General features: G+C 67.0%; 53 protein-coding genes, 1 tRNA gene and 1 pseudogene (1 of these 55 only partly in view). 36 read left to right on the top strand and 19 right to left on the bottom strand.

Going from position 1 to position 55,830, the window contains the following annotated elements; translation table 11 throughout:
• The 3 genes from ASC37_RS02030 to ASC37_RS02020 form a co-directional block, all read right to left on the bottom strand.
• Positions 1-294, bottom strand: the 5' portion of a protein-coding gene (locus tag ASC37_RS02030) for a hypothetical protein (RefSeq protein ID WP_055422783.1). 222 nt of this gene lie to the left of the window's left edge; 294 of the gene's 516 nt are visible here — the first part of the coding sequence; the start codon lies at positions 292-294; the stop codon falls past the left edge of the window.
• Positions 295-406: 112 nt separating this feature from the next.
• Complete coding sequence (ettA, locus tag ASC37_RS02025; protein WP_055422782.1) at positions 407-2,071, bottom strand: energy-dependent translational throttle protein EttA; 1,665 nt, start codon at positions 2,069-2,071, stop codon at positions 407-409.
• Between the two features lie 22 nt (positions 2,072-2,093).
• A complete protein-coding gene (locus ASC37_RS02020) occupies positions 2,094-4,742 on the bottom strand; it encodes a glycosyltransferase (protein WP_082438348.1) in 2,649 nt (882 codons plus the stop codon).
• A 176-nt stretch (positions 4,743-4,918) separates the two neighbouring features.
• Here ASC37_RS02020 and ASC37_RS02015 point away from each other — a divergent pair, with 176 nt between their 5' ends.
• Positions 4,919-5,323 carry a hypothetical protein gene (locus tag ASC37_RS02015; protein ID WP_055422780.1) on the top strand — a complete coding sequence of 135 codons (405 nt, stop codon included), beginning with the start codon at positions 4,919-4,921 and terminating at the stop codon, positions 5,321-5,323.
• Here the strand turns inward: ASC37_RS02015 and ASC37_RS02010 are convergent.
• Entirely contained in the window at positions 5,244-6,803 is a 1,560-nt protein-coding gene (locus ASC37_RS02010; protein ID WP_072247889.1) for a glycoside hydrolase family 17 protein, read from the bottom strand. The genes ASC37_RS02015 and ASC37_RS02010 overlap by 80 nt on opposite strands.
• Positions 6,804-6,806: 3 nt before the next feature.
• Entirely contained in the window at positions 6,807-7,190 is a 384-nt protein-coding gene (locus ASC37_RS02005) for a glycine cleavage system protein H (protein ID WP_055422779.1), read from the bottom strand.
• Between the two features lie 167 nt (positions 7,191-7,357).
• Between ASC37_RS02005 and ASC37_RS02000 the strand changes: the two genes are divergently transcribed.
• The 10 genes from ASC37_RS02000 to radA are packed head-to-tail and all read left to right on the top strand — an operon-like array spanning position 7,358 to position 15,828.
• Entirely contained in the window at positions 7,358-7,789 is a 432-nt protein-coding gene (locus tag ASC37_RS02000) for an FKBP-type peptidyl-prolyl cis-trans isomerase (RefSeq protein WP_055422778.1), read from the top strand.
• A 31-nt stretch (positions 7,790-7,820) separates the two neighbouring features.
• Positions 7,821-8,660, top strand: a complete 840-nt coding sequence (locus ASC37_RS01995) for a 3',5'-nucleoside bisphosphate phosphatase (protein WP_055422777.1) — start codon at positions 7,821-7,823, stop codon at positions 8,658-8,660.
• A 9-nt stretch (positions 8,661-8,669) separates the two neighbouring features.
• Positions 8,670-9,296, top strand: a complete 627-nt coding sequence (locus tag ASC37_RS01990; protein WP_055422776.1) for an L-threonylcarbamoyladenylate synthase — start codon at positions 8,670-8,672, stop codon at positions 9,294-9,296.
• The gene (locus ASC37_RS01985; RefSeq protein ID WP_055422775.1) at positions 9,293-9,952 is read left to right on the top strand and encodes a site-2 protease family protein; all 660 of its coding nucleotides are present in this window, start codon (positions 9,293-9,295) and stop codon (positions 9,950-9,952) included. Before ASC37_RS01990 ends, ASC37_RS01985 begins: the two co-directional genes overlap by 4 nt.
• Before the next feature lie 28 nt (positions 9,953-9,980).
• Entirely contained in the window at positions 9,981-11,183 is a 1,203-nt protein-coding gene (locus ASC37_RS01980) for a tryptophan--tRNA ligase (protein ID WP_055422774.1), read from the top strand.
• A gap of 11 nt (positions 11,184-11,194) precedes the next feature.
• Positions 11,195-12,022, top strand: a complete 828-nt coding sequence (locus tag ASC37_RS01975; RefSeq protein WP_055422773.1) for a segregation and condensation protein A — start codon at positions 11,195-11,197, stop codon at positions 12,020-12,022.
• A complete protein-coding gene (gene scpB / locus ASC37_RS01970) occupies positions 12,019-12,600 on the top strand; it encodes an SMC-Scp complex subunit ScpB (RefSeq protein ID WP_055422772.1) in 582 nt (193 codons plus the stop codon). Before ASC37_RS01975 ends, scpB begins: the two co-directional genes overlap by 4 nt.
• On the top strand, positions 12,575-13,492 hold the full coding sequence (gene rluB / locus ASC37_RS01965) for a 23S rRNA pseudouridine(2605) synthase RluB (RefSeq protein WP_408646099.1): 918 nt from the start codon (positions 12,575-12,577) through the stop codon (positions 13,490-13,492). The genes scpB and rluB overlap by 26 nt, the downstream gene beginning before the upstream one ends.
• A gap of 6 nt (positions 13,493-13,498) precedes the next feature.
• Entirely contained in the window at positions 13,499-14,440 is a 942-nt protein-coding gene (locus tag ASC37_RS01960; RefSeq protein ID WP_072247888.1) for a LysR family transcriptional regulator, read from the top strand.
• Positions 14,440-15,828, top strand: coding sequence for a DNA repair protein RadA (radA, locus tag ASC37_RS01955; RefSeq protein ID WP_055422771.1), 1,389 nt, complete (start codon positions 14,440-14,442; stop codon positions 15,826-15,828). Before ASC37_RS01960 ends, radA begins: the two co-directional genes overlap by 1 nt.
• Here radA and ASC37_RS01950 read toward each other — a convergent pair.
• Positions 15,822-17,861 carry a putative bifunctional diguanylate cyclase/phosphodiesterase gene (locus ASC37_RS01950; RefSeq protein ID WP_055422770.1) on the bottom strand — a complete coding sequence of 680 codons (2,040 nt, stop codon included), beginning with the start codon at positions 17,859-17,861 and terminating at the stop codon, positions 15,822-15,824. The genes radA and ASC37_RS01950 overlap by 7 nt on opposite strands.
• A 74-nt stretch (positions 17,862-17,935) precedes the next feature.
• Here ASC37_RS01950 and ASC37_RS01945 point away from each other — a divergent pair, with 74 nt between their 5' ends.
• A complete protein-coding gene (locus tag ASC37_RS01945; protein WP_055422769.1) occupies positions 17,936-19,708 on the top strand; it encodes a M61 family metallopeptidase in 1,773 nt (590 codons plus the stop codon).
• Between the two features lie 19 nt (positions 19,709-19,727).
• On the opposite strand, the gene ASC37_RS01940 is transcribed toward ASC37_RS01945, so the two are convergent.
• Complete coding sequence (locus ASC37_RS01940) at positions 19,728-21,827, bottom strand: methyl-accepting chemotaxis protein (RefSeq protein WP_055422768.1); 2,100 nt, start codon at positions 21,825-21,827, stop codon at positions 19,728-19,730.
• Between the two features lie 164 nt (positions 21,828-21,991).
• Here ASC37_RS01940 and ASC37_RS01935 point away from each other — a divergent pair, with 164 nt between their 5' ends.
• Positions 21,992-22,471, top strand: coding sequence for an FKBP-type peptidyl-prolyl cis-trans isomerase (locus ASC37_RS01935; RefSeq protein WP_055422767.1), 480 nt, complete (start codon positions 21,992-21,994; stop codon positions 22,469-22,471).
• Entirely contained in the window at positions 22,434-23,495 is a 1,062-nt protein-coding gene (locus ASC37_RS01930; protein ID WP_082438336.1) for a GGDEF domain-containing response regulator, read from the top strand. Before ASC37_RS01935 ends, ASC37_RS01930 begins: the two co-directional genes overlap by 38 nt.
• Positions 23,496-23,502: 7 nt before the next feature.
• On the opposite strand, the gene gloB is transcribed toward ASC37_RS01930, so the two are convergent.
• Positions 23,503-24,279 (bottom strand): hydroxyacylglutathione hydrolase, encoded by a 777-nt coding sequence (gloB, locus tag ASC37_RS01925; protein ID WP_055422766.1) that lies wholly within the window; start codon positions 24,277-24,279, stop codon positions 23,503-23,505.
• Here gloB and ASC37_RS01920 point away from each other — a divergent pair.
• Genes ASC37_RS01920 through dnaQ form a run of 3 tightly spaced genes read left to right on the top strand, consistent with a single transcriptional unit; the run spans position 24,278 to position 26,175 of the window.
• The gene (locus ASC37_RS01920; RefSeq protein ID WP_055422765.1) at positions 24,278-25,000 is read left to right on the top strand and encodes a class I SAM-dependent methyltransferase; all 723 of its coding nucleotides are present in this window, start codon (positions 24,278-24,280) and stop codon (positions 24,998-25,000) included. The genes gloB and ASC37_RS01920 overlap by 2 nt on opposite strands.
• A complete protein-coding gene (rnhA, locus tag ASC37_RS01915) occupies positions 24,997-25,467 on the top strand; it encodes a ribonuclease HI (RefSeq protein ID WP_055422764.1) in 471 nt (156 codons plus the stop codon). Before ASC37_RS01920 ends, rnhA begins: the two co-directional genes overlap by 4 nt.
• A gap of 3 nt (positions 25,468-25,470) precedes the next feature.
• The gene (gene dnaQ, locus ASC37_RS01910; RefSeq protein WP_055422763.1) at positions 25,471-26,175 is read left to right on the top strand and encodes a DNA polymerase III subunit epsilon; all 705 of its coding nucleotides are present in this window, start codon (positions 25,471-25,473) and stop codon (positions 26,173-26,175) included.
• On the opposite strand, the gene mutS is transcribed toward dnaQ, so the two are convergent.
• Entirely contained in the window at positions 26,165-28,801 is a 2,637-nt protein-coding gene (mutS, locus tag ASC37_RS01905) for a DNA mismatch repair protein MutS (RefSeq protein ID WP_055422762.1), read from the bottom strand. The genes dnaQ and mutS overlap by 11 nt on opposite strands.
• A 14-nt stretch (positions 28,802-28,815) precedes the next feature.
• The gene (locus tag ASC37_RS01900; RefSeq protein WP_055422761.1) at positions 28,816-29,619 is read right to left on the bottom strand and encodes an inositol monophosphatase family protein; all 804 of its coding nucleotides are present in this window, start codon (positions 29,617-29,619) and stop codon (positions 28,816-28,818) included.
• Positions 29,620-29,878: 259 nt separating this feature from the next.
• On the opposite strand from ASC37_RS01900, the gene ASC37_RS01895 reads away from it, so the two are divergent.
• The 8 genes and pseudogenes from ASC37_RS01895 (at position 29,879) to ASC37_RS01860 (ending at position 35,322) form a co-directional block, all read left to right on the top strand.
• Positions 29,879-30,154: a CopG family ribbon-helix-helix protein gene (locus tag ASC37_RS01895; RefSeq protein WP_028874176.1), complete on the top strand. Its 276-nt coding sequence runs from the start codon at positions 29,879-29,881 to the stop codon at positions 30,152-30,154.
• Entirely contained in the window at positions 30,151-30,429 is a 279-nt protein-coding gene (locus ASC37_RS01890; protein ID WP_055422760.1) for a type II toxin-antitoxin system RelE/ParE family toxin, read from the top strand. The genes ASC37_RS01895 and ASC37_RS01890 overlap by 4 nt, the downstream gene beginning before the upstream one ends.
• Positions 30,430-30,460: 31 nt before the next feature.
• Positions 30,461-31,204 carry an RNA methyltransferase gene (locus tag ASC37_RS01885; RefSeq protein ID WP_055422759.1) on the top strand — a complete coding sequence of 248 codons (744 nt, stop codon included), beginning with the start codon at positions 30,461-30,463 and terminating at the stop codon, positions 31,202-31,204.
• Positions 31,205-31,245: 41 nt separating this feature from the next.
• Positions 31,246-32,022, top strand: a complete 777-nt coding sequence (gene cysE / locus ASC37_RS01880; protein WP_028874173.1) for a serine O-acetyltransferase — start codon at positions 31,246-31,248, stop codon at positions 32,020-32,022.
• A 102-nt stretch (positions 32,023-32,124) separates the two neighbouring features.
• Positions 32,125-32,604 (top strand): Rrf2 family transcriptional regulator, encoded by a 480-nt coding sequence (locus tag ASC37_RS01875; protein WP_055422758.1) that lies wholly within the window; start codon positions 32,125-32,127, stop codon positions 32,602-32,604.
• Positions 32,605-32,608: 4 nt separating this feature from the next.
• Positions 32,609-33,772: a cysteine desulfurase family protein gene (locus ASC37_RS01870; protein WP_055422757.1), complete on the top strand. Its 1,164-nt coding sequence runs from the start codon at positions 32,609-32,611 to the stop codon at positions 33,770-33,772.
• Between the two features lie 12 nt (positions 33,773-33,784).
• Positions 33,785-34,927 (top strand): annotated as a pseudogene (locus ASC37_RS01865) (IscS subfamily cysteine desulfurase); the annotation flags it as partial.
• Positions 34,928-34,998: 71 nt separating this feature from the next.
• On the top strand, positions 34,999-35,322 hold the full coding sequence (locus ASC37_RS01860; protein ID WP_055422756.1) for a HesB/IscA family protein: 324 nt from the start codon (positions 34,999-35,001) through the stop codon (positions 35,320-35,322).
• A gap of 55 nt (positions 35,323-35,377) precedes the next feature.
• Here ASC37_RS01860 and prmB read toward each other — a convergent pair whose 3' ends face one another.
• From prmB to dapD, 4 genes are read right to left on the bottom strand one after another with little or no spacing between them, the layout of a single operon-like run.
• Entirely contained in the window at positions 35,378-36,304 is a 927-nt protein-coding gene (gene prmB / locus ASC37_RS01855; protein ID WP_055422755.1) for a 50S ribosomal protein L3 N(5)-glutamine methyltransferase, read from the bottom strand.
• Positions 36,291-37,442, bottom strand: coding sequence for a succinyl-diaminopimelate desuccinylase (gene dapE / locus ASC37_RS01850; RefSeq protein ID WP_055422754.1), 1,152 nt, complete (start codon positions 37,440-37,442; stop codon positions 36,291-36,293). The genes prmB and dapE overlap by 14 nt, the downstream gene beginning before the upstream one ends.
• Positions 37,439-38,617, bottom strand: coding sequence for a PilT/PilU family type 4a pilus ATPase (locus ASC37_RS01845; protein ID WP_055422753.1), 1,179 nt, complete (start codon positions 38,615-38,617; stop codon positions 37,439-37,441). The genes dapE and ASC37_RS01845 overlap by 4 nt, the downstream gene beginning before the upstream one ends.
• A gap of 13 nt (positions 38,618-38,630) precedes the next feature.
• Complete coding sequence (dapD, locus tag ASC37_RS01840) at positions 38,631-39,461, bottom strand: 2,3,4,5-tetrahydropyridine-2,6-dicarboxylate N-succinyltransferase (protein ID WP_055422752.1); 831 nt, start codon at positions 39,459-39,461, stop codon at positions 38,631-38,633.
• A 42-nt stretch (positions 39,462-39,503) separates the two neighbouring features.
• Between dapD and smc the strand changes: the two genes are divergently transcribed.
• The 4 genes from smc to galU are packed head-to-tail and all read left to right on the top strand — an operon-like array spanning position 39,504 to position 47,160.
• Positions 39,504-43,043: a chromosome segregation protein SMC gene (gene smc / locus ASC37_RS01835; RefSeq protein WP_072247886.1), complete on the top strand. Its 3,540-nt coding sequence runs from the start codon at positions 39,504-39,506 to the stop codon at positions 43,041-43,043.
• A 32-nt stretch (positions 43,044-43,075) separates the two neighbouring features.
• A complete protein-coding gene (locus tag ASC37_RS01830) occupies positions 43,076-44,185 on the top strand; it encodes a cell division protein ZipA C-terminal FtsZ-binding domain-containing protein (protein WP_055422750.1) in 1,110 nt (369 codons plus the stop codon).
• Between the two features lie 10 nt (positions 44,186-44,195).
• A complete protein-coding gene (ligA, locus tag ASC37_RS01825) occupies positions 44,196-46,241 on the top strand; it encodes an NAD-dependent DNA ligase LigA (RefSeq protein ID WP_055422749.1) in 2,046 nt (681 codons plus the stop codon).
• A 4-nt stretch (positions 46,242-46,245) separates the two neighbouring features.
• Positions 46,246-47,160 (top strand): UTP--glucose-1-phosphate uridylyltransferase GalU, encoded by a 915-nt coding sequence (galU, locus tag ASC37_RS01820; protein ID WP_232424737.1) that lies wholly within the window; start codon positions 46,246-46,248, stop codon positions 47,158-47,160.
• A 39-nt stretch (positions 47,161-47,199) separates the two neighbouring features.
• On the opposite strand, the gene typA is transcribed toward galU, so the two are convergent.
• On the bottom strand, positions 47,200-49,020 hold the full coding sequence (gene typA, locus ASC37_RS01815) for a translational GTPase TypA (protein ID WP_055422748.1): 1,821 nt from the start codon (positions 49,018-49,020) through the stop codon (positions 47,200-47,202).
• Between the two features lie 94 nt (positions 49,021-49,114).
• On the opposite strand from typA, the gene ASC37_RS01810 reads away from it, so the two are divergent.
• On the top strand, positions 49,115-49,858 hold the full coding sequence (locus ASC37_RS01810; protein WP_055422747.1) for an S-methyl-5'-thioinosine phosphorylase: 744 nt from the start codon (positions 49,115-49,117) through the stop codon (positions 49,856-49,858).
• A 50-nt stretch (positions 49,859-49,908) separates the two neighbouring features.
• Here the strand turns inward: ASC37_RS01810 and ASC37_RS11200 are convergent, their stop codons facing one another.
• From ASC37_RS11200 to ASC37_RS01800, 3 genes are all read right to left on the bottom strand, one after another.
• A complete protein-coding gene (locus ASC37_RS11200; RefSeq protein WP_072247885.1) occupies positions 49,909-50,256 on the bottom strand; it encodes a type II toxin-antitoxin system PemK/MazF family toxin in 348 nt (115 codons plus the stop codon).
• Positions 50,238-50,447 carry a hypothetical protein gene (locus tag ASC37_RS01805; RefSeq protein WP_055422746.1) on the bottom strand — a complete coding sequence of 70 codons (210 nt, stop codon included), beginning with the start codon at positions 50,445-50,447 and terminating at the stop codon, positions 50,238-50,240. The genes ASC37_RS11200 and ASC37_RS01805 overlap by 19 nt, the downstream gene beginning before the upstream one ends.
• 76 nt (positions 50,448-50,523) lie before the next feature.
• A tRNA-Ser gene (locus tag ASC37_RS01800) sits at positions 50,524-50,617 on the bottom strand.
• A 66-nt stretch (positions 50,618-50,683) separates the two neighbouring features.
• Here ASC37_RS01800 and ASC37_RS01795 point away from each other — a divergent pair.
• From ASC37_RS01795 to ASC37_RS01785, 4 genes are all read left to right on the top strand, one after another.
• A complete protein-coding gene (locus ASC37_RS01795) occupies positions 50,684-50,914 on the top strand; it encodes a sulfurtransferase TusA family protein (protein WP_055422745.1) in 231 nt (76 codons plus the stop codon).
• Positions 50,915-51,009: 95 nt separating this feature from the next.
• A complete protein-coding gene (locus ASC37_RS11880; RefSeq protein WP_232424736.1) occupies positions 51,010-51,144 on the top strand; it encodes a hypothetical protein in 135 nt (44 codons plus the stop codon).
• Positions 51,141-51,419 carry a type II toxin-antitoxin system RelE/ParE family toxin gene (locus ASC37_RS11875; protein WP_055422744.1) on the top strand — a complete coding sequence of 93 codons (279 nt, stop codon included), beginning with the start codon at positions 51,141-51,143 and terminating at the stop codon, positions 51,417-51,419. The genes ASC37_RS11880 and ASC37_RS11875 overlap by 4 nt, the downstream gene beginning before the upstream one ends.
• 13 nt (positions 51,420-51,432) lie before the next feature.
• The gene (locus tag ASC37_RS01785) at positions 51,433-51,753 is read left to right on the top strand and encodes a HigA family addiction module antitoxin (RefSeq protein ID WP_055422969.1); all 321 of its coding nucleotides are present in this window, start codon (positions 51,433-51,435) and stop codon (positions 51,751-51,753) included.
• A gap of 18 nt (positions 51,754-51,771) precedes the next feature.
• Here ASC37_RS01785 and ASC37_RS01780 read toward each other — a convergent pair whose 3' ends face one another.
• On the bottom strand, positions 51,772-54,630 hold the full coding sequence (locus tag ASC37_RS01780) for a valine--tRNA ligase (RefSeq protein WP_055422743.1): 2,859 nt from the start codon (positions 54,628-54,630) through the stop codon (positions 51,772-51,774).
• Between the two features lie 169 nt (positions 54,631-54,799).
• On the opposite strand from ASC37_RS01780, the gene ASC37_RS01775 reads away from it, so the two are divergent.
• Entirely contained in the window at positions 54,800-55,525 is a 726-nt protein-coding gene (locus ASC37_RS01775) for a Wzz/FepE/Etk N-terminal domain-containing protein (RefSeq protein ID WP_141654644.1), read from the top strand.
• 50 nt (positions 55,526-55,575) lie between these two features.
• Positions 55,576-55,830 (top strand): transposase (locus ASC37_RS01770; RefSeq protein WP_082438333.1); only part of this gene is annotated, 255 nt, incomplete at its 3' end.

Here is a 55,830-nt window from a genome sequence, read left to right as displayed (position 1 = left end):
GTTACGCGGTTCTGGAAGCGGACGGAAATCGGTGAGGGAGGGGAGTCTGTCTTGGCGGGTGATTGCCTCGTTTTCGCCTTTGAGGCCGACGAGCTCGATGTAGCCTTCTTCTTCGAGGTGACCGAGGACGTTGGAGAGATCGTCGGTCGACGCGAGTTCGCGCAGCTCTTCCACGGTCCGCTTGCCGTCGACCATGATGAGAATACGACGCTGGCGCGGCGTCAATTTTCCCGAACGGTGCTGAACTTCATCTACCCCTTTGGGCGTCTTGCGGAAAACGGCTCTGCTGGGCATAGGGAAATTCTCTTATGGTTGAATCATCATGATTCATCTTAACCAAAACCAAAAACATAGGCAAGAAAAAGCCCCTGTCAGGGCAGGGGCTTCGATCGTAAAAAACGAAGACTCAGCGCGAAATCGGTTTGTAGCGCACGCGCCGCGGACGGGCGGCGTCTTCGCCGAGACGCTTTTTCTTGTCCTCTTCGTACTCGTGGAAGTTGCCTTCGAAGAAGGTCCACTGCGAGTCGCCCTCGGCCGCGAGGATGTGGGTGCAGATGCGGTCGAGGAACCAGCGGTCGTGGCTGATGACGAGCGCGCAGCCGGGGAATTCGAGCAGCGCTTCTTCTAGGGCGCGCAGCGTCTCCACGTCGAGGTCGTTGGAGGGTTCGTCGAGCAGCAGCACGTTTCCGCCCTGGATGAGCGTCTTGGCCAGATGCAGCCGCCCGCGCTCGCCGCCCGAGAGCTTGCCCACGGGTTTTTGCTGGTCCGCCCCCTTGAAGTTGAAGCGGCCGAGGTAGGCGCGGCTGGGCATCTCGAAGGCGCCGACCTTGAGGATGTCGAGCCCCCCGGAGACTTCCTCCCATACCGTCTTGTTGGGGTCTAGCCCTTCGCGGGACTGATCCACGGCGGCGATCTTCACCGTCGGACCGATCTCGATGGTGCCGGAATCGGGCTGTTCCTTGCCAAGGATCATGCGAAAGAGGGTGGATTTGCCCGCGCCGTTGGGGCCGATGATGCCCACGATCGCTCCCTTGGGCACAGAGAAGGAGAGATCGTCGATGAGGAGCCGATCCCCGAAGCCTTTGCTCACGTGGTGGAATTCGATCACCTTGTCGCCGAGCCGCTCGCCGGGTGGGATGAAGATCTCCTGCGTCTCGTTGCGGCGCTGGTATTCGATGGAGGAGAGTTCCTCGTAGCGCGCCAGACGCGCCTTGGATTTCGCCTGCCGCCCTTTGGGGTTCTGGCGCACCCATTCGAGTTCTTGCTTCATCGCCTTGAGGCGGGCGGCTTCCGCCTTGGCTTCCTGCTCGAGGCGCTTTTCTTTCTGTTCCAGCCACGAACTGTAGTTGCCTTTCCAGGGGATGCCCTCGCCGCGGTCGAGTTCGAGGATCCATTCGGCGGCGTTGTCGAGGAAGTAGCGATCGTGCGTGACGGCCACCACCGTGCCGGGGAAGCGCACGAGGTACTGCTCGAGCCACTCGACCGATTCTGCGTCGAGGTGGTTGGTGGGTTCGTCGAGCAGCAGCATGTCGGGCTTGGAGAGCAGGAGCTTGCACAGCGCCACGCGCCGTTTTTCGCCGCCGGAGAGGTTCGCGATCTTGGCGTCCCACGGCGGCAGGCGCAGCGCGTCGGCGGCGATCTCCATCTGGTTTTCGAGGTCGGTGCCGGCGCTGGCGAGGATGGCCTCGTATTTGGCCTGCTCTTCGGCGAGTTTCTCGAAGTCGGCGTCGGGCTCGGCATAGGCGGCGTAGATTTCCTCGAGCTTTCGCCGCGCCTCGACGAGCTCACCCAGCCCTTCTTCGACTTCCTCGCGCACGGTCTTTTCCGGGTCGAGCTGGGGTTCCTGCGGCAGGTAGCCGATGCGGATGCCGGGCTGCCATTGCACTTCGCCGTCGTATTCCTTGTCGACGCCGGCCATGATGCGCAGCACGGTGGATTTGCCCGCGCCGTTGAGGCCCAGCAGGCCGATCTTGGCCCCGGGGAAGAAGGAAAGGGAGATGTCCTTGATGATGTGGCGCTTCGGGGGGACGACCTTGTTCACCCGAAGCATGGACATGACATACTGAGCCATGACACTCCTACGAAATTACGGTTCAATGGGCCATTGTACCCGAAACGCCGGCGGGGGTTTCCGCAACACTCGGTACAGCCGGCTTGGCGGCCTGTTCCTCGGGCGGGGCGTTGTCGGGCAGATAGGCGATGATCTGGCACAGGACTGCGGCCAGGTAGGGAATCGCTTGCAGCATGAGGATGGAGAGCCAGAGCTTGACTTCCAGGTCGAGCAGTCCCCGCTTGGCCACGAGTACGGCCGCGCCGATTAGGATCGCCGCGAGCAGGCCGAGTTCCTCGCGGATGGGACCGAAGAAGGCGAAGGTTCCCTTGGCGCGCCAGCCTTTGGGAGTGCGCACGAAGGTGCCTTTCTTCTGGAAGAGCCCGGCGAAGACGCCGCGCGCGATGGTGTGCGCGAGTCCCACGGAGAGGATGGAAGCGCCTAGGATGTCGATCCAGCGCGTGTGCATGGTGCGGCGATAGAGGACGGGCCCGAGGGCGGTCTTGAAGGCCATGAATCCGAGCACGGGCATGGCGAGCGAGGCCACCGGCAGGGCAAAGGTCTTGGGAAAGTGGATCATGCCCAGCGTCCAGTAGATGGAGGCGAGCGCGAAGACGAGGTGCAGCGCGTCGCCAAACCAGGCGAACCAGCCGGTGAGGAAGTGGTAGCGCTGGGCGAAGTTCAGCTTCGAGGGCTGTAGCCCCAGGAGCTTGGGCAGGTGGGCCTTGAGGATCTGCATCGCACCGAACGCCCAGCGGAAGCGCTGCGACTTGATGGCGGCGAAGTCCGACGGCGTGAGCCCGCGACCGAAGATGTGATCGACATAGCGGGTTTCGTAGCCGAGCTCGATCAGGCGCAGGCCGAGTTCGGTATCCTCGCAGATGCACCATTCCGACCAGCCGCCGACTTCCTCCAGTGCCCGGCGGCGGATGAGCGTCATCGTGCCGTGCTGGATCAAGGCGTTGCGCTCGTTGCGGTGGTGCATGCCGATGCGGAAGAACCCTTCGAACTCCCAGTTGCACATGCGCTGGAAGAAGCTGTGCTCGAAGTCGCGGTGCGCCTGCGGGGCTTGCACCACGGCCACCTGGGGGCTGTCGAGGAAGTGCGGCACGAGGCGGGCGAGCCAGTCGGGTTCGACGACGTAGTCGGCATCGACCACGCCGACGATCTCGGCACGCGGATCCGTCTGCTTGAGGGCGAAATTGAGCGCCCCGGCCTTGAACCCGGGCCACTTCGGCAGGTGGAAGAAGCGAAACCGCGGCCCGAGCGTGGCGCAGTGCGCTTCCACCGGCTTCCATAGGGCTTCGTCAGTGGTGTTGTTGTCGACGACGATCACCTCGTAGTTGGCGTAATCGAGCCGGGCGAGCGAGTCGATGGTGGCGATCACCATCTCGGGCGGTTCGTTGTAGCAGGCGAGGTGAATGGAGACGAAAGGCTGCTGCTCGGGCGGCAGCGGCTCACGGGGGGTGAAGCGCCGGCGCCATTGCCGCTTGAAGAGCACCTCGCCGAACTCGAACCCGTGTGACAGCAGCACGGCGATGGTCATGAGGGTGGCGACGATGAGAAAGACGAGGCCGACGAGGTCGCCGCGCGAGAGGTAATAATCCTTGGGCAGATAGACGCCGACTACGAGCACGGCCGCGGAGAGCTGCACCAGCCCCATGAGCCACAGGCGCCCGAGCACGTTCCAACTGCCGAGGGCAAAGGCGATGAGGAACATGGGAACGGCCGCGATCGCCACCGCCAGGCGCGCCTTTTCTTTCCAGCGCACGTCGCGCACGATGAGGCCGTCGAGGGGGTACTTGAGATGGCGGTCGGCGTCGAACACGCCCCAGTAGGCGCCGGCCCAGCCTTCGACGGCCACTTTCCACGGCTGGTCGAACGCTTCCATGATGTAGTAGTCGAGGAAGGCGGAGCGCGGGTCGGCAAGGAAGCCGCGCACGAAGCGGGCGGCGTCTTCTGAGGCGGCACGCGCGTATTCGTCGCCGCCCATGAGGTTGGGCATCACCTCACCCCTGGTGGGCCAGCCGATCTCGCCAATCACGATGGGTTTTTTGGGGAACTTCTGCCGCAGCTCTTCGTAACGGCTGAAGGCGTATTCGAGCGCGCGGGCCGAGGAGATGCCTTCGTGGTAGGGCAGCAGGTGCACCATGAGGTAGTCGACGTGGTCGACCAGCTCGGGGTTGGCGAGCCAGACGTGCCAGGGCTCGGCGGTGGAGACCGGCGGACGTTGCCCCTTGCGGAACTGGCGGCGGATGTCGGCGCGCACGCGGTCGAGATGGGCGGCCATTTCCTGGACCGTCATTTCCTTGCGCAGCAGGGCTTCGTTGCCCACCACGATGCGTTCGATGTTCTTGTGTTTCTTGAGGAGAGCGAGCCCAGTGGCGATCTCGCGCTCGGAGAGTTCCTTGTCGGCCGACACCCACAGGCCCATGGCCACCTTGAAGCCTTTCTCTTCGGCCAGAGGATAGATGGCGGGGACGTCGGTGACGCCGTAGGTACGGATGCGGTGGGTGTAGTTGCTCAGGATGTCGAGGTCTTCGGCCACCTGCTCGGGCGTGGGGTATTTCTTCTCCAGGGGTGACTGGTCGCGACGGAAGGGGGTGTAGGCAAAGCCGCCGATCTCGCCCGAGACGCCGGGCATGGTGTCGACGCGCACCTGCCATTGCCACAGCTTGAAGGTGCCGAACATCACGAGCAGGGTGAGGAAGAGGGCGACGAGCCCCCGCCAGAAGAGATGGAGTTTTGCGCTCACTGCACCGGTCCGTCGTACGGGAGGATAACGGCGAATTTTACGGCTTCCCGTGCGGAATTGGCCGAGACGATGAGAAAATGTTTGTTTCCTGGCGAATGCGAAAGACGAACGGGATGACGAAGAAGAGCAGATGGCGTGCGCTGGCGCGCGGCTGGTTCGTGGGGGCGATCCTGCTGGGACTCGCCTGCCTGTGGGTGCGCTTCGGCTGGCTCGAGGCGCAGCTCGCACCGGCGGCCTGCGGCGGGACGTGGGTGCCCGGCGGGGGCTTTGCCTGCGCGGCCAAGTTCCTGCTGGTTCAGGCTTTTCTCGAGGAGCGCATCGGCTGGGTGGCGGTGCTGTGCGCGGCGCTCGCCCAGGTCTATGGGTCGCGGCGCTGGGCGGTGGCGGCGCTGTGGCTCGGCGTGGCGGCCACGGTCTTCTATGCCGCCACGCCGGGGGTCATCGCGGCGCTATGGGTCTTGCCGCGGCTGTGGTTCGATGCGCCGCGTGGATGGCGCGCGCAAACGTCATCGCTGTGAGGCCCCACAGCAGCGCCTGGCCGTTGCCCGGTTCTTCCAGCCAGCGGTAGAGGCCGAAGGCGAAGAGGATCCAGGCCCAGAGGCGCTCTTCGGCGGAGACGGGCCAGGCGCGGCGCCAGGCAAAGAGCGCGAGCGGCAGGTAGAGCGCGGTGGGGAAGTCGCGGTAGCGGCCGTCGACCACGAGCCAGACCGAGGCCACGGCGGCGCCAAAAAGCACGAGCCGCAGCGCGAGCGCGACGGACTTGGACGCGGTGGTTTTGGAGGGAAGACGCGGCGCCACGGCAAGCCGCGCGGCGACGAGGATCGAGGCGATCCCGATCGCCCCCAGTACCGCCCATTCCACGGCGTCGCGGTAGGCGAGCAGGGCGTGTTCCCACTGCCACATCGCGATGAGCCCCAGCACGGCGCCCGCGAGCGCATGCCATGCGTGCTCGCGTCCGCTCACAGCCCTTGGCGCGGCCAGGAGGAGCAGCAGCGCGGCACCCATGCCCGCCCAGGCGAGCACCGGCCAGAAGGATTCACGCTCGGCGATCGGCCCGGTGAGGGGGAATTTGGGCGCGAGCGACGTGTCGAGCATGCCCCAGTGACCGCCCACGGTGCCTTCGAGCCAGCGCTTCCAGGGCTGGTCGACCGCTTCGATGAAGTTGTACTGCCAGCCGCGGCGCTCCGCCAGTGCCAGGAACTCGCGCACGTAGCGCGCCTGGTTGACGCGCGAAGGAATCGCCCCTTCGCGCTGGCGCCCGGCGCTGGGCCAGCCGGTCTCGCCGATCACCACCGGCTTGGTGAGCAGGGTGCGGGCGAGCATCCTGATGCGCACGAGATGATCGATCGCCGCTTCGATCGGCTGCGGCCGGTCTTCCCAGTAAGGAAGGATGTGGATGGTGGCGCGGTCGACGTGCGGTTCGAGCGCAGCGCGATGACGCAACCAGAATTCCCAGACGTCGGCGTAGGTCACCGGTACGCGGCTGCGCGCATGGGCTTCTTCCAGCCATCGCCCCATCGCCTCCGGGCTTTGCTCGCGGCGCAGCAGCACCTCGTTGCCGACGATGAGCATCGTGACGACGTCGGTGTTGGCGTTGGCTACGTCCAGTGCGCGCTCGAGCTCGCGGCGGTTCTTCTCGTCGTCGCGCCCGATCCAGGCCCCGAGGAGCACGGTGAGCCCGAGTTCGCGCGCCACTTCGGGAACCTGATCCAGCCCCTGGTCGACCGAGTAGGTGCGCACGCAGCGCGTCACGGCGGCGAGGGCGCGCAGATCGGTGGCGATCTCTTCCCGGGTGAGACGCAGGTCTTCCTTGAACGGGGTGTAGCCGTCGCGGTAGTAAGGGGCGTAGGAGACGCACTGCATGCGCGGGTCGGCGAGCGGCGAGGAGGGAAGTTCCACGGGACGGCTCTCGCGCCAGTACCAGCCGAGCATCGCCAGGAGCACGAGCGCCGTCAGAACGAAGAGCAGCCTCGAGGGGGCAGAGGAAGGGGCAGGCATGCTTCAGGCGCAGAGGAGTTCGTCGTAGGAGCGCGCATCCAGCAGCGCCGGCATGGAGGCGCCGTCGTCGGGCAGCAGTTGCACGAGCCAGACTTCGTAGGGGGCTTCGTTGAGCCGCTCGGGCCGCTCGCGGGCTTCTTCATTCACCGCGACCACGGTGGCGGGAAAGGGGCAGAGGATCTCGGAGGCGACCTTGACCGATTCGACCACCGCGAGCACGTCGCCGGCTTCCAGGTGCTGACCGGGCTCGGGCAGTTGTACGTAGACGATGTCGCCGAGCTCGCGCTGGGCGTGATCGGTGATGCCCAGCGTGAAAGCGCCGCCGTCTTCGCGGCGCAGCCATTGGTGCGTGGGCAGGTAGAATCGGTCGTGGGGCGTGGGATTCATCGCAGGCTCCGTGGCAGACGGCAGGGGCGCCAAATTAGCATCAAGCGCCGAAACGGGCAAGGGAATTTTTCCGTGGACGTCTAGCCAAAGCGGGAGAAACCGAGTAAGGTGACGGGCGCGCCGGTCTGTGCCGACGTGTACCATTTCGACAGCGGAAAGGAAAGATCATGAATCAGGCAGCAAAAGCGGGCGATACCGTCCAGGTCCATTACACCGGCAAGCTCGACGACGGCTCGGTGTTCGACAGCTCCGCCGGGCGCGACCCGCTCGAATTCACCGTCGGCGCAGGGCAGGTGATTCCCGGCTTCGAACAGGCCGTGGAAGGCATGGCCGTGGGGCAGACGAAGACCGTTACCATTCCCTCGGCCGAGGCCTACGGCGAGCGCGTGGCCGAGGCGGTGCTGCAGGTGCCGCGCGAGCAGCTGCCGCCGGATCTCGAACCGGAAGTGGGGCAGCAGCTGGTGATGCAGTCGCGCGACGGTCGGCAGATCCCCATCGTCGTCGTGGAGGTGACCGAGGATTCGATCACCATCGACGCGAACCATCCACTTGCCGGGCGCGACCTCACTTTCGAGATCGAGCTCGTTTCCGTTCACTGAACGAAAGGCTCCGGGCGAAGGGCAGGGCGTGATGAAAGTCGATCTGCATTGCCATTCGCTCGTCTCGGACGGGGTGCTCGACCCGGCCGAGGTGGTGCGTCGCGCTGCCGCGAACGGCGTGGCGCTGCTTTCCCTCACCGATCACGACGAGACCGCCGGCTGCGCTGCGGCCGAGGCAGAGGCGCGCGCGTGGGGGATCTCGTTCGTGCCGGGGGTGGAGATCTCGGTGTCGTTCGCCGACGAGACGATCCATGTGGTCGGCCTGGGCGTCGACCCCGATGATGCCGCCCTGAGCGAAGGCTTGCAGCGGGTGCGCTCGGGGCGCGACGCGCGGGCCCGGCGTATCGCCGAGGAGCTCGAGCGCCACGGCATCCACGGGGCCTGGGAAGGCGCCATGCGCTTGGCGAAGAATCCAGCCCTGGTGAGCCGCGCGCATTTCGCCCGCCATATCGTCTCGCTCGGCTTGATGCGCTCGGTCTCGGAGGTGTTCCAATACTATCTCGCCAAGGGCAAACCCGGCTACGTCGCGCACGAGTGGGCCGTGCTCGAAGAGGCGATTTCCTGGATTCGCGGCGCAGGCGGCGTGGCGGTGCTGGCGCATCCGGCGCGCTATCGTCTCTCGGCGGCGCAGTTCGAAGAGCTGCTGCGGCGCTTCGATGAGGCGGGGGGCGCGGCCGTCGAAGTGAGCTCTGGTTCCCACGGGCCCGACGACATGCGCCGCTGGGCGCACGTTGCGCGTCACTGGGGCTTTGCCGCCTCGATAGGCTCCGACTTCCATGCCCCGGCCGAATCGCCGGTCGACCTGGGGGCAGCGCATCCCTTGCCGCCCGACCTCACGCCGGTGTGGCAGCTGCTCGAATGCGCGCTATAATGTTTGATTATGGCGCAAATCCTCTCCATTCATCCGGTCGATCCGCAAAAACGTCTCGTCGACCTCGTCGCCCGCCAATTGCGGGAAGGCGCGGTCGTGGCCATGCCCACCGATTCGAGCTACGCCCTCACCTGCCATCTCGGTGACGTCGAGGCGATCCGCCGCATCCGCCGCATCCGCGACATGGACGAGTCACAGCCTTTCACGCTGCTGTGCCGCGACCTCTCCGAGTTGGGCAACTACGCCCGCGTGGATAACCGCGTCTTTCGCCTGCTGAAGGCCAACACCCCCGGCCCCTACGTCTTCATCCTCGAAGGCACGCACGATCTGCCCCGACGCATCCTGCATCCCAAGCGGCGCACCATTGGGCTTCGCGTGCCGCAGCACCGCGTGGTGCAGGCGATTCTGGAAGCGCTGGGCGAACCGCTGCTGAGCACGAGCCTCATCCTGCCGGGCGAGGAAGAACCCCTGCCCGATGCCGAGACCGTGTCCGAGCGTATCGGCAAGCTCATCGACGTGATCGTCGACACCGGCGAGACCTGCCGCGAGCTCACCACCGTGGTCGATCTCACGGGCGAGACGCCGCGCATCGTGCGTGTCGGGGCGGGCGACCCCACGCCGTTTCTCGTCGAATGAACGCCTTCCTTGCCGATCTCGCCGTGTGGGCCCTGCCGGCACTGCTGGCCATCACCTTGCACGAGGCGGCGCACGGCTACGTCGCGCGCGCCTTCGGCGATCCCACCGCCGAGCGTGCCGGGCGCATCTCGCTCAACCCCCTGCGCCATGTCGACCCCGTGGGTACCCTCCTCGTGCCGGCCGGCATCCTCCTGCTGTCGCTACTCACCGGCGCCGGGGCGCTGCTCTTCGGCTGGGCGAAGCCGGTGCCGATCGACCCCTCGCGCCTGCGCCATCCCAAGCGCGACATGTTCTGGGTGGCAGGCGCCGGGCCAGGCATCAACCTGGCGATGGCGCTCGGCTGGGCGCTCTTGTTCAAGCTCGCGCTCACTTTTCTGCCGCCTTTCTGGGCGGTGCCGCTCGCGCGCATGGCCGACGCCGGCATTTCGGTCAACGTCGCGCTCATGGTGCTGAACCTGCTGCCGCTGCCGCCGCTCGACGGCGGCCGCATGCTGGTGAGCCTGCTGCCGCCGCGTCCGGCCTGGGCCCTGTCGCAGGTGGAACCCTACGGCATCGCCATCTTGCTCGTGGCCATGCTGAGCGGCGCGGCTTCCTCGATCCTGTGGCCGATGTTCGTCGCGGTGCGCAGCACCATCCTCGCGACGATCGGCTTTTAGCTCCTCGAACCGGAAAAGGCGAAGAACCATGTATGCTGAAAGGGTACTTTCGGGAATGCGTCCCACCGGGCGCCTGCATCTGGGGCATTACCACGGCGTGCTGAAGAACTGGGCCCGTCTGCAATACGAATATCCCTGCCTCTTCTTCGTGGCCGACTGGCACGCGCTCACCACCACCTACGACAAGCCCGAGGTGATCTCGCAGGCCACCTGGGAGATGCTCATCGACTGGCTGGCGGCGGGCATCGACCCGAACCAGGCCACGCTCTTCATCCAGTCGCGGGTGCTCGAGCACGCCGAGCTGCATCTGCTGCTGTCCATGATCACGCCGCTGGGGTGGCTCGAACGGGTGCCGACCTACAAGGACCAGCTCGAAAAACTTTCGCACAAGGACCTCACCACCTACGGCTTTCTCGGCTACCCGCTGCTGCAGGCGGCCGACATCCTCATCTACCGCGCCAACCTCGTGCCGGTGGGCGAGGACCAGATCCCGCACGTGGAATTCACGCGCGAGGTGGCGCGCCGCTTCAACCATTTCTACGGCCGCGAGCCCAATTTCGAGGAAAACGCCAAAGAGGCGGTGAAGAAGCTCGGCAGCAAGCGCGCCCGGCTCTACCTCGAATTGCGCACCCGTTTCCAGCAGGAGGGCGACGACGAGGCGCTGGCGCAGGCCCGCGCCCTCATCGACGAAGCCCAGAGCCTGTCGCTGGGCGACCGGGAGCGGCTCTACGGCTATCTCGAGGGCTATAGCAAGCACATTCTGGTGGAGCCCCAGGTGCTGCTCACCGAGGCCTCCCGCATGCCCGGTCTCGACGGTCAGAAGATGTCGAAGAGCTACGGCAACACCATCTACCTGCGCGAAGACCCCGAATCGATCACGCGCAAGGTGCGCACCATGCAGACCGATCCGGCCCGGGTACGCCGCACCGACCCCGGCGATCCGGAACGCTGCCCAGTATGGCAGTTCCACAAGATCTACACCGATGCAGAGGTCCACCAGTGGGTGCAGGAGGGCTGCCGCAGCGCCAAGATCGGTTGCCTGGAATGCAAGCAGCCCGTGCTCGAAGCCATCCTCAAGGAACAGGAGGCGATGCGCGAGCGGGCGCAGCCCTACGTGGAGAACCCCAGTCTCGTGCGCAACGTGGTCGCCGACGGTTGCGAGCAGGCGCGCAAGCTCGCCCAGGCGACCATGCGCGACGTGCGCGAAGCGATGGGCCTGGAGTACACGTGAGCGGAGATGGAATGCTGGCCACTGAGGCGCCGATCGCGCGCGTCTATGGCGAGCCGCTCACCGCCGTGCCGGAGGATCTCTTCATTCCGCCGGAGGCGCTGCGCGTCTTCCTCGAGACCTTCGAGGGGCCGTTCGACCTCTTGTGGTATCTCATCCAGAAGAACCGGCTCGACGTGCGCGACATCCCGGTGGCGCGGCTCACCGAGCAGTATCTCGCCTACGTGGAGGCGATGCGCCGATTCGACCTCGATCTGGCGGCGGACTATCTGCTGATGGCGGCCATGCTGCTGGAGATCAAATCGCGCTCGCTGCTGCCGCGCGCCCCTTCGGTGCTGCCGGAAGACGGGGAAAGCGATCCGCGGGCCGAGCTCATGCGCCGCCTGCTGGAATACGAGCGCATCAAACGCGCGGCGCGCGTCTTGGGCGAGCATCCGCGGGCGGGACGGGATTTTCTCTGGGCCGGGCCGATCGAGTGGGGTCACACGCCGCAGCGGCCCCAGCCGGAGGCGAGCCTGGATCGGCTCCTCGAGGCGTGGACGGGCATCCTGCAGCGCCTGCGGCTCGAGCGCCGGCATGAAGTCGCCGCCGAGGCCGTTTCGGTGCGCGAAGCCATGAGCCGGGTGCTGCGCCGGCTGCGCCACGCCGCCGGGGCGCTCGCCTTCGCCACCCTGATCGAACCGGAGCAGGGGCGATTGGGCGTGGCCGTCACCTTCGTGGCCGTGCTGGAACTGTGCAAGGAAAGCGCCTTGCACCTGGAGCAGCGCGAGCCGTTCGGCACGCTGTGGGTGCGTCCGGTCGAAGCCGAGCCGCACACCGAACCTTTGGCGGCCGGGTCATGACGAGCGGGCAATTTTCGACCAAGCGCATCGTGGAGGCGGCGCTGCTGGCAAGCGACGAGCCCCTGACGCTGGACGCGCTGCGCCGGCTCTTCGAGCCCGATCCGGGGGCGGACATCCTCGCCTCCGTGCTCGCCGAATTGCAGCAGGAGTGGAGCGGGAAAGCGGTGGAGCTGGTGTGCACGGCGGGAGGCTGGCGTTTTCGCACGCGGGCCGAGATCCAGCCCTGGCTCGACCGGCTGCGGACCCAACGCGCGCCCGCCTACAGCCGGGCGGTGTGGGAGACGCTGGCCGTCATCGCCTACCGTCAGCCGGTCACGCGCGGCGACATCGAAGCGATCCGCGGCGTGACGGTCTCGACGCAGGTGCTGCGCACACTGGAGGGACGGGGCTGGATCGAAATCGTGGGGCATCGCGACGGCCCCGGACGCCCCGCGCTCTATGCCACCACGCAACGCTTTCTCGACGATTTGGGCTTACGCCACGTCAGGGAACTGCCTCCGCTCGCCGAGCTCGAAGCGATGCTCGAACCCCTGCAGGAAGCGCACGACAAGGATGAAGATGAAAACCAAGGAAGTTGAAACGCCCCGCGCTGCGCCGCGGCGCACCCGTGCGCGCAAGGACGCTCCGGCGCCGGCCGCCTCTACCGAGGCGCCGCGCGAGCGGGTGCAGAAGGTACTCGCGCGCATGGGACTTGCCTCGCGCCGCACCATCGAGGAGTGGATCGTGCAGGGGCGGGTGGCGATCAACGATCGGCCAGCGCAGCTCGGCGACCGGGTAGGGCCGGGGGACCGGATCAAGGTCGACGGTAAGCTCCTCGCCTGGCGGCCGGGGCACGGCGTGCCGCGCGTGCTGCTCTATCACAAGCCCGAAGGGGAAATCGTCTCGCGCGAAGACCCGCAAGGACGCCCCTCGGTGTTCGATCGCTTGCCGGCACTGCGCAAAGGGCGCTGGATCGCGGTGGGACGGCTCGACTTCAACACCTCGGGGCTGCTGATTTTCACCGACGACGGGGAGCTTGCCAACCGCTTGATGCACCCGCGCTACGAGCTGGAGCGGGAATACGCCGTGCGCCTCATCGGCGAGCTCACGCCGCAGCAGATCGAGGAACTCACCGGTGGCATCACCCTGGAAGACGGCCCGGCGCGTTTCGAGTCCCTCGTCGATGCGGGAGGCGAAGGGGCGAATCACTGGTATCGCGTCACGATCAAGGAGGGGCGCAACCGCGAGGTGCGGCGCATGTTCGAGGCGCTGGGGCTCACCGTGAGCCGGCTCATCCGCGTGCGTTACGGTCCCGTGGCGCTGCCGCCGCGGCTCCGGCGCGGCATGTGGATGGAGCTGCCGCCGGAGACGGTGGTGCAGACTTTCGGGCTGACGCCGCCGGCGAAGGCAAGCGTTCCTGCCGCAAACGGCAAAGCCCCGCGTCCGCGCGCCACGCCGCGCCCTTCCCCCACTCATCGTCCGAAGAGGTGATTTTCGATGGCTGATCGTCGGCTACAGGTCTTCTACACCGTCGTCAAGGCGGGATCCTTCACCAAGGCGGCGGAGCGGCTCTTCATGACGCAACCCGCCGTCACCTTCCAGATCAAGCAGCTGGAGGAGCACTTCAACACGCGGCTGCTCGAGCGCGGCCACGGCAAGCTCAAACTCACCCCGGCCGGAGAGATCGTCTTCGCCTACGCGGAAAAGATGCTCTCGCTCGACGAGGAACTCGAGACGCGGGTGGCCGAGCTCACCAGCGAGCTCGCGGGGCTGCTCTCCATCGGGGCTTCGACCACGCTGGCAACGTACTGGATGCCGCGCGTGATCGAGGAGTTCAAGCGGGCCCATCCGCGGGTGATCCCGCGGCTGGTGGTGGGGACTTCGCAGCTCACCCAGCAGCGGGTGCTTGAGCGCGAGCTCGACCTGGGCATCATCGAGATCGCGCCCGACGAGCCGGGACTCGACCAGAAGCAGATCGGCCGGGACGAGCTGTGGGCGATCTTTGCGCCCGGCCATCCCTTGGCGCAACGCAAGGGCAAGCCCGTGCGCGCCAAGGAGCTCGCGGCCTATCCTTTCATCCAGCGCGATCCGGGAAACGGCATCCGCGAGATCACCGAAGCCTTCTTCGAGGCGGCCGGAATCGCGCCCGAATCGCTGACCATCGCCGCCGAGATGGGAACTTTGCAGGGGGTGAAACACCTCGCCGCGGCCGGCATCGGCGTGGCCATCGCGTCGCGCGCGGCGCTGCTCGAAGAGTTGCGCACGGGGCAGCTGGCGGCTGCGCCGCTCGATCCGCCGCAATATACGCCTTTCGAGCTCATCGCGCCCAAGGATCGTTTCCGTTCACGGCTGATCATGACGTTCGTCGATTTTTTGCAGGAGCGCATCCGGGCCATGGAACAGCAGCTGCCTTCGGCTGAATTCTTCTTCGGGCGCTGATGGCCAAGGCACGCACCGTCTTCGTCTGCCGCGAGTGCGGCGCGCGTTTCCCACGCTGGCAGGGACGGTGCAGCCAGTGCCAGGAGTGGAACACACTGGAGGAAACGCGCGAGGCGGATGACTCGGGGCCAACCTTGCATCGGGCCATCCAACGTCCTGCGGCGCTCGCGGTCGACGCGGGCTCGGGCCTGGTCACGCTCGATCGCATCGAGCGCCGCCCCCTCCAGCGTCAGGCCACGGGCATCGAGGAGTTCGACCGGGTGCTGGGCGGAGGCATCGTCCCCGGCGCCGTGGTGCTGCTGGGCGGGGATCCGGGCATCGGCAAATCCACCTTGCTGCTGCAGGCGCTCGCTCGGCTGGAATCCGCCGGGGCCGGTCCCGTGCTCTACGTCACGGGGGAGGAGTCGGCCGAGCAGGTGGCGCTGCGCGCCGAGCGCCTGGGACTGGCGGGCTTGCCCCTGCCGCTGCTGCCCGAGATCCAGCTCGAGCGGGTGCTCGCCGCGGCGCAGGGGCTCGCGCCGCGCGTGATGGTGATCGACTCCATCCAGACGATGTACACCGAGGCGCTCACCTCCGCGCCGGGGTCGGTGGCGCAGGTGCGCGAATGCGCGGCCCAGCTCACGCGCTACGCCAAGGGAAGCGGCACGGCGGTGCTGCTCGTGGGGCACGTGACCAAGGAAGGGAGCCTGGCCGGGCCGCGCGTGCTCGAACACATCGTCGATACCGTGCTCTATTTCGAGGGGGACGCGCATTCGAGCTTTCGTCTGGTGCGGGCGGTGAAGAACCGCTTCGGCGCGGCCAACGAACTGGGCGTGTTCGCCATGACCGACCGGGGGCTCAAGGCGGTGAGCAACCCGTCGGCGATCTTTCTCTCCGAGCACCGCGCCGACGTGCCCGGCAGCGCCATCCTCGTCACCCTCGAAGGCACGAGGCCGCTGCTCGTGGAGATTCAGGCGCTCGTCGACGGTTCGGCAAGCCCCACGCCGCGGCGCCTGACGGTGGGGCTCGAGCCCAACCGCCTGGCGATGCTGCTCGCCGTGCTGCACCGCCACGCCGGGGTGTCGTGTTTCGACCAGGACGTGTTCGTCAATGCGGTGGGCGGGGTGCGCATCACCGAGCCGGCTTCCGATCTGGCGATGGCGCTGGCCATCGTCTCTTCGCTCAAGAACCGGGCGCTGCCGCTGCGTCTGGCGGTTTTCGGGGAAGTGGGGCTTGCCGGCGAGATCCGGCCGGCCCCGCGCGGGCAGGAGCGCTTGCGCGAGGCGGCCAAGCTCGGCTTCACCCAGGCGATCGTGCCGCGCGCCAACGTCCCCAGGCAGCCCATTCCGGGGCTGGAGGTGATCGGGGTCGATCGCGTCGAGGCAGCGCTCGAGCGCCTGCGTCACTGAGGGCCGTGGCCGTCTTCGCGCAGCCGCTCGGCGAGCGCGGCCGCCGGCATTGGCTTGCCCACGTGCCAGCCCTGGATCTCGTCGACGCCCATCGCGTGCAGGTAATCGGCCTGCCGCGCCGTCTCCACGCCTTCGGCGATGACGCGCTTTCCCAAGGCGTCGGCCATGGTGACGACGCCGCGCACGATGGCGCGATCGACCGGCGTCTCTACCAGGCGATGGACGAAGGACATGTCGAGCTTGATCGCGTCGAAGGGAAACTGCAGCAGGTATTCGAGCGAGGCGTAGCCTACGCCGAAGTCGTCGAGCGCCACGGGGCAGCCCAGCGAGCGGATGGCAGCGATCATGGCGCGGGCCCGTTCGGGGTCGCGGATGGCGAGCGTTTCGGTGATCTCGAATTCGAGCTGCGGCGGGGGCAAGCGGTGGCGGCGCAGGCATTCCGCGATGTGATCGACCAGCCCGTCGTCCAGAATCTGGCGCGCAGAGAGATTGACCGCGAGGCGAAGGGGAATCCCCGCGTCGTTCCAGGCGCCGAGCTGGGTTGCCGCTTCCTCGATGATCCAGCGGCCTGCTTCCAGGATCAGCCCTGTTTCTTCCAGCAGCGGGATGAACTGGATGGGGGGCAGCACGCCGCGCTGGGGATGGCGCCAGCGCAGCAGGGCTTCGGCGCCGACGATCCGGCGCGTCTCGAGCTCGAGTTGGGGCTGGTAGAGGAGGAAGAATTCCTGCCGCGCCAACGCTTGATGCAACGCCGCTTCGAGCTGCACCGTCGGCGCATCGTCCGCTGAAGGCTCCGCCGTGAGGGAGAAACGGCGCCCTGAGGCGAGGGCGTGGCGTTGCTGTCGCTGGGCAAGCCGGATGAGCGCTTCAAGCTCGTTGCCGGCGGCCGGAATCCAGACGCCGCCGATCGTCACGCGGGGCCGTAGTTCCTCGCTTCGATCATCTCGGCCCAGGAGGGGCAATGGCTGCTCGAGCGTTTCCAGGAGTTCCTCCAGCGCTTCCGTCTCATGGCTCTCGGAGCCCGGGATGATGAGGGCGGCGAACTCGTCCCCTCCCACGCGGCAGGCGATGCCGCCGTAGCGTGTGCTCCAGTGGGCGAGACGCTGGGCGAGGGTGCGCAGCACGGTGTCCCCGGCCCGGTCGCCGTAGGCGTCGTTGATGCCCGCCAGTCCTGCGACGTCGAGGTAGAGGAGGAGCTGGGGCCGATCGAGGGTTGCATGGGGCAGTATTTCGCGCGCCGCGCGCAGGAAATGCTTGCGGTTGGGAATGCCGGTGAGTTCGTCGTAATGCGATAGATGCGCCAGAGCGGCCTCGAAACGCCTTGCCTGGGTTACATCCACGAGTACGCCCAGGATCAGATCTTCGTCTTCGGCGCAGGGCTCGGCCACCAGCCGCACGAAACGCACCGCCTCTTCCTTGAGGCGGAATTCGACTTCGGTCTGGCGGCGAATCAGCCGGAGATGTTCGAAAACCGTTTCGACGCGGAAGCGGTCTTCGTCGTGTACTCGCGCCAGCAGCTCCCCCTGTCGCTGCGGCGCTGCGCCGTGCCACCATGTCTCGGCGCCGTCCGGCCATTGGAACCGATCCTCGTCGGGCCGCCAGCCCCAGCCGAGGATGCCGGCGATGCGCGAAGCGGTGGCGCACAGTTGCCGCAGGCCGTGGAAATGGCGCTGCAGCAGGCGTTCGGCGTGCAGACGCTGCAGCCGGTGGCGCAGCAAGGCCGGGTGCAGCGGGCCGGTCGTGACCTCGCTCGCACCCGCCTCCAGGGCGCGGAGGGCGTCTTCTTCCGCATGCGTCATCACGAAGAATTCGACCTCGTGGCGGCGCCGGCGCCGCAGTTCCTCCAGGAGACGGGGCAGTTCCTCGCCGTCGGCGATCGCCACGAGGTCCGGATGGCGCCGTTCGAAGAGGGCGATGGCTCCTTCGGGCGTCTCCGCCGTCTGCGTTTCGTAGCCCAAGGATGCGAGCACGGCGAGCAACGTGGCCCGTTCGGTCGGTGAAGGGCACAGGACGAGGGCGAGGGATTCGGTCATGGGGGCGCACGGGGGATTTTGAGGCATTATAGGCTCATCGCCGAGCCTTCGCTGCCGGAACGAGGAGAAGTTCAATGTCGATAGAATACACCGTCCGCTGCGACGATCCCGCGGCCCACGAATTCCTGGTCGAGATGGAAGCCTCTTTGGCCGGAGAGGAGGCGCTTGTGCTGCGTCTGCCAACCTGGATCCCCGGTTCCTATCTGATCCGCGAGTTTGCCCGTCACCTGCTCGAGTTCGAGGCCGAGGCGGTGCTGGCCGATGGGTCGCGGCGGCCCCTCGCCGCGACCAAAATCGACAAGTGCTCGTGGAGGATCGTACCGCCGCGCGGGGCTTGCGCGCTGCGCTGCCGCTACCGCGTGTGGGCCTTCGACGCGTCGGTGCGCGAAGCCTGGCTCGACACGGGCAGGGGGTTTTTCAACGGCACGAGCCTCTTTCTGCGCCTCGAGGGGCGAAGCGGCGAGGAACATCGGGTTCGACTCCTTCCGCCGTCCGATCCCCGCTGTGCCGGATGGAAAGTGGCCACCGCGCTCGAGCCCGCCGAGGGAACGGCCCTCTGGAGCTTCGGGGATTATCGTGCGCCCGACTACGATGCGCTCATCGATGCTCCCGTCTTGATGGGGCCGCTCGAATTCGTCGAATTCCGCGCCGGGGGCGTGCCGCACACGGTGGCGCTCACCGGGCACGCCGAGCCTTTCGATCGGGTGCGCCTGGCGGCCGACCTGACGGCGATCTGCACCTCGGCCCAGGAACTCTTCGGCGAAGTCCCCTTCGCGCGCTATCTCTTCCTGTTGACGCTCACCGACGAGGGCTATGGGGGCCTGGAGCACGGTGAGAGCACGGCGCTTCTTGCGGCGCGGCGCGATCTGCCCTGGCCGGGCATGGGCGCACCCTCGGACGAGTACGTGCGCTTGCTGGGGCTCTTCAGCCATGAGTATTTCCACGCCTGGGTGGTGAAGCGCTTGAAGCCCGCTGCCTTTACCCCCTACGATCTCTTCGCCGAAAACTACACGCGCCTGCTGTGGCTCTTCGAGGGCTGGACGTCGTACTACGACGATCTACTGCTGGTGCGCGCCGGGGTGATCGATGCGGACCGTTACCTGGGTCTGCTGGCAAAGACGGCTACCCAGGTGCTGACGACTCCGGGGAGGCTGCGCCAGAGCCTGGCGGAAGCCTCGTTCGATGCCTGGATCAAGTTCTACCGCCCGGACGAGAACAGCGCCAACGCCACCGTGAGCTACTACGCCAAAGGGGCGTTGCTCGCCTTGGCGCTCGATCTGCAGCTGCGCGAACGCGGCGCTTCGCTCGATGCGCTGCTGCGCGCGCTATGGGAACGCTACGGCCGCAGCGGGGAGGGCATGGGGGAAGAGGCGCCGTTTGCCGTGCTCCACGAAATGGCCGGATCGCGGCTCGCGCGTTGGCTGGAAAGAATGGTTCAGGGCACCGAGGATCCGCCCCTGGTGGCGTTGCTGCGCCGCTTCGGCGTGCAGTGGCGCGAGATCGCGGCCGCCTTGCCCGATACGGGATTGCGCTTCGAGCGCGATTCGATGCGGGTGGCAGCGGTGCGCCGCGCGAGCCCGGCCGAGGGTGCCGGCATCGCGCCGCGCGACGAGCTCGTGGCGATCGACAGGCTCAAGGCCACGCCGGCCCAGTGGGAGAGTGTCTTGCGTCGCCGCGGCGCGGGGGCGCGGGTGCCGGTGCACGCTTTTCGCGAGGGGCGGCTCTATGAGGCGGTGCTCGAACTCGCGCCCCCCGCGCTGGAGCGGGTGGAGCTCGCCCTTGCGCCGCGCCCCACGGCGCAGCAGCGGAAGCGCTTGAACTCCTGGCTGCGCCTCGCCGCGCCGTAGTCGCTCGTTCGCACTGACCTCAGGTGCGGAACTGGCGCAGCATCTGGGCCATCGCCTGGGTCATCGCATCGAGCTCTCGCGCGAGTTCTCGCCCTTGCTGCGCCAGGCGCGCGAGGGATTCCGCCATCTCGGCGATGCGGCCCACTTCCTCGGCTTCGTGCCGCGTCACGGCGGCCTGCTCCTGGACGCTGTCGCGGATCGCGAGCGCCTGTGTTCCGATCTGATCCATGCTCTGTTCGACGAGGGCGATTTCCTGCGCGGCTTCGCGGGCCGATTCCACCGTCTCGCCCACGGTGCGCTGGCCCTCGGCCATGTGGGTCACCGTCGCTTCCACTTTTTGTTCGACCTGGCCGATCATCTCGCCGATCTCGACCGTGGATTTTGCCGTGCGTTCGGCCAGTTTCCGTATCTCGTCGGCCACCACGGCGAAGCCGCGTCCCTGTTCGCCGGCGCGCGCCGCCTCGATCGCGGCGTTGAGCGCCAGCAGGTTCGTCTGCTCGGCGATGTCGCGGATGACTTCGACCACCGAGCGTACCGACTGCATCGCTTCGGTGAGCGACTGTACCTCGCCGGCGAAGGCGCTCAGTTCGTCGGCGAGCCGCTCGGTCTTCTCGGCGCTCGCGCGCACCCGGGCGGCGGCGGCGCGATTGCGCTCGACGCCCTCGGCCACCTGCTGCGCCGAGCGTTCGGAGCTGGCGGCGACTTCGTCCATGGTGGCGGAAAGCTCCTCGATGCTGCTCGCCATGCGCTGCGCCGCCTCGGCCTGCTTGCTCGCCGCATCGGAGGTCTGCAGCGCACGCTGGGTCTCGTCTTGCACTGCGTCCTTGAGCTTGTGTCCGACCTGGCTCAGGGTGATCACCACTTCGTAGAACCGCGCCCGCATGATCTTGAGCGCGTCGAGCAGATCTCCGATCTCGTCGCGCTGCGGGTCGTCCACGTCGGTGCGCAGGTCGAGCCGGGCGATGGAGCGCGCCATGGAGAGCATGTTGGCCATGCCGCGCTCGATGCGCCGCCCTGCCCAGGCGGCCAGCACGGCGAGCAGCACGAAACCGGCCACGCCCAGCCCCAGCAGGGCGTATTCGGTACCGCGGGCCTCGCTGGCGGCACGCTGCAGGCCGGCATCGGTACGGGCGCGCTGGAAGGCGATGAGCTCGTCGAGTGTGGCATGGACCACCCGGCCGCGATCTTCCATCGCGGTCAGGAATCCTCCGGCGATTGCCAGAGCGGTGTCGCGATCGGGCGCCTGCTCCAGGGCGGTGCGCGCCGTCATCAGCAGTTCATGGTAGGCGCTTCGATTTCGTTCGAATTTCTCGAAGAGCGCCCGTTCTTCCGGATCGTCGGTTTTTTTGAGGTAGGAGGCGATGCGCCGGTCGATCTCGGCCGCTGCCCGGTCCATCTCCTGCCACTCTTCGCGGTAATACTCGCCGCTGCCGTACTGGGTGGCTGCCTCGCCAAACGCGCGGTAGAGCATCGATCCCTTGCGCTCGATGAGGTGCTTCACCGTGGCGAGGTCGGCAAGCGGCAGCACCCGATCCTGGTAGATGGATCCCATCGTGCCGATCTCGCTTTGCAGGGTTTGCACGGCGGTATATCCCATGCCGGTGAAGAGCAGCATCGCCACGACCACCGTGGTCCAGAAGCGGGCCTTGAGGGTGATGCGGCGCAGCAGGCGCACCGGCGCCGGGGGGCGCAGCTGTCCGCGCTCGAGCCGTAGCGAGGGATCGGCGTTCAGGCGGGCGTAGAGCGCCTGGGCGGCGGCGATCTCTTCCGGCGAGGCCTTGAGCCGGATGCTCATGTAGCCCGAACCGTCGGGTAGCGGCGCCACGGTGGCCTTGACCCAGTAGTGATCGCCGTTTTTGCGCCGATTCTTGACCACGCCCTGCCAGGGATGACCGCTTTGGATGGTTTCCCACAGGTCGCGGAACACCTCGGGCGGCGTGTCGGGGTGGCGGATGACGTTGTGCGGCTGGCCGATGAGCTCCTCGCGCGTCATCCCGGCGTATTCGCAAAAGTCGTCATTCACATATTTTATGACGCCTTCCTTGTCGGTGTGGGAGACGATCACCACGTCGTCGCGCACGGGGTATTCTTGCTGCGTCACGGGTTGGTTGATCCGCATGGTCGGACTCTCTGCTCGATGGATTTCGTAAGATTACGGCGAGCGCGACAAAAACTTTAGGAACCTCCTGCCGTGCCGGCGGTCATGCTGCTACAATGGCTCGGCATCGGACGGGGGTGTCCTCGGGCGGTGTCATCTTACTTTGATTGTACGGAGTTCGTTCCATGGAAGTGGCAAAAAACACGGTGGTCACGCTGCGCTACACGGTGCGCGACAGCGATGGCGAATTGATCGACGACGGCAAGGAACCCCTGGTCTATCTGCACGGCGGCTACGACGGGATCTTCCCCAAGATCGAGGAGTCGCTGCAGGGCAAGAGCGTGGGCGACACGCTGCGCCTGAAGCTGCAGCCGGAAGAAGCGTTCGGCGAGTACGACGAAGAGCTCGTCTTCATCGAGGACATCAGCCTCTTTCCCGAGAACATCGAGGTCGGCATGGCCTTCGAGCGCGTGGGTGAGGACGGCGAGGACGACATCCTCTATCGCATCACCGACATCGCTGAAGGCAAGGTGGTGGTCGACGGCAACCACCCGCTCGCGGGTATGGCGCTCGTGTTCGAGCTCGAAGTCGCCGATGTGCGTCCCGCCACGCCCGAAGAGATCGCCCATGGACACCCTCACGGGGCCGGCGGGCACGCGCACTGAGGCGTCCACCGGCAGGCTTCCCGGTAGCGAGCCCAAGGTGCTGGTGATCGAGGATACGGTCACCAGCGCCGCGGTGCTTGCGCGCCACCTCGAAAAAATGGGCTGCACCCCCTTGCTCGCGCACGACGGCGAGGGAGGGTTGGAGCTCTTTTTCCGGGAAAATCCCGATGTCGTACTGCTCGACGTGATTTTGCCCGGCATCGACGGCATCGAGGTGGCCCGGCGCATCCGCCAGTCCGAGCGCCCGGGCGAGTGGACCCCCATCATCTTTCTCACCGCCCGCAGCGACGATCGCGCCATCGAGGCGGGAATCGAGGCGGGCGGCGACGACTATCTCGCCAAGCCGGTCTCTTTCGTGGTGCTGGCAGCCAAGCTGCGGGCCATGCTACGCCTGGCGCACGCCCAGCAGAACCTGCTTCTGCTCACCCGCCGGCTCGACGAGGCCAACCAGAAACTGCGCCGGCTCACCAATCTCGACGGTCTCACCGGCATCGCCAACCGCCGCGGCTTCGACGACAAGCTCGCGCGCGAGTGGGCCCGCTGCCGCCGCGAGGAGCGGCCGCTTGCCCTCTTGATGATCGACGTGGATCACTTCAAGGCGTTCAACGACAGCCTCGGGCATCTGGCCGGCGACGACACCTTGAAGATCGTGGCTGCCACCATCGCCGGCTCCCTGCAGCGTCCCGGCGACATGGCCGCGCGCTATGGTGGCGAGGAGTTCGCCGTGGTGCTGCCCAACACCGACCTTGCCGGAGCGCGCCACATCGCCGAGCGCATCCGCGAGAACGTAGAGAAACTGCGCATTCCCCACCCGGCCCAAGGCACGGCGGAGCATGTGACGATCTCGGTGGGCGGTGCCGTGGCGCATCCGGCAAAATTGCCTGCCATGCCGGCGAACCGCCTCATCGACTTTGCCGATGCCGCCCTTTATCAGGCGAAAAAAGCGGGCAGGAATCGGGTCGTCATCTGTGATGCGGATGCCATTAACCCTGCTTCGCCCGCGCCTCCCTGTGCTTCTTCCTGAACCGGGTTCAACCGCGAAAGCCGTCCTTCCATTGACGCAGCAGACGGAAGCGCTCGACCGGATCGGCGGGGCAGTATCCGTAGTGCTGCGCAATCGCCGCAGCCACCGTCGGCGTATGCACCCTGAGAAAAGGGTTGACCGCGCGCTCGAGGCCGATCGTGCTCGGCAGCGTCGGTTCGCCCGCGGCGCGTTTTGCTTCGCAGCGGCCCTGGTAGGCGATGCGATCGGCGTTATCCGGCTCGACCACGGCGGCGAAACGCAGGTTGGCAAGGGTATATTCGTGGGCGCAGCACACGCGCGTCGTCTCGGGAAGCGCGGCGAGGCGCTGCAGCGAAGCGTACATCTGCGCCGGTGTTCCTTCGAACAGGCGGCCACAGCCGGCGGAGAAGAGGGTATCGCCGCAAAAAGCGAAGTCCGCGCCGACATAGGCGAGGTGCCCGCGGGTGTGGCCGGGGATTTCCCACACGGCGAGTTTCAGGCCGAGCTGGGGAATTTCCACCGCCTCGCCCTCGCGCAGCCGATGGGTGAGGCAGGCGATGTCCTCGGCGGCGGGCCCATACGCAGGCACTTCGTATTCGGCGCGCAGGGCCGGCACGCCGCCGGTGTGGTCGGCGTGATGGTGCGTGACGAGGAGGGCGGCCAGGTTCAGGCCGCGGGCGGCGAGCGCCGCGCGCACCGGGGCGGCCTCGGCCGGGTCGACCACCACGGCGTGGCGGCCATCGTGCAACAACCAGATATAGTTATCGCTCAAAGCGGCGATGGGTTCGAGGAACGTTTGGGTCATGACTTCTCCTGAGAGGCAAGCATCGGCGTTTTCCTCCTGGCTGGATTCTCCAGGCGGCGAGCGGGTCTGGGCGTGGTGCGAGGAGGTCGTCGGGCGTTTCGTCGCCGACGTCTTCGGATTCTACGCCATCCAGCTCGGCCTGCCGCAGCGCGATCTGCTCGCCTCCAGCCGTATTCCCTGGCGCTGGCATTGCGACCCCGAAGGGGGAGAAGTACGCGCCGCCTGGGACGAGCTGCCGTTCGAGTCGAACGCGCTCGACCTGGTGGTGGCCCCGTTTGCACTCGATCGCAGTGCCGATCCGCACGCCCTGCTGCGCGAGCTCGAGCGCGTGCTGGTGCCGGAAGGGCATGCGCTGTTCTTCGGCTTCAACCCTTGGTATCCTTGGCGGCTGCTGTCACGGCACGAACGCTGGCCGCGACTGCCGGGCAGCATGACGGTACCGCGCCTCAAGGACCGGCTGCTCGTGCTCGGCTTCGAGCCGCGCGGTGGGCGTTTTGGCATGTACGCTCCGCCCGGCGAGCGGCTGCCGCGCGCGCGTCGCGCGTTCGAGGCGGCGGGGGACCGCTGGTGGCCGCTCTTTGGCGGCGTCTACGTGCTCGACGCGGTCAAGCGCGTGCCCGGCATGCGGATCATCCAGCCGGACTGGCAAAACCGCAAGAAACAGCGCGCCGAGCGGCTCGCGGCGATCGCCGAGTGCACGAAGCTGAAAAGGGAATCGTGAGCGAAACGCGCAAGGTAGAGATCCATACCGACGGGGCCTGTTCCGGCAATCCCGGCCCCGGCGGCTGGGGGGCGGTGCTGCGCTGGAACGGTCACTGCAAGGAACTGTGGGGCGGCGAACCCGCCACCACCAACAACCGCATGGAGCTGCGGGCGGTGATCGAGGCGCTGCGCGCGCTGCGCCGGGCCGTGCCGGTGGCGATCTACACCGACAGCCAGTACGTGCAAAAGGGCATCACCGAGTGGCTGCCGCAGTGGAAGCGCCGCGGCTGGCGCACCGCTGCTGGCAAGCCCGTGGCCAATCAGGATCTGTGGCAGGAGCTCGATGCGCTCGCGGCGCGTTTTCCCGTCGAATGGCACTGGGTGCGCGGGCATTCCGGGGACGAGGGCAACGAGCGGGCCGACGAGCTCGCGCGCCGCGGCATCGAGGAAGTGCGGCGGGGAGCCGCCGAGACGCAGGAGAAGTGAGCCATGCATCAGATCGTGCTCGATACCGAGACTACGGGGCTCGATTGGAAGAACGGGGATCGCATCATCGAGATCGGCTGCGTCGAGCTGCTGGCGCGGCGCCTTACCGATAACCGCTTCCACCGCTATCTCAATCCTGAGCGTTCGATCGACGCCGGGGCGGTGGAGGTGCATGGCATCACCGACGAGATGCTGCGCGATGCGCCGCGCTTTGCCGATATCGTGGACGAATTCCTCGACTACGTGCGCGGGGCCGAACTCATCATCCACAACGCCGCCTTCGACCTGGGGTTCCTCAACGCCGAACTCTCCCGTCTGGGGCGGGACCCGATCGAAACGGTGGTCAGCGGCGTGATCGACACCCTCAAGCTCGCCAAGACGATCGCCCCGGGCAAGAAGGCCTCGCTCGACGCGCTGTGCGAGCGCTACGGCATCGACAACCGCCACCGTACCCTGCACGGCGCGCTGCTCGACGCGGAACTGCTCGCCGAAGTCTATCTGGCGATGACCCGGGGGCAGGAAACCCTGATGCTGGACGCAGCGCCCGCGGTGAGGGTCCAAGGTGGCGCGCGGCGCGACGGCGCCCCCCGGCCGGCGCTGCGGGTGCTGCGGGCGAGCGAGGAAGAACTCGTCGCCCACGAAGCGGTGCTCGCCGAGATCGACCAAGCGAGCGGCGGCAAAACGCTGTGGCGCACGCTCACCGAGTAAGGCGGGGCGCTTCGTTTTCGGCTGCACGCAGCGCCGCGCGCAGGCGCTCGAACCACTCGATCGCCTCTCCCAGGGTGAGGGTGCGCGGATCGACGTCGGCGAGCGGCGCGAGCCAGGCCGGCAGCACTTCGATGCGCTGCGGCTCGGGTTCGGGCGGCAAGTCCTCGCCCGGTTCGCAGGCGAAGAGCTGCGGCTGGCGACTTTCCTCCATCGCGCGGGCCTCCAGTCGCGCCAGTTCCCGGCGGGCCTGGCTGAGCACGGCGCGCGGCATGCCCGCGAGCGCGGCCACGTGGATGCCGTAACTGCGGCTTGCCGGCCCTTCGCGCACCGAGTGGAGAAAGACCACCCGCCCCTCGTGCTCCACTGCTTCCACGTGCACGTTGGCGCAGGCTTGCAGCTCTTCGGCCAGGCGCGTGAGCTCGAAATAGTGCGTCGAGAAGAGGGTGAGGGCGCGATTCTTGCCATGCAACTGGCGCGCGATCGCCCATGCGAGCGCCATGCCGTCGAAAGTCGAGGTACCCCGGCCGATTTCGTCCATCAGCACGAGGCTGCGTTCGCTCGCGTGGTGCACGATGTAGGCCGCCTCCGTCATTTCCACCATGAAGGTGGAGCGGCCGGAGGCGAGATCGTCGCTTGCGCCGATGCGGGTGTAGATGGCATCGAGCGGCCCGACGACGGCGCGCCGCGCCGGCACCCAGGCACCGACGTAGGCGAGCAGGGCGATGAGCGCCGTCTGGCGCATGAAGGTGGATTTGCCGCCCATGTTGGGGCCGGTGATCACCAAGAGCCGCCGCGTTTCGCCGTCGAGCCGTACGTCGTTGGCTACGAACGTCTCCACCTGGCGCTCCACCACGGGGTGTCGCCCGCCTTCGATCGCGAGCCCCGGCGTTTCGGCGAATTCCGGCGCCACGTAACCGTAGCGCTCGGCGGCTTGCGCCAGCGAGGAAAGCCCGTCGAGCTCGGCGGCCGCGCGCCCCGCCTGCTGCAGCGCCGGCACCCAGGCGAGCAGCTGGCGTACCAGGTCCTCATAGAGGAAACGCTCCCGCGCGAGCGCCCGCTCGGCCGCCGACAGCGCCCGGTCTTCGAAGGCCTTGAGCTCGGGCGTGAGGAAGCGCTCGGCGTTCTTCATCGTCTGGCGCCGGCGGTAGTCGGCCGGCACCTTGTCGGCGTGCGCCTTGCTCACCTCGATGTAGAAGCCATGCACCTTGTTGTATTCGACCTTGAGCGTCGCGATACCGGTGCGCTCCCGCTCGCGCGCTTCCAGTTCGAGCAGGAAGGCGCCGCAGTCGTTTTGCAGGGCGCGAAGCTCGTCGAGCTCGGCGTCGAACCCCGGGGCGATCACGCCGCCGTCGCGCACCAGCGTCGGCGGTTCGTCCGCGAGCGTGCGCTCCAGGAGCGAGAGTGCCTCGGGGGGCACGGCCAGGGCGTCGCTCAGCGCGGCGAGGCGCGGCACCTCGCGGTGCGGTTCAAGCAGCGCCCGCAGCTCGGGCAGGCGGCGCAGCGAGGTGCGTAGCGCCGCCAGTTCCCTGGGGCGCACCGTACCGAGTGCGATGCGCGCGGCGATCCGCTCCAGATCGCCCAGGCCGTCGAGCCGCTCGAGGATCGCGGCGAAGGTGCGCGGTTGCGCGATCAAGGTTCCGATCACCGCCTGGCGCTCGCGCGCCGCTGCGGGATCGCGCCGCGGATGGTGCAGGGCGTGCTTCAGCCAGCGCGCGCCCATCGCCGTGCGGGTGAAATCGAGCGTGGAGAAGAGGGTAGGGGCGGATTCGCCGCGCAGCGTCTCGGTGAGTTCGAGGTTGCGGCGCGTGGCGGCGTCGAGCCACAGATAGTCGTCGTCGCGCTCGAGGCGCAGCGTGCGCACGTGGGCGAGCTCGCTCTTCTGCGTCTGGCGCACGTATTCGAAAAGCGCCGCGGCCGCGGCGAGCGCCGGCTCGTGCGCCACTTCCACGCCGAAGGCGGCCAGATCCTGCACTCCGAAATGGGCCGTCAGCAGCCGCCGCGCGATCGTCGCATCGAACTGCCAGCCGGGCAGGCGGCGCAGCGGCGCACGCCCCGTCTCCAGCACCGGCGGCAAGGGCAGTTCCTCGGGCACGAGCACTTCGGCCGGGCGCAGGCGCTCGAGCTGGGCTTCCAGCTCGGCGGTGTCGCACACCAGCAGGCGAAAGTCGCCGCTCGCCAAAGTCAGTGTCGCCACGCCCGTCCTCCCTTTGCGGGTAAAAAGGGCGACAAGCGGCGCATCGCTGCGCTCGTCGAGCAGCGCCGCATCGACGAGCGTGCCCGGCGTGACGATGCGGGTCACCACCCGCTCCATCGGTCCCTTTTGCGCGCCCGGCTCACCCTGCTGCTCGGCGATGGCCACCGCCAGCCCGGCGCGTATCAGCCGCCCCAGGTAGGTCTCCAGGGCATGGAACGGAATGCCAGCCATGGGAATAGGAGCTCCGGCCGACTGGCCGCGGGTGGTGAGCGTGAGATCGAGCAGCCGCGCCGCCTTTTCGGCGTCCTCATAGAAGAGCTCGTAGAAATCCCCCATGCGAAAGAGCAGCAGGCACTCCGGATGCTGCGCCTTGAGGCGCAGGTACTGCTGCATCATGGGGGTGTGGGCGGAGAGATCGGCTACGGCCGGCATGACACAAACCGCCCTCAGCGGGGAAGCTCCGCCGGCAGATGCTCGCGCACCACGCCGAGCAGCGGCACGAAAACCTTGGGGGTGCCGGCCACGACGTTGCCGCTCTCGAGAAAGCCGCCCTCGCCGGAGAGGTCGCTCACCAGGCCGCCCGCCTCCAGGATCAGCAAGGCCCCGGCGGCCATGTCCCAAGGCTTGAGACCGAATTCCCAGAAACCGTCGAAGCGGCCGCACGCCACGTAGGCCAGATCGAGCGCCGCCGCGCCCGGGCGGCGGATGCCGGCGGTCTTTTGCGCCAGATCGCGGAAGATCGCTAGATAGGTGTCGATGTGGCGAAACTCGCGGAACGGGAAGCCCGTGCCGATGAGCGCCTGGTGCAGCTTCACCGTGCGGCTCACCCGGATGCGCCGTTCGTTGAGATAGGCTCCGCCGCCGCGCGAGGCGGTGAAGAGTTCGTTGCGTAGGGGATCGAAGACCACCGCGTGCTCCAAGACGCCGTCCTTGCGCACGGCGATGGAGATGGCGTATTGCGGCACGCCGTGGATGAAGTTCGTCGTGCCGTCGAGCGGATCGATGATCCACTCGAACCCTTCCCCGGCCAGTGCGCCCGATTCCTCGGCGAGGATGGCGTGTTCCGGGTACACTTCGCGGATCGTCTCGATGATCGCCTCTTCGGCCGCGCGGTCGACCTCGGTGACGAAGTCGTTGAACGCCTTGGCTTCGATGGTGAGCCGCTCGAGCTGCAACGCCGCGCGGTTGATGATGGCGGCGGCGCGCCGGGCGGCCTTGATGGCGATGTTGAGGGTAGGGTGGACGATCATCGGCGAAATCCTCGGTGGTGAAACGCCCCTGCGGGCCAACCTTGAATTTTACCGTAAAGGGCGACGGAGCCGGCGGACGGAAAACCGGCCAAGGTCGTACGTTTCAGTCCTCCCGCACACATCGATGTTGCCGTGCACGGCATTGGAGAAGGGGCAGACTTGATGTGCGGCAAGCATCAGTTCTTCTGCCGTGCGTTGAGTTTTTCTCAATGGCGATTTAGAATGAATCACATTGATTCAGAACATGAAGAGACTACAGATGTCGAAAACCGAGACTCGAGTTCTGACAGTCCACGTGCCTGTCCCTTTGGCCGAGAAAGTCGATGATCTCGCCCGGCGCATGGAGCGGTCGCGGGGCTGGATCTTGAAACAGGCACTTGCGGCCTGGATCGCCCAAGAGGAAGAAAAGGATCGTCTCACGAGGGAAGCACTCGAAGACGTCGATGCGGGGTACGTGGTGGAGCATCGGGTCGTTCAGGAATGGGTCGAACGAATCGGTACCGATCAACCCTTGCCGATGCCTGAGCCGCGATGAGGGAAATACGCTGGACGGGCAAGGCCTTGTCCGACTTGGAGCGTCTCTACGCTTTTCTTGCCCCGAAGAATGAGCAGGCGGCCAAGAGGGTGCTGAAAACCCTGATTTCGGCGCCGAATATCTTGGTGACGAATCCCCGGATCGGGGAGCAGCTTTTTCAGTTCGCGCCGCGCGAGGTTCGTCGGTTGCTCATAAGCGATTACGAGATGCGATACGAGCTCCGTGACTCGGATATCTTCGTTTTGCGCATATGGCATACACGGGAGCAACGCTGAATTGTTGTCGCTTACGCTAGATCACGAGGGCATGCGATTGCTTTCCCATGTGCGCGTCGTGCTGTGCCGCCCCTCGCATCCGGGCAACATCGGTGCGGCGGCCCGGGCGATGAAGACGATGGGGCTGTCCCGGCTCGTGCTGGTGGCACCGCGGCGTTTTCCCGATCCCCAGGCCACGGCGCTCGCCTCGGGCGCGGTCGACGTGCTCGAGGGCGCCACGGTGGTGGAGACGCTCGCCGAGGCGCTCGCCGGAACCGTCGTGAGCGTGGCCTTCACCACGCGCTCGCGCACCTACGTTCAGCCTTTTCGCACGCCGGAAGAGAGCGCCCGGGAAGTGCTGCAGGCGCTGCAGGCCGCACCCGACACCCAGGCTGCGCTCGTCTTCGGCAACGAGACGAATGGCCTCGCGAACGAGGAAGTGTGGCAATGCACCTTCCCGGCGACGATCCCCGCCAATCCCGCGTATTCCTCGCTCAACCTCGCGGCGGCGGTGCAGGTGGCCTGTTACGTGCTCGCCCGCACCTGCGAAGCCTTTGCGCCGCAGGCAGGCGCCATCGCGGACGCGCCCGATTTCGTGCCTGCTTCACACGAGGCGGTCGAAGGTCTGCTCGCGCAGTGGCTCGCCGTGCTCGAGCGGCTCGATTTTTACGATCCAGCTTCGCCGAAACGGCTGGAGGCGCGGCTGCGGCGGCTGCTTGCGCGCGCCCGGCTCGAACGGGCCGAGCTCGACATCCTGCGTGGCATGCTCAAGGCGGTGGCGCGTAAAATCCCGTAAAATGATCCGCCTTGCGGCGCAACCGAGAAAGGAACCCCTTCATGCCCTCCTGGCTGGAACGCCTGCGTGAAGACATCGACAGCATCCTGCAACGCGACCCGGCGGCGCGCTCGCGCTGGGAAGTGCTCACCTGCTATCCGGGCCTGCACGCCCTCTGGCTGCACCGGCTGGCGCATTTTTTGTGGACGAAGCGCTGGCGCTGGCTCGCGCGCTTCATCAGCCACCTCACGCGCTGGCTCACGGGCATCGAGATCCATCCTGGCGCGACGATCGGCCGGCGCGTGTTCATCGACCACGGCATGGGGGTGGTGATCGGCGAGACCGCCGAGGTGGGCGACGATTGCACCATCTATCAAGGCGTGACGCTGGGTGGCACGTCGCTCTATCGCGGCGTCAAGCGCCATCCCACCCTGGAAGCCGGCGTCGTGGTGGGGGCCGGGGCCAAGGTGCTGGGTGGCTTTACCGTCGGAGCGGGGGCAAAAATCGGCTCGAACGCGGTCGTCGTCAAGCCGGTTCCGGCTGGGGCCACGGCGGTGGGGACGCTCGCGCGCATCCTCGAGCCGGAAAAAGAAGAGTCGCGCGACGAAGCCCGTCGACGCAAGGCCGAGGAGATCGGGTTCACCGCCTATGGGCTCACCAAGGATCTCGACGATCCGCTCGCCAAGGCGGTGCATGCGCTGCTCGATCACGCGGTCGAATCCGACCGGCGCTTCGCCGAACTCGTGCGCCGGCTGGAAGCGGCCGGCATCGCCTTGCCCGATCTGCCCGGCGAGGATCAGGGGTTCGATCCGCAGCGCGTCTCGCGCTGGGTGGAATAGCCCGGGATAGCAGAAACGCATCGCCCGAATAGTTGACTTTTTCAGTAGGGTAAGTTATCTTGCTTACGGCACGTCGGCCACGACCCGGCGGGAGGATGGACGATGCGACTGACGACGAAAGGGCGATTCGCGGTCACCGCGATGGTGGATCTGGCCAAGCACCAGGACAAGGGGCCGGTGGCGCTGGCGACCATCGCCGAGCGCCAGGACATTTCTCTGTCCTATCTCGAACAGCTCTTCAGCCGCCTGCGGCGCGAGGGGCTAGTGTCGAGCGTGCGCGGACCCGGCGGCGGCTACCGCCTCGGGCGGCCGATGGACGAGATCACCATCGCCGAGATCGTCGAAGCGGTGGACGAGCCGCTCGATACCACCCAGTGCGGCGGCAAGGAAAACTGCCAGAACGACCACATCTGCTCCACGCACCACCTGTGGAGCAACCTCAACGTGCGCATGATGGAGTATCTCGATTCCGTCACCCTGGGGGCGGTGGTGCGCGGCGAGATCAAGCGTGTCATCTCCCGTCGCCGTCCCCGCAAGAAGGCGGGCGAGGCGAGCGAGCTCACCGCCTGCGAGGCGTGCTGAGGCGATGACCTTCGCCGCAGGTGGCGTCTATCTCGATTGGAACGCCACCGCGCCGCTCGCCGCGGCGGCGCGCGCCGCGCTGCACGCCTGCCTCGATGACGAGCGGCTCGGTAACCCCTCCAGCCTGCACGCCGCAGGGCGCCGCGCCCGTACGTTGCTCGAAGAGGCGCGGCGTACCTTGGCTGAATGCCTGGAGTCCTCGCCGGAGGAGATCGTCTTCACGAGTGGCGGCACGGAGGCCAACGCGCTTTTTCTGCGCGGGGCGGCGGCGCGCCTGGAACCCGGCCTCATCGCCGTGAGCGCCGTCGAACACTCCAGCGTCTACGAAACGGCAAGGCTCCTTGCCGCGCACGGCTGGCGCCTGGTCGAGATCCCCGTCGATGCCGAAGGCCGAATCGACCCTTTTGCCTTCGAGCGCATCCTGCGCGAGCGCCCGGCGATCGTCTCGGTGATGTTGGCGCACAACGAAACGGGCGTGATCCAGGACGTGGCGGCGCTCGCCCGAGCAGCGCGCGAGGCCGGCGCTCTGGTGCATTGCGACGCGGTGCAGGCGGCCGGAAAAATGCCGTTGTCGCGGCGCGGCCTGGGCGTGCATGCGATCACGCTGTCGGGGCACAAGTTCGGCGCGCCGCCAGGAATCGGCGCCCTCGTGCTCGCGCGTGAGGTGGCATTGGAGCCACTCATCACCGGTGGCGGGCAGGAGGCGGGACGGCGCTCGGGCACGGAGAACGTGCCCGGCGCGATGGCCATGGCCGCGGCGCTCGTCGAAGCGCTCGAAGCCAGAGAATCCTGGCACGCCCGCCTGCGCTCCTTGCAGCAGCGGCTGGAAGCGGGGCTCGCGGCGCAGGGGGCGGTGATCTTTGGCGCCGGGGCGACGCGGCTACCCAATACCACCTTTTTCGCGCTGCCCGGGCTGGAGGGGGCGGCGCTCGCCAGCCGGCTCGATCGCGCCGGTTTCGCGGTGGGGACCGGCTCGGCCTGTTCCAGCGGTGAGCCTGGCGCACCGCGCAGCCTTCTTGCCATGGGCGTACCCGAGGCGCTCGCCCGCGGGGCCGTGCGCGTGAGTACCGGCAGCAGCACGACCGAAGCCGACATCGACGGGTTTCTCGCCGCGCTCGCGCAGGCGGCAGGCGATCTGCGGCGCCTCGCGGCCCTGTGTGCCGATTGAAAGGATTCCTTCATGCAGCGACGACCGATCTATCTCGACTACGCCGCCACCACGCCGGTGGACCCCCGCGTGCGCGATGCCATGATTCCCTGGCTCACCGAGCGCTTCGGCAACCCGGCGAGCCGCACCCACGCCTACGGCTGGGAGGCGGAAAAAGCCGTGGAAGAGGCGCGCAGCCGTGTGGCCGAGCTCGTCGGCTGCGAACCGCGCGAACTCGTGTGGACCTCGGGCGCGACCGAGGCCGACAACCTCGCCATCAAGGGCGTGGCCGAGTTCTACCGCGACCAGGGACGGCATCTCATCACCCTGCAGACCGAACACAAGGCGGTGCTCGACAGCGTCAAGGCGCTGGAAGCGCGCGGTTTCACCGCCACCTATCTGCCGGTGCAGGAAAACGGTCTGGTCGACGTGGACGAACTCGAACGCGCCCTGCGGCCAGACACGCTGCTCGTGTCGGTGGCGCTCGTCAACAGCGAGATCGGCGTCATCCAGCCGATCGAGGAGATCGGGGCGCTGTGCCGCGAGCGCGGCATCCTCTTTCACGTCGATGCGGCGCAGGCCACCGGCAAGGTGACGATCGACCTACAAAAACTCGACGTCTCGCTCATGTCCTTTTCCGCCCACAAGACGTACGGCCCCAAAGGGATCGGCGCGCTCTACGTGCGCCGTCGCCCGCGGGTGCGGCTGGAAGCGCAGATGCACGGAGGAGGGCACGAACGCGGTTTTCGCTCGGGGACGCTGCCCACGCACCAGATCGTCGGCATGGGGGAAGCCTATCGCCTCGCGCGCGCGGAGATGTCCGATGAGCTGCCGCGCATCCGGGCGCTGCGCGACCGGCTGCTCGCCGCCTTGCAGGAACTGCCGGGCATCCACCTCAATGGCGACCTCGAACATCGCGTGCCGCACAACTTGAACGTTTCGGTCGAGAGCATCGAGGGCGATGCGCTGCTCCTGTCGCTGGGCGAGGAACTGGCCGTGTCGGCCGGCTCGGCCTGCACCTCGGCGAGTCTCGAACCCTCCTACGTGCTGCGCGCGCTGGGCCGCTCGCCAGAGCTCGCCCGCAGTGCATTGCGCCTCACCCTGGGGCGCTTCACCACCGCCGAGGAGATCGACACGGCGATCCGCCTGCTGCGCGAGCGCATCCTTGCCCTGCGCGGGCGCTGAAGCGGAACCCCGACGCACGAGCGGCGTCATTTCATCTACTGCAAGCAAAGGAAACGAAGACCATGACGATCACCCTGACGGAACGCGCCGCTGCCCAGGTGCGGCGGATCCTGGAAAAACGTGGCCACGGCCTGGGCCTGCGCCTGGGCGTGACCCCTTCCGGCTGCACGGGCTTTGCCTACAAGCTCGACGTGACCGACGCGGCGGGGCCACAGGATCTCGTGTTCGAGAGCCACGGCGTGAACGTGGTGGTGGCGCAGGAGGATCTGCCCAAGCTCGACGGCACGGTGATCGACTACCGCCGCGAAGGCTTGAACGAATCCTTCAAGTTCGACAATCCCAACGTGAAGGCGACCTGCGGCTGTGGCGAGAGTTTCGCCGTCTGAGAGAGCGCCGGGGGATCAATCTACTGCGCGGTCCGATTGCGTCGTTGCGCGGTGCTCATAGCGCCGAGGCGGGCAAGAGAAACACCTTGTCCTCGGCCGTCTCCGTGGCGAGCCAGGTGAAGGGGAGCTCGGGGAAGGCCGCTTCCACCAGTGCCCGGTTGTGCCCGACTTCCACGGCGAGCCAGCCCTGCGGCGTGAGGTGGCGCTTCGCTTCGGAGAGGATACGCCGCACCACGTCGAGCCCGTCTTCTCCCGCGGCGAGCGCGAGCGCCGGCTCGTGGCGGTATTCCTGCGGCAATTCGGCCATGACCTGCGCCGTGACGTAGGGCGGGTTGCTCACGATCAAGTCGAACGTTTCACCTCCGAGCGCCGAGAATACGTCCGAGCGCAGTAGCCGTACGCGATCCTGCAGGTCATAGGCTTCGACGTTGATCCGCGCGACTTCCAGCGCCTCGTCCGAGAGATCGGCCGCCACGATCTCCGCTTGGGGAAAAGCATAGGCGGCCATGATCGCGAGGCAGCCCGAGCCGGTGCACAGATCGAGCACCCGCTGTATTCTTTCCGGCTGCTCGAGCCAGGGCGAGAAGCGCTCCTCGAGCAGCTCGGCCAGAAACGAGCGCGGCACGATCACGCGCTCGTCCACGTAGAAGCGAAACGGTCCCAGCCAGGCTTCGTTGAGCAGGTAGGCCGTCGGCACTTTATCGACGGCGCGGCGCTCCACCAGCTCGGCCAGGCGTTGGCGCTCGGACTCGGTGAGGCTTGCGTCCAGAAACCACTCGAAGCGCTCGCGCGGCAGCTTCAAGGCGCCGCTCACCAGCCACACCGCCTCATCGAGGACGTCCTCGCAACCGTGGCCGTAGAACGCCTCTTCGCTCTCGAGCCGGGTGACGGCGTAGCGTACCCAGTCGCGCACCGTGATGAGCGCCTCGGTCTCGTCGTGCTCGTGGGCTTCGAACATCGGATCGTCTTCAGCTTCGTGCATGGGCTTCTCCGGCAGGGGGCAGCAAGCGTTCCAGGACGCCGCGATAGACGGCGGCGAGTGGCTCCAGTTCTTCGAGCGCCACGCATTCGTCGATCTGGTGGATGGTGGCATTGACCGGTCCGAATTCCACCACCTGCGGACAGATGGCGGCGATGAAGCGTCCGTCGGAGGTGCCGCCGCTGGTGGAGAGCCGCGGCGCAATCCCGCAGGCGGCTTCGACGCCGTCCGATAGCGCCGCGACGAGTTCGCCCCGGGGCGTGAGGAAGGGGCGCCCGCCCAGCTCCCAGGAAAGGGAGAAGGGCACGCCGTGGCGGTGCAAAATCGCCTCCACCCACTCCTGCAGGCCCTCCGGCGTCTGCTCGGAGGAAAAGCGGAAATTGAAAGTCATGCGGCATTCGCCGGGCACCACGTTCGTCGCACCCACCCCGGCGTGCAGGTCGGTCACCTGCAGCGACGTGGGCGGAAAATGTTCGTTGCCCCGATCCCATTCGGTGGCCACGAGTTCGGCGAGCGCCGGCGCCAGGCGATGCACCGGGTTATCGACCAGATGGGGATAGGCGACGTGACCCTGCTTGCCATGCACCGTGAGCCGGCCAGTGAGCGAACCGCGCCGGCCGTTCTTGATCGTGTCTCCGAGCACGCGCTCGCAGGTGGGCTCGCCCACCAGGGCGTAGTCGAAGCGCAGGCCGCGCGAGCGCAGAACCTCGACCACGTGGCGTGTGCCGTGCACCGCCGGCCCTTCTTCGTCGGAGGTCAGCAGAAAGCCGATGGAGCCGCGATGCGCGGGGCACCCCGCGAGGAAGGCTTCCACCGCGCACACCATGGCGGCGAGCGAACTCTTCATGTCGGCGGCGCCGCGCCCGTAGAGCCTGCCCTCGGCCACCGTGGCAGAAAAGGGCGGAAAGCGCCAGCGATCCTCGGGGCCGGGCGGCACGACGTCGACGTGTCCGGCGAAGACGAAGAGCGGTCCCTCTTCCCCGCGCCGCGCCCAGAGGTTGGCCACGCCGCCCGCATCGAGCCGCTCCAGGGTAAAGCCGAGCGCGGCGAGCCGCTCGCCGATGAGCGCCAAGCAGCCGGCTTCCGCGGGCGTGACGGAAGGGCGGCGGATGAGCGCCTGGGCGAGTTCAAGGACGTTCATGTCTTGGTGCTGGCCAGCGAAGGAAACTCGATTTCGGTCATCTGCGAGGGCAGGTCGACGTCGGCGGTGGGAATGCCGCCATCCTGGATCGTGGTCTGCACCCCTGCGTTTTGCAGTTCCCACTGCAGGTTGGTGGGCGAATCGGCCTGGGCGATCGCCTCTTCCAGGGTGATGGCACCGCTGCGGTAGAGTCGCACCAGATCCTGGTCGAAAGTCTGCACACCCGGGGAGAGCGAGCGCTCCATCGCGTCCTTGATCATGGAGAGGTTGCCTTTCTCGATCATCTCGGCGATAAGGCGCGAATTGACGAGGATCTCGACCGCCGGGATGCGTTGCCCCTTCACGTGCCGCACCAGGCGCTGGGCCACGATGGCGCGCAGCGCCACGCTCAGATCCGAGAAGAGCAGCCCCCGGCTCTCCAGCGGATAGAAATTCACGATGCGGTTGAGCGCGTGATAGGTGTTGTTCGCGTGCAGCGAAGCGAGCACCAGGTGTCCGGTGAGCGCATAGGCGATCGCCGCCTGCATGGTTTCCAGATCGCGGATCTCGCCGATGAGGATGCAGTCCGGTGCCTGGCGCATGGCGCTCTTGAGCGCCTCGCCCCAGGAGAGGGTGTCGATCCCCACGTCGCGCTGGTTGACGAGCGATTTCTTGTGGCGGAAGAGGTATTCGATCGGGTCTTCCACCGTGAGGATGTGCCCCGGCAGGGTCGAGTTGCGGTGATCGATCATCGCCGCGAGCGTGGTCGATTTGCCCGAACCGGTGGGGCCGACGACCAGGATGAGCCCGCGTTTGCCCAAAGCCATCTCGCCCAGCACGGGCGGCAGCCCCAGGGCCTCGAACGAGGGGATGTCGCGGCTCACGTAGCGGATCACCGCCGCCGGGCTGTTGCGCTGCCAGAAGGCGTTGATGCGGAAGTTGCCGACATCGGACAAGCCCAGGGAGAAATTGAGCTCCTTGCGTTCGACGTAGCGCTGCCACAGCGCCTCGCTGGCGATGGCCTCTTCGAGGATGCGCCGCACCTGCTCAGGCTTCATCACCTGCTGGTTGATCGGTGCCACGACGCCGTTGATCTTGATGTGGATCGGCGCCCCCGCCGTGATGAAGATGTCGGAGGCGTTGCGATCGTGCATCGCGCAAAAGAGCTTTTCCAGCACCGGCGTGACGATGGGCATGATGGTCGCCTCCTCAGGCTCCGCGCAGCAGTTCGTTGATCGCGGTCTTCGCGCGCGTCTGCGCATCCACGCGCTTGACGATCACGGCGCAGTACAGGCTGTATCTGCCGTCGGGGGAGGGGAGGCTGCCGGGCACGACCACGGCACCGGAGGGCACGCGCCCGTACAGGATCTCGCCGCTTTCGCGGTCGTAAATCTTGGTGCTCATGCCCAGATAGACCCCCATGGAGATCACGGCGTTCTCTTCCACGATCACGCCCTCGACGATCTCGGAGCGCGCGCCGACGAAGACGTTGTCCTCGATGATCACCGGCCCGGCCTGCACCGGTTCCAGCACGCCGCCGATGCCCACGCCGCCGGAGAGGTGCACGTTCTTGCCGATCTGGGCGCAGGAGCCCACCGTGGCCCAGGTATCGACCATGGTGCCCTCATCGACGTAGGCGCCGATGTTTACGTAGGAGGGCATGAGCACCACGTTCTTGGCGATGTAGCAACCGCGCCGCGCCGCCGCCGGCGGCACCACGCGAAAGCCCCCTTCGCGGAAGTCTGCCTCGCCGTAGCGGGCGAACTTCGGCTCGACCTTGTCGAAGTAACGCGTCTCGCCGCCTTCCATGAGGCGGTTGTCGCGCAGGCGGAAGGAGAGCAGCACCGCTTTCTTGATCCACTGATTGACGTGCCAATCGCCCTCGCGTTTCTCGGCCACGCGGATCGCGCCGCGATCGAGCCCGTCGATCACCGCCTCCACTGCGTCGAATACCTCCTTGGGCGCGTTGCCGGGGGAGAAGCGCGCGCGCTCTTCGAACGCGGCGTCGATCAGCGATGCGATGCCTTGCCAGTTGGCCATGAGATCCTCCGTGGAGATGATTCCAGTTTCACCTAACGCGAAATGGTATCATGCGCGGCTCGAAGCCTTCATTGGTCTTCCTTTCACGCCGTGCGACTCATCAAGATCAAACTGGCCGGTTTCAAGACCTTCGTCGAGCCGACCACGCTCGTGCTCCCGGGCGCGCTGGTGGGCATCGTCGGGCCCAACGGCTGCGGCAAATCGAACGTGATCGACGCCGTGCGCTGGGTGCTCGGCGAGATGCGCGCCTCCGCCCTGCGCGGCGAGCAGATGGCCGACGTGATCTTCAACGGCTCGGACAAGCGAAAGCCCCTGGCGCGCGCGAGCGTCGAGCTCGTCTTCGACAACGCCGACGGCGGCGTGCCCGGCCCCTGGGGGCGATTCTCCGAGATCTCGGTCAAGCGCGTGGTCGTCCGCGGCGGCGAATCCAGCTATTTCCTCAATGGGCAGCGCGTGCGCCGCCGCGACGTGGTCGATCTCTTCCTCGGCACGGGACTGGGGCCGCGCGCCTACGCCATCATCGAGCAAGGGATGATCTCGCGTATCGTCGAGGCAAAGCCCGAGGAACTGCGCCGTTTCCTCGAAGAGGCGGCTGGCGTCACCCGCTACCATGAACGGCGCAAGGAGACGGAGGCGCGGCTGAAGGAGGCGCGTTCCAACCTCGAGCGGCTGGCCGACCTGCACGCCGAGCTCGCCGCCCAGGCCGAGACACTCGCCGTCCAGGCCGAACGCGCCCGGCGCTATCGTGAGCTGGAAAAACGCCTGCGCCTGGCGCGGCAGCAATCCTGGGCGTTGCGGCGGCGCGAGGCGGCCGCGGCGCTTGCCGCCGGAGACGAGCGCATCGCCGCGCTCGAAGCCGAGCTGGAACGGCAGCGGCAGGAACGAACGAGTCTCGAAGCGGCGCTCGAATCGGCCCGTGCCGAGGCGCAAGCGGCTGCCGCGGCGCTCGAATCCGCCCAGCAGGTCTATTTCGAGGCGAGCGCCCGGCTCGAACGCGTGATCGGCGAGCGGCGCCATCGCGAGGAGACGCTCGCCGCGCTCGCCGAGCGGCTCGAGCGCATCGGCGAGGAGGCAGGGCGCTGGCAGGAAGAGGGCGATCAGGCCCGCCTCGAGCGGGCGCGCTGGGACGAGCTCGACGCGCTCGCCCAGGCTCGGCGCGAGACGCTGCAGGAACGGCTGGAAGCGCTCGACGAGGTGCTGGAAGCGCTCGAGCGCACCCTGGAAGATGCCCGCCACGGCGCGGCGATCGCCGAGCGCGAGCGGCACGACGCCCAACGGCAGATCGCCGTCGAACGCGCCCGGATCGCCGCGTTGGAGCGCTCGCTGCAGGCGGGCGAGGCCCGGCTCGAGCGCCTGGCGCAGGAAGCCTCGTCGCTCGCTGGCGGCGACGAGGAGGCGCTCGAGCGCGAGCACGCGCGGCAAGAGACGCTCGCCGGGCGGGTCGAAGCGCTGCGCGAGGCGCTCGAGGCCGCGCAAACCCGGCTGCGCGAGGCGCAGGCGCAGCATGACGCATCCCAGGACGAATTCCGCCGGCTCGACACCGAGCTCGGTCGGCTCGAAGCACGCCGCCGGGCGCTCGCCGAAACCCAGGCGCGCTGCGCTGGTGGCTCGGGCGAGGGCGCAACGGCGCTGTGGCCGCGGCTCGAAGTCGCTGCCGGCTGGGAAACGGCGGCCGAAACGCTCCTCGGCCCCTGGCTCGGGGCGCGCCTTGCGCCGCTGTCCGAGGCCGCCGTGCGGGTCGAGCACGCGCCGCGTCCCGGCGAAGCCTGGCTGTGGCAGGATCTTCCCTGCGAAGCGGGGTTGGAAGAAGGCGAGCCACTGCCCGAAGGCGCGGTGCGGGCCGCAGCGGCGATCTCCGCCCGAGACCCGACGCTTGCCGGCGCCCTCCAGCGTCTCCTTGCCCATACCGTCTTCGTCGAGGCGATCGACGAAGCGCTGCTCGATTGGGCGCGCGAACGCGGGCTGCGCCTGGTCGACCGGCGAGGCTGGATCGTCGATCCCCATGGGGCGCGCAGCCTCGGCGCCGACGAACGGATGCTCGCGGGCGTCCTCGAGCGCGCCCGCGAGCTCGGTGTGCTGGAGGCAGAATGCGCCGAGCGCGAACGGCAGCGCGAATCCGCCGCGGAGAGACGCGTCCGCTGCGCCGCCGCCTGCGACGAAGCGAAGATGGCGCACGACGCCTTGCGCCGCGAGCTGCAGCAGGCCGAAAAGCTGCAGCGCGCGCATGCGCTCGAACTCGCCCGGCTCGAATCCGCCTTCGAGCACGCCCGCCGCCGGCGCCATGCCATCGACGAAGAGCGCACCGCCCTGCGCGAGCAGACCGAGCGCGAGCGCACCGAGCTCGCCACCCTGGAAGAGCGCATCGCTGCCCTGCTCGAACGCGAAGCCGCGCTCGAATCCTCCTGCCTCGAACGCCAGGCCGACCTCCGCCGCCAGCACGAGCGCCTCGAAGACGCCCGCGCGCAGCGCCAGGTGATTGCGCGCGAGCTGCAGGAAGCCGAATTCTCCTGCCGCGAATGCGCCCTCAAACGCGAGGAGAGCGAGCGCCGCGCCCGGATCGCCGCCGAGAGCCTCGAGCGGCTCGAGCGCGAGCGCGCCGAGCGCCTGGCCGAACGCGAACGGCTCGCCGCCGCCCCGCTCGAAGAGGAATCCCTCGTGCGCGAGGCGCGCGAACGCACTTCCAGCGCGCTCGCCCAAGCCCGGCTCGTGCTCGACGAACGTCACCAGAAGCTGCGCGAACTCGAAGAGACCCGCCAGCGGCAGGAATTCGCCCTGCAACCCCTGCGCGACGAACTCGAGCAGGCGCGGCTGCAGCGGCAGGAAGCAGCCGCGGCGCTTGCGCACGCCGAAGAGCGGCTCGCCGAACTCGGCGCCGATCTGGCCGCCCTCGAGCCTCAGCTCGACCATCTCGACGCCGCCAAGCTCGCCCGCGAGACCGAGCGGCTGGGGCGCGAGCTCGCCGCGCTGGGCGAAGTCAACCTCGCCGCGCTCGAAGCCCTGCGTCAGGTGGAAGAACGCAAGACGGCGCTGGAAGCGCAGCTTGCCGATCTCACCACTGCCATCGGCACGCTGGAAGAAGCGATCCGGCGCATCGACCGCGAGACGCGCCAGGCGCTCGCCGCCACGTTCGACGCCGTCGATGCGCATTTCGGCCGACTGTTTCCCCGGCTCTTCGGCGGCGGGCAGGCCAAGCTCGTGCTCACTGGCGAAGAGATCCTCGATGCCGGCGTGCAGATCCTCGCCCAGCCGCCGGGCAAGAAGAACGCGAGCATCCACCTGCTCTCGGGCGGCGAGAAGGCGCTCACCGCCATCGCGCTCGTCTTCTCCTTCTTCGCCCTCAACCCGGCGCCTTTCTGCATCCTCGACGAGGTGGACGCGCCGCTCGACGACGCCAACACCGAGCGCTACGCCCGATTGTTGCGGGAGATGTCCGGCACGACGCAACTTCTCTTCATCAGTCATAATAAAATCACGATGGCGGCGGCCGAGCAGCTCATCGGCGTCACGATGCAGGAGCAGGGCGTCTCGCGCATCGTCGCCGTCGACATCGACGAGGCGCTGCGGCTCGCCGAAACGCCCTGATTCCGGCCGCGCGCCGAGGCAAAGGAACACGCATGGATACCGATCTGCTCATCGCACTGGGAGGCGTGGTCGTCATCGTCACCGCCGGCTTTTTCGGCTACGGGAAATGGCAGGAAACCCGCAGCCGGCGCACCCTCGAGCGCACCTTGCACACCCCGTCGCACGACCCGTTGCTCGATGCGGGCGAACGGGGGCCGGGCGACGCGCCCGGCAGCGACTTCACCGAAGAAGAGGGCGTGCTCGGCCCTGCGCACCGCGTCTCCCCCCGGCGCGAACCCGCCGCGGAAGCAGGGTTCGCCCGCACGCCACGACATCACCCCGACAGCCTCAAGGAAGGGGTCGATCTCATGGTGCGCCTCGAATCGCTCGGCGGCATGGATGCCGCGGCGCTACGGGAAGCCGTCATGCGCGAATTCCGCGATTCGCCGCGTCCGGTCGGCTGGTACGTCTTCGACGACGCGAGCAACGACTGGCAGCCGCTCACCGCCAAGACCGAGGGTCAATACCACCTCGCGCTCGCCTCGCTACAGCTCGCCGACCGAACCGGCGCCATCGGCGAGAAAGAGTACCTGCGCTTCACCGGCGGTGTCGAACGCGTCGCCGACCATCTCGGTGCCGTGCCCGGGGCCATCGAATCGCGCGTCACCGTGCTCGAGCGCGCCGCTGCGCTCGACCGCTTCTGTGCCGAGGTCGACGTGCAGATCGCGGTGAACGTCGTGCCGCGCAACGCCCCCATTCCCGGTACCAAGATCCGGGCTGCCGCCGAAGCGGCCGGCCTCACGCTCGGTGAAGACGGCCTCTATCGCCTGCTCGACGACCATGGCGTCCCGCTCTATGCCCTCGCCGACCTCGACGGGCGGCCCTTGCGCCAGCCCGACATCAAGCTGCACCAGGCAAACGGCGTCACCCTCTTTCTCGAAGTCACGCGCATCCCCTCGCCGGTGGTGTTCGACCGCATGTTCACGTTTGCCGAGAAGCTCGCCGCCACGCTCGACGGCCAGCTGGTCGACGATGCCGGCAACCCCATCACGCCCGAGGCCGGCCGGCTCATCCGCGAGCGCATCGCCCAGATCCACCAGCGCATGAAGGCGCAGGAAATCCCTCCCGGCAGCGCCATCGCCCGCCGCCTCTTCGCTGGATGAAAGGACCACGATGACCTCCCATGCCCCGCCGGAGGCGGTCGAACGCGCCCGCTGGCTGCGCGAAGAGATCGCCCGGCTCGACTACGCCTACTACGTGCTCGCCGAGCCGCTCGTGCCGGATGCCGAATACGACCGGCTCTTCCGCGAACTCGTCGCGCTCGAAACCCGCTATCCCGAGCTCGTCACCCCCGATTCCCCCACCCAGCGCGTGGGTGGCAAACCGGCGCCCGAATTCGCCGAAGTCCGGCACGAAGTGCCGATGCTCTCGCTCACCAACGCCTATACCGACGAAGAAGTGCTCGCCTTCGACCGGCGCTGCCGTGAGCTGCTCGGCATCGAGCGCATCCGCTACGCCTGTGAGCCGAAGTTCGACGGGCTCGCCATCTCCCTCATCTACCGCGACGGCCTCTTCAGCCTCGGCGCCACCCGGGGCGACGGTTTCACCGGCGAAGACGTCACCGCCAACCTGCGCACCCTCCGCTCCATCCCCCTGCGCCTGCGGCTCGACTCCCCGCCGACGCTGCTGGAAGTGCGCGGCGAAGTCATCATGACGCGCGAAGACTTCAAGCGGCTCAACGAAGCGCAGCTCAAAGCGGGCGAGAAAACCTTCGTCAATCCGCGAAACGCCGCGGCCGGCAGCCTGCGCCAGCTCGACCCGCGCGTCACCGCCAAGCGGCCGTTGCGCTTTTTCGCTTACCAGCTCGTGCGCCTCGAGGGGCACCCTTGGCCGGAAACGCACAGCAAGGCGCTCGCGCTCTTGCAGCGCTGGGGCTTTCCCCTGTCGGACGCGCGCGAAGTGACCGAAGGCGCCGAGGGGCTGCTTGCCTACTACCGCCGCATGGAGGCCGATCGCGACCGGCTCCCCTTCGACATCGACGGCGTGGTCTACAAGGTCGACGATCTGTCCGCGCAGCAGCGCCTGGGCACCATCGCCCGCGCGCCGCGCTGGGCCATCGCCCACAAGTTCCCGCCGCAGGAAGAGATCACCCGCCTCGTCGGCATCGAAGTGCAGGTCGGACGCACCGGCGCGCTCACTCCCGTCGCCCGGCTCGAACCCGTCTTCGTGGGCGGCGTCACCGTCACCAACGCTACGCTACACAACGAAGACTACATCCGCGACAAAGACATCCGCATCGGCGACTGGGTGGTGGTGCGCCGCGCGGGCGAAGTCATCCCCGAGATCGTCAAGGTGCTCCCCGAGCGGCGCGACGGCAGCGAACGCCCCTTCGTCATGCCCGAGCACTGCCCCGTGTGCGGCTCGGCGGTGGCCCGCGACCCGGACGAAGCCGCGGCCTACTGCACCGGCGGCATGTACTGTCCAGCCCAGCGCAAACGCGCCCTCGAGCATTTCGCCTCTCGTCTGGCGATGGACATCGAAGGGCTGGGCGAGAAGCTCATCGAGCAGCTCGTCGATCTCGGCTGGGTCGAAACCCCGGCCGATCTCTACGACCCCGACAAAATCAATGCCGATCGGCTCGCGAGCCTGCCCCGCATGGGGGAAAAATCCGCCGCCAAGCTGATGGCCGCCATCGAGCGCAGCAAGAAGACGACGCTCGCCCGCTTCATCTATGCCCTTGGGATCCGGCACGTGGGCGAGGCCACCGCCAAGCTCCTCGCCGGGCACTTCGGCTCGCTCGACGCCCTCATGAACGCCAGGCTCGACGAGCTCACCGCCATCGAAGGCATCGGCCCGGTGGTGGCGCAGAGCATCCGCGACTTCTTCGACGAGCCGCACAACCGCCAGGTGATCGAGCGCCTGCGCCGGCTCGGCGTGCATTGGGAAGAAAGCGTCCCCGCCAAGAAGAGCAGGGCGCTCGCCGGTCTCACCTTCGTGCTCACCGGCACGCTACCGCGCTTGACGCGCGAAGAAGCGAAGGCTCTCATCGAAGCGCACGGCGGCAAGGTGAGCGCCTCCGTGTCGAAGAAGACCGATTACGTCGTCGCCGGCAGCGAAGCCGGCAGCAAGCTGCAGCGGGCGCTCGAGCTGGGCGTTCCCGTCATCGACGAAGACACGCTCGAGCGCCTGATCGCCGAGCGCAGCACAACCCAAGGATGAACCCATGGATCAACCGCAGGAGTCGAATGAAATGAAGAAAGCCGTGCGCAAGGCCGTGTTCCCCGTGGCCGGGATGGGCACCCGGTTCCTCCCCGCCACCAAGGCGAGCCCCAAGGAAATGCTGCCCATCGTCGACAAGCCCCTCATCCAGTACGCCGTGGAAGAAGCGGTGGCCGCCGGCATCACCGAGCTCATCTTCATCACCGGCCGCACCAAGCGCTCCATCGAGGACCACTTCGACAAAGCCTACGAGCTCGAATCCGAGCTGCAGGCCCGCGGCAAGAAGGAACTCCTCGAAGTCGTGCGCAAGACCGTTCCCAAGGGCGTCAACTGCATCTACATCCGCCAGTCGGAGGCGCTCGGCCTGGGACACGCCGTCCTATGCGCCGAATCGGTCGTGGGCGACGAACCCTTCGCCGTGCTGCTCGCTGACGACCTCTGCGACCACCCCGAAGGCAAGCCGGTGCTCGCCCAGATGATCGACGTCTACAACTACCACCGCTGCTCGGTGCTCGGTACCATCAACGTCGCGCGCGAAGAGACGCGCCAGTACGGCATCGTCAGCACCGAACCCGAAGCCCGCGGCAAGATCCAGCGCATCACCGGCATCGTCGAGAAGCCCAAGCCCGAAGAAGCCCCCAGCACCCAGGCGGTGGTGGGGCGCTACATCCTCTCGGGCAACATCTTCGAGCACCTGCATCGCATCCAGCCCGGCGCGGGGGGCGAACTACAGCTCACCGACGCCATCAGCTCGCTGCTGCAGGAAGAAGCCATCCTCGCCTACGAATTCGACGGCGTGCGCTACGACTGCGGCTCCAAGCTGGGCTACCTCAAGGCCACGGTCGAATTCGCCCTGCGCCACCCCGAAGTCGCCAACGAATTCCGCGACTTCCTGCGCGCCCGCTCGGTGGGACTGTAACGAAAAAGCCCCCGAAGGGGCTTTTTCGCGAAAGGAAGCTCAGGCGAGCGCCGTCTGCTTCGCCGCGCGGCGGCGATCGTGTTCCTGCAGGTGGCGCTTGCGCAGGCGGATCGACTTCGGCGTGATCTCGACGAGTTCGTCGTCCTCGATGAACTCCACCGCCGCCTCCAGCGTGAGCTCGATCGGCGGCACGAGCCGGATCGCCTCGTCCGAGCCGGAAGCGCGGATGTTGGTGAGCTGCTTGGTGCGGATCGGATTCACCACCAGGTCGTTTTCCCGCGTGTGGATGCCAATGATCATGCCCTCATAGACCGCATCGCCCGGGCTGACGAACATGCGGCCGCGATCCTGCAGCTTCCACAGCGCATAGGCCACGGCCTGGCCGTCGTCCTGCGACACGAGCACCCCGTTGCGTCGTCCGCCCACGGGACCGGCGAGAGGTCCGTAGCCGTCGAAGATGTGGCTCACGAGCCCCGTGCCGCGCGTGAGCGTCAGGAACTCCCCCTGGAATCCGATGAGGCCGCGCGCCGGCACGCGGTATTCCAGCCGCACGCGCCCCTTGCCGTCGCTCGTCATGTCGAGCAGTTCCGCCCGGCGGCGCCCCAGTTCCTCCATCACTGCGCCCTGGTGGCCTTCCTCGATATCGACCGTGAGCCGCTCGTAGGGCTCGTGGAGTTCGCCGTCGATCTCTTTCAACACCACCCGCGGTCGGCCCACCGCCAGCTCATAGCCCTCGCGGCGCATGGTTTCGAGCAGGATGGTGAGGTGCAGTTCGCCCCGGCCGGAGACCTCGAAGCTGTCGCCATCTTCACTGAAGCGCACGCGCAGCGCCACGTTCTTGAGCAGCTCCTTCTCCAGCCGTTCGCGGATCTGGCGGCTGGTGACGAATTTCCCTTCGCGCCCGGCCAAGGGCGACGTGTTGACCATGAAGGTCATGGTGAGCGTGGGCTCGTCCACCTCGATCGGCGGCAGCGGCTGCGCCGCCTCGGGATCGCACACCGTCACGCCGATGCCAACCTGCTCCACGCCGGAGATCATCACGATGTCGCCTGCCACCGCCTCGGGCACCGCCTCGCGCTCCAGGCCGACGAATTTCAGCACCTGGCCGATCTTCGCCCGACCCAGGTTCTGTTCGCCCAGCCACACGCCCACTTCCTGGTTGGGGCGCAGACGCCCCTGGCGGATGCGGCCGATGCCCAGCTGCCCCACGTAGCTCGAATAGTCGAGCGAGCAGATCTGCAGCTGCAGGGGCGCGTCGATCGTCACCGGCGGCGGCGGAACGTGGGCGATGATGGTCTCGAAGAGCGGGCGCATGTCCTTGCCCGGCTCGTTCAGATCCAGCGTGGCGTAGCCCTGCAGGCCCGAAGCATAGACGATGGGGAAGTCCAGCTGCTCCTCGCTCGCGTCGAGCTCGGCGAAGAGATCGAATGTGGCGTTGATCACCCAGTCGGGCCGGGCGCCGGGGCGGTCGATCTTGTTGATGACCACGATGGGCTTGAGCCCGCGCGCCAGCGCCTTCTTGGTGACGAAGCGCGTCTGCGGCATGGGGCCTTCGACGGCATCGACCAGCAGCAGCACGCCGTCGACCATGGAGAGCACCCGCTCCACTTCGCCGCCGAAATCGGCGTGGCCCGGGGTGTCGACGATGTTGATGTGGGTGTCGCCATAGCGGATGGCGCAGTTCTTGGCCAGGATGGTGATGCCGCGCTCGCGCTCGAGATCGTTGCTGTCCATCACCCGTTCGGCGACGGTCTGATGCTGGGCAAAGGTGCCGGACTGCTTGAGAAGCTGGTCGACGAGGGTGGTCTTGCCATGATCGACGTGGGCGATGATGGCGATGTTGCGAATGGCGGAGGACATGGACTTCCAGACGTACGAAAACGCCAATTATAACAAAGGGGCAAGGCGGCGTCGTGTAAAATTCCGCATCCTTTCGGCTCGATGCGGAAATTCCATGTTCGCGATCATCGGCGGCACTGGCCTCACCTCGCTCAACAATCTGGAAATCGTGCACCGGCAGGTCGTGCGCACCCCTTATGGCGACCCCTCCGGGCCGCTCACCCTTGGGCGCATCGCCGGCCGGGACATCGCTTTCCTTGCCCGGCACGGCTACGGTCACACCTATGCGCCGCACCGCATCAACTACCGCGCCAACCTCTGGGCGCTGCAACACGTGGGCGTGCGCGAGGTCATCTCGGTGGCTTCCGTCGGCGGCATCCAGGCGCAATACGCTCCGGGCTCCCTCGTGATTCCGCACCAGATCATCGACTACACCTGGGGGCGCGTGTCGACCTTCTTCGAAGGCGAAGAAGATCCGGTCACGCACATCGATTTCACCCTGCCGTTCACCCCGGCGCTGCGCGAACGCCTGATCCGCGCCGCGCAAAAGGCAGGGGAGCCGGTGATCGACGGCGCGGTCTACGCCTGCACCCAGGGCCCGCGCCTGGAGACCGCCGCCGAGATCGACCGCCTGGAGCGCGACGGCGCCAACGTGGTGGGCATGACCGCCATGCCCGAAGCCGCGCTCGCCCGCGAACTGGGCCTTGCCTACGCCGCGATCAACGTGGTGGCAAACTACGCCGCCGGCCGCGGCGCCGACGCGAGCGAGATTTCATTCACCGAGATCGAGGCGACGCTTTCCGAGACCATGGCCCGGGTCAGGCATGTGCTGGAAGCATTCGCGGCGCAGCGGGAGTGAGGGGGTTTGCTCTGCACCGATCCCAATTGGTTTCATTCTTCGAGCGGCCGTCACTCGGACAGTCGGCCTTTGCGTACCAGCTCGATGACCCGGTTTCGCACCTCTTCGAGTTTCTCATTCCTGATCCGTCCTGCCATGCGTTGGAACAGATCTTGATGAGCGGTAAATAGTTTCCCGGGACGGATATAGCTGGTCTGTTGCAGTGAGCCACAGGAAAAGTCACCTTCCGCCAGTTCAATCGCGAAGGGATCAGCGTAGGATCGGCTGGTGATCTGCAGGCACAGCCAATCCTCCCGTCCGCTATGAGCGAGCACGAGTGCCGGCCGTAGTTTGGATGCTGATAAATCTGAGAATGGAAAAGGCACGAGGACCACGTCGCCTATTGCAGGTGCGTCCATGCCTCATCCTCTTCCGGTTTCAGCCAATCCTCCGCAAGGGCCTTTTCAGCCAGCTGTGTGACCTCGTCGATTTCAGCGGGAGCTTCGTCCAATATGGTCACCAAGGCGCGACGCATTCCTTTGATTTCAACGGGTTCGACCAGGCGGACATGCCCCTTTTCGTCGATGATGGCTTCTACGGTCTGTTTCATCACGTGCCCTCCGCCTTGTTCCGGATCGACAACTCAATGATGGTGGGCATGGGGGCAAGGAGTTATGCTCATGTAATGGCGGAGATGGAGGGATTCGAACCCTCGATACCGGTTTTAGCCGGTATGCTCCCTTAGCAGGGGAGTGCCTTCGACCTCTCGGCCACATCTCCTTGAAGAGGTGCTATTCTAACCGATGAGGACGCTTGGCGTCAAACCTGCGGAGGAAACCATTCATCATGATGGTCGATCTCGAGCTCGACGCGCGCGGGCTGCGCTGCCCGCTGCCCATCCTGCGCACGAAGAAGGCACTGGCCACCTTGCACTCGGGGCAACGGCTACGGGTGCGGACCACGGACCCCGGTTCGATGAAAGACTTCTCCGCCTTCGCCCGCCAGAGCGGCAACGTACTCGAAGTGGCGCGTGAAACCGGCGAAGGGGAATATGAATTCGTGCTGATTCGGCGATAGGATGGGTTAGATTGCAAGACGCAGGAACGTATGAAATGTGACTGATTTACGACGACGTCCGCTTCAGCGAACGCCCGGCAGCGGATTCCGAAGAGGTGGCATCAGGCATCGTGCTCGATTTCGACGAGCTGGGCACAGTGGTTGGGATCGACATTGAGCAACCAGCCAAAACCAGCTTCGTGATCTTGTCGTTGGCGTTCGTCACCTTTGGCGTTACAATCAAACCATGATCCGATCGTTTCGTTGCCGCGACACCGAAGCCTTTTTTCAGGGCAAGCGCATTGCGCGGTTCGTGGCATTCGAGGCAGTGGCCATGCGCAAGCTGCAGCAGCTGCACGCGGCCACATCATTGGAATTTCTCCGTGTTCCACCGGGGAACCGACTAGAATTACTCACGGGGGATCGCGAGGGTCAGTACAGCATCCGCATCAATGTCCAGTGGCGCGTGTGCTTCGTCTGGGACGGGCGCGACGCCTGGGAAGTCGAAATAGTTGATTACCACTGAGAAAGCCATGCCGATGAGCCGTGAAGTTCCTCTGGTCCACCCTGGCACGATCCTGCTAGAAGACTGGCTCAAGCCACTGGGCATCAGCCAGTACGCTTTGGCGCGAGCGATTGGCGTGCCCCGTCGGCGCATTAACGAGATCATCCAGGGGCGGCGGGCCATCAGCGCGGATACGGCGCTGCGCCTGGCCGCTTTCTTTGGGGTCGATGCCGAAAGCTGGCTCGCCTTGCAGGCGCACTACGACGCCGTGCAGCGGCGTGAGGCGCTCGCCCAGGAACTGGCTGCGATCCCGCGCTATGAACACCTGGCGCGGGAGTATTCCGAGTCCGTCTGAGCTGCGAGCGCCTCTGTCTCACCCCCCCGCCAAATGCCGCTCGATGCGCGCGAGCTGCGGTTCGAGCTGCGCGAGCGTGGCGCTGAAGCGCTCGATGCGCTCGCGCTCCTGGGCCACCACTTCGGCCGGCGCGCGTTCCACGAAGCTGGGGTTTTCCAGTTTCTTCTTCGCCTTGGCGATCTCGGCGCGCAGGCGCTCGATCTCCTTGGCAAGCCGCTCGCGCTCCTTGGCGGCGTCGATGGGCACGTCGAGCATGAGCTGCAGCGTCTCCACTGCCGCTACCGGCGCGAGCGCATCTTCGGGTAGGCGCGCCAGCGTGCGCACTTCCGTGAGCCGTGCGAGCGCCTGCAGGTAGGGAACGAACCCGGCGATCGTCGCCGCGAGCGCCTCGTCGGCCGCCTCGCCCAGCGCCACCGCCAGCGGCACGCGCTCGCCCGGGTTGAGCTTCATCTCGGCGCGCAAGCCCCGCACCGCCCGCGTGATTGCCTGGAAGAGCGCCATCTCGCGCTCGGCCGCTTCGTCGAGCCGCCCGGGCTCGGCGACGGGGTAGGGCGCCACCATGATCGAGTCGCTCACCTTGCGCCCGGCCACGGGGGCTACGTGCTGCCAGAGCTCCTCGGTGATGAAAGGAATCACCGGGTGCAGCAGCCGCAGCACGGCTTCGAGCACGCGGATGAGCGTGCGGCGCGTGGCGTGGCGCACCGCCTCGTCTCCTTGCGCAAGACGCACCTTGGCAAGTTCCAGGTACCAGTCGCAGTATTCGTCCCAGACGAATTCGTAGAGCGCCTTGGCGTAGAGGTCGAAGCGGTAGTCGGTGAGGTGGCGCTGCGCTTCCGCTTCCACCCGCTGCAGGCGGGAGACGATCCAGCGTTCGGCAAAGCCCAGCGCCTCGGGCGCGGCGGGCGTCTCCGGCAGATTCTCGCCCACGTTCATGAGCACGAAGCGCGTCGCGTTCCACAGCTTGTTGCAGAAGTTGCGGTAGCCCTCGCAACGGCCGAGGTCGAACTTGAGGTCTCGCCCCGGGCTCGCGAGCGAGGCGAACGTGAAGCGCAGGGCATCCGCACCGAACGCCGGGATGCCGTTGGGGAATTCCTTGCGCGTACGCTCCACGATCGAGGCGGCCTGTTTCGGGTTCATCAGGCCGGTGGTGCGCTTCTGGATGAGCGATTCCAGGTCGATGCCGTCGATGAGGTCGATCGGGTCGAGCACGTTGCCCTTGGACTTCGACATCTTCTGCCCCTCGGCATCGCGGATGAGGCCGTGGACATAGACGTGCTTGAACGGAATCTTGCCGGTGACGTGGGTGGTCATCATCACCATGCGCGCCACCCAGAAGAAGATGATGTCGAAACCCGTGACCAGCACCGAAGAGGGCAGGTAGAGATCGAGCGCCGGGTTGGATTTGGCCGGATACTCCGGCGTCCAGTCGAGCGTGGAGAAAGGCCACAGCGCCGAAGAGAACCACGTGTCGAGCACGTCCGCGTCGCGCGTGAGCGGCCCCGTGTAGCCCTCGGCCGCGGCAAGCGCCCGGGCCTGCGCCTCGTCGTGCGCCACCCAGAAGCGACGATTTTCGGCCGGATCTTCGTCGGCGTACCACGCCGGGATCTGGTGCCCCCACCACAGCTGGCGCGAAATGCACCAATCCTGGATATTGACCAGCCACTGGCGGTAGGTATTCACCCAGTTGTCGGGGAAGAAGCGGATGCTGCCGTCCTCGACCACTTCGAGCGCCTTTTGCGCGAGCGACTTGCCGTCCGCCCCGGGCTTGGTGGTGGCCACGAACCACTGGTCGGTGAGCATGGGTTCGAGCACCACGCCCGTGCGCTCGCCGCGCGGCACCATCATCTTGTGCGGCTTCACCTCGACCAAAAGCCCCTGCGCCTGCAGCTCGGCCACGGCCTTTTCCCGGGCCACGAACCGGTCGAGCCCGCGGTAGGGCTCGGGCACCTGGTCGTTCAGATGGGCATCGAGCCGGAAGATGTTGATCAGCGGCAGCCCGTGGCGCTGGGCTACGGCGTAGTCGTTGGCGTCGTGCGCTGGCGTCACTTTCACGCAGCCGGTGCCGAAGCTCGGATCCACGGCCGCATCGGCGATGATGGGAATGCGCCGGCCCACCAGCGGCAGGATTACCTCCTTGCCGATGAGCCCCTGATAGCGGGGATCTTCCGGATGCACCATCACCGCCACGTCGCCAAAGAGCGTCTCCGGCCGCGTGGTGGCCACCACCACGCCCCGTTGCCCGTCGATGGGCCCGTCGGCGAAGGGGTAGAGGAGGGACCAGAGGAACCCTTCTTCCTCTTCGGCCGACACTTCCAGATCGGAGACCGCCGTGCGCAGCTTCGGATCCCAGTTGACCAGGCGCTTGCCGCGGTAGATGAGCCCCTCGCGGTAGAGCCGGACGAAGACGTCGCGCACCACGCGCGACATTCCCTCGTCCATGGTGAAGCGCTCGCGGGTCCAGTCGGCCGAAGTGCCCAGCCGCCGCATCTGCCGCGTGATGGTGCCGCCGGAATATTCCTTCCACTGCCACACGCGCTCGAGGAATTTCTCCCGTCCCAGATCGTAGCGCGTGAGTCCCTCGCGCTCGAGCTGGCGCTCGACCACGATCTGGGTGGCGATGCCGGCATGGTCGGTGCCCGGCTGCAACAGCACGTTGTCCCCGCTCATGCGCCGCCAGCGCACCAGGATATCCATGATGGTCTGGTTGAAGCCGTGCCCCATGTGCAGCGTGCCGGTGACGTTGGGCGGCGGCATCAGGATGCAATAGGGATTTTTTCTGCTCGGATCGAAACCGGCGCGGAAGTAGCCGTGTTCCTCCCAGTAGGGATACCAGCGCGATTCGATCGCCTTGGGTTCGAAGCTCTTGTCGAGGGACATGGCACCAATGGAATCTGGGGACGAAAGCTAGAGATTATAGCGCGAGCAGCGCCTCGGCCCTGGCCTCGACGTCAGCGAAACCGCTCGTGCCGGCGTCGTTCCTGAATCCCACCCGAGTGGAGATGAGGTATACTTGCCGCCGATTCAGCTCTCCACCGGACGTTTTTCCATGGTTTCGCCCCTGCCGCAAGGCCCCGCCACGACCCAAGCGTTCACTGCCTACGACGACGAGATCAGCCTCACGGACCTCGCCCTCACTATTTGGCGGCGGCGGCGCATCGTGCTGGCGGTCATCATCTTGGCGCTCCTTGCCGGCGCTGCGTTCGCCTTCCTGCGCCCCCGTGCCTACGAATACAAGGCCACTATCGAGATCGGTACGCAAACGTTGGGCAAGGATGCCCAACAGATCGTGCCGCTCGAGGGCACCGACACCGTACTCTCCAAGCTCAAGGACGCCTACATTCCGGTGGCCATCGCCGAGGCGCTCCGGGAAGATGCCAGCCTCACCCATCTGAAGATCGACGCCTCCGTGCCCAAAGGGGCCACCGTCATCACGCTTTCCGCCAAGGCGCCGAAAGCGCTGGAGCCGATCTATCTGGGTGTGATGAACGCAGCTGCCCAGAGGCTCATCGCCGATCACGCCCCTATCGTCTATGCCAAAAAAAGCGATCTACGGCTGATCATCGAGCGCAAGCGCGCCGAAATCGACGACCTGGACCGCCAGATCGCCCTGCTGCAGACCGACAGCAAACGCACCGAAACCCGCCTGGCCGAGACCCAGGGAAGCATCCAGCGGCTGCAGGCCCAGTTCGCCAGCGAGGGTGATGCGGCGAAACAGGCCACCCGCTCGGTCAGCAACGAGCCTGCTGCCATGACCCCCTCTGTGTCAGAATAGTTGTCGTCTCGATAGATCCTGAAACCAGAGGGCGACAAAGGAAGAACGAAGTGGCCAGATACGGACAGTCCTTCAAGGACAGGGCGGTTGCACGGCTGTTGCCGCCAGAAAGTGTCGCGGTGCAGACGCTGGCGCGAGAGCTGAGCATTTCAGCTGCGACGCTAGCGCGCTGGCGAGCCGAGGCGCTCTCCCAGCCCGTTGGCGAGCGGGGCTGGAGTGCGGGGGCCCGATTCGAAGCGGTGCTCTCGACCGCCGCGATGGACGAGGCGAGCAAAGGGGCCTGGTGCCGCGAGCATGGCGTGTAT

The sequence above is a fragment of the Tepidiphilus thermophilus genome (assembly GCF_001418245.1).
In the GTDB taxonomy this organism is placed as follows: domain Bacteria; phylum Pseudomonadota; class Gammaproteobacteria; order Burkholderiales; family Rhodocyclaceae; genus Tepidiphilus; species Tepidiphilus succinatimandens.
Note: the sequence above shows the minus strand (reverse complement) of the source record. Positions and strands in the feature narration are given on the sequence as shown.

Coding starts and splice junctions, on each gene's coding strand:
- ASC37_RS01795 (WP_055422745.1), top strand. CDS start 50,684: ATGATGGTCGATCTCGAGCTCGACGCGCGCGGGCTGCGCTGCCCGCTG.
- ASC37_RS02000 (WP_055422778.1), top strand. CDS start 7,358: ATGAATCAGGCAGCAAAAGCGGGCGATACCGTCCAGGTCCATTACACC.
- ASC37_RS01810 (WP_055422747.1), top strand. CDS start 49,115: ATGTTCGCGATCATCGGCGGCACTGGCCTCACCTCGCTCAACAATCTG.
- typA (WP_055422748.1), bottom strand. CDS start 49,020: ATGTCCTCCGCCATTCGCAACATCGCCATCATCGCCCACGTCGATCAT.
- ASC37_RS01935 (WP_055422767.1), top strand. CDS start 21,992: ATGGAAGTGGCAAAAAACACGGTGGTCACGCTGCGCTACACGGTGCGC.
- ASC37_RS02015 (WP_055422780.1), top strand. CDS start 4,919: ATGACGAAGAAGAGCAGATGGCGTGCGCTGGCGCGCGGCTGGTTCGTG.
- prmB (WP_055422755.1), bottom strand. CDS start 36,304: ATGCACGAAGCTGAAGACGATCCGATGTTCGAAGCCCACGAGCACGAC.
- ASC37_RS01985 (WP_055422775.1), top strand. CDS start 9,293: ATGAACGCCTTCCTTGCCGATCTCGCCGTGTGGGCCCTGCCGGCACTG.
- mutS (WP_055422762.1), bottom strand. CDS start 28,801: ATGCCGGCCGTAGCCGATCTCTCCGCCCACACCCCCATGATGCAGCAG.
- ASC37_RS01890 (WP_055422760.1), top strand. CDS start 30,151: ATGAGGGAAATACGCTGGACGGGCAAGGCCTTGTCCGACTTGGAGCGT.
- ASC37_RS01830 (WP_055422750.1), top strand. CDS start 43,076: ATGGATACCGATCTGCTCATCGCACTGGGAGGCGTGGTCGTCATCGTC.
- ASC37_RS01895 (WP_028874176.1), top strand. CDS start 29,879: ATGTCGAAAACCGAGACTCGAGTTCTGACAGTCCACGTGCCTGTCCCT.
- ASC37_RS02005 (WP_055422779.1), bottom strand. CDS start 7,190: ATGAATCCCACGCCCCACGACCGATTCTACCTGCCCACGCACCAATGG.
- dapE (WP_055422754.1), bottom strand. CDS start 37,442: ATGAACGTCCTTGAACTCGCCCAGGCGCTCATCCGCCGCCCTTCCGTC.
- gloB (WP_055422766.1), bottom strand. CDS start 24,279: ATGACCCAAACGTTCCTCGAACCCATCGCCGCTTTGAGCGATAACTAT.
- ASC37_RS01900 (WP_055422761.1), bottom strand. CDS start 29,619: ATGATCGTCCACCCTACCCTCAACATCGCCATCAAGGCCGCCCGGCGC.
- ASC37_RS01780 (WP_055422743.1), bottom strand. CDS start 54,630: ATGTCCCTCGACAAGAGCTTCGAACCCAAGGCGATCGAATCGCGCTGG.
- dnaQ (WP_055422763.1), top strand. CDS start 25,471: ATGCATCAGATCGTGCTCGATACCGAGACTACGGGGCTCGATTGGAAG.
- rluB (WP_408646099.1), top strand. CDS start 12,575: ATGAAGATGAAAACCAAGGAAGTTGAAACGCCCCGCGCTGCGCCGCGG.
- scpB (WP_055422772.1), top strand. CDS start 12,019: ATGACGAGCGGGCAATTTTCGACCAAGCGCATCGTGGAGGCGGCGCTG.
- ASC37_RS01980 (WP_055422774.1), top strand. CDS start 9,981: ATGTATGCTGAAAGGGTACTTTCGGGAATGCGTCCCACCGGGCGCCTG.
- ASC37_RS01805 (WP_055422746.1), bottom strand. CDS start 50,447: ATGAAACAGACCGTAGAAGCCATCATCGACGAAAAGGGGCATGTCCGC.
- ASC37_RS11875 (WP_055422744.1), top strand. CDS start 51,141: ATGATCCGATCGTTTCGTTGCCGCGACACCGAAGCCTTTTTTCAGGGC.
- smc (WP_072247886.1), top strand. CDS start 39,504: ATGGTATCATGCGCGGCTCGAAGCCTTCATTGGTCTTCCTTTCACGCC.
- ASC37_RS01930 (WP_082438336.1), top strand. CDS start 22,434: ATGGACACCCTCACGGGGCCGGCGGGCACGCGCACTGAGGCGTCCACC.
- ASC37_RS01975 (WP_055422773.1), top strand. CDS start 11,195: ATGCTGGCCACTGAGGCGCCGATCGCGCGCGTCTATGGCGAGCCGCTC.
- radA (WP_055422771.1), top strand. CDS start 14,440: ATGGCCAAGGCACGCACCGTCTTCGTCTGCCGCGAGTGCGGCGCGCGT.
- ASC37_RS01860 (WP_055422756.1), top strand. CDS start 34,999: ATGACGATCACCCTGACGGAACGCGCCGCTGCCCAGGTGCGGCGGATC.
- ASC37_RS01960 (WP_072247888.1), top strand. CDS start 13,499: ATGGCTGATCGTCGGCTACAGGTCTTCTACACCGTCGTCAAGGCGGGA.
- ASC37_RS01885 (WP_055422759.1), top strand. CDS start 30,461: ATGCGATTGCTTTCCCATGTGCGCGTCGTGCTGTGCCGCCCCTCGCAT.
- ASC37_RS02010 (WP_072247889.1), bottom strand. CDS start 6,803: ATGCCTGCCCCTTCCTCTGCCCCCTCGAGGCTGCTCTTCGTTCTGACG.
- ASC37_RS01945 (WP_055422769.1), top strand. CDS start 17,936: ATGTCGATAGAATACACCGTCCGCTGCGACGATCCCGCGGCCCACGAA.
- ASC37_RS01845 (WP_055422753.1), bottom strand. CDS start 38,617: ATGCCCATCGTCACGCCGGTGCTGGAAAAGCTCTTTTGCGCGATGCAC.
- cysE (WP_028874173.1), top strand. CDS start 31,246: ATGCCCTCCTGGCTGGAACGCCTGCGTGAAGACATCGACAGCATCCTG.
- ASC37_RS01870 (WP_055422757.1), top strand. CDS start 32,609: ATGACCTTCGCCGCAGGTGGCGTCTATCTCGATTGGAACGCCACCGCG.
- dapD (WP_055422752.1), bottom strand. CDS start 39,461: ATGGCCAACTGGCAAGGCATCGCATCGCTGATCGACGCCGCGTTCGAA.
- ettA (WP_055422782.1), bottom strand. CDS start 2,071: ATGGCTCAGTATGTCATGTCCATGCTTCGGGTGAACAAGGTCGTCCCC.
- ASC37_RS01920 (WP_055422765.1), top strand. CDS start 24,278: ATGACTTCTCCTGAGAGGCAAGCATCGGCGTTTTCCTCCTGGCTGGAT.
- galU (WP_232424737.1), top strand. CDS start 46,246: ATGGATCAACCGCAGGAGTCGAATGAAATGAAGAAAGCCGTGCGCAAG.
- ASC37_RS11200 (WP_072247885.1), bottom strand. CDS start 50,256: ATGGACGCACCTGCAATAGGCGACGTGGTCCTCGTGCCTTTTCCATTC.
- ASC37_RS01875 (WP_055422758.1), top strand. CDS start 32,125: ATGCGACTGACGACGAAAGGGCGATTCGCGGTCACCGCGATGGTGGAT.
- ASC37_RS01950 (WP_055422770.1), bottom strand. CDS start 17,861: ATGACCGAATCCCTCGCCCTCGTCCTGTGCCCTTCACCGACCGAACGG.
- ligA (WP_055422749.1), top strand. CDS start 44,196: ATGACCTCCCATGCCCCGCCGGAGGCGGTCGAACGCGCCCGCTGGCTG.
- ASC37_RS01775 (WP_141654644.1), top strand. CDS start 54,800: ATGGTTTCGCCCCTGCCGCAAGGCCCCGCCACGACCCAAGCGTTCACT.
- ASC37_RS01990 (WP_055422776.1), top strand. CDS start 8,670: ATGGCGCAAATCCTCTCCATTCATCCGGTCGATCCGCAAAAACGTCTC.
- ASC37_RS02020 (WP_082438348.1), bottom strand. CDS start 4,742: ATGTTCGGCACCTTCAAGCTGTGGCAATGGCAGGTGCGCGTCGACACC.
- ASC37_RS01940 (WP_055422768.1), bottom strand. CDS start 21,827: ATGCGGATCAACCAACCCGTGACGCAGCAAGAATACCCCGTGCGCGAC.
- ASC37_RS01785 (WP_055422969.1), top strand. CDS start 51,433: ATGAGCCGTGAAGTTCCTCTGGTCCACCCTGGCACGATCCTGCTAGAA.
- ASC37_RS01995 (WP_055422777.1), top strand. CDS start 7,821: ATGAAAGTCGATCTGCATTGCCATTCGCTCGTCTCGGACGGGGTGCTC.